Origin of the sequence: Psychromonas sp. MB-3u-54, from assembly GCF_002836415.1 — a bacterium.
GTDB lineage: Bacteria > Pseudomonadota > Gammaproteobacteria > Enterobacterales > Psychromonadaceae > Psychromonas.
Map to the genome: position 1 here is coordinate 57,672 of NZ_PJBP01000116.1, position 48,976 is coordinate 106,647.

General features: G+C 40.9%; 44 protein-coding genes and 5 tRNA genes (1 of these 49 running past the window's edge). 11 read left to right on the forward strand and 38 right to left on the reverse strand.

Features of this window, described 5'->3' with window-relative positions:
- The 7 genes from CXF72_RS06360 to CXF72_RS06400 form a co-directional block, all read right to left on the reverse strand.
- Positions 1-613, reverse strand: the 5' portion of a protein-coding gene (locus CXF72_RS06360) for a sulfotransferase family 2 domain-containing protein (protein ID WP_101037837.1). Its footprint begins 98 nt before the window's first position; the window shows 613 of its 711 coding nt (coding positions 1-613); its start codon is at positions 611-613; its stop codon lies beyond the left edge, outside the window.
- Between the two features lie 516 nt (positions 614-1,129).
- Positions 1,130-2,623 carry an oligosaccharide flippase family protein gene (locus tag CXF72_RS06370; RefSeq protein WP_101037842.1) on the reverse strand — a complete coding sequence of 498 codons (1,494 nt, stop codon included), beginning with the start codon at positions 2,621-2,623 and terminating at the stop codon, positions 1,130-1,132.
- A gap of 98 nt (positions 2,624-2,721) precedes the next feature.
- Complete coding sequence (locus CXF72_RS06375; protein WP_101037844.1) at positions 2,722-5,010, reverse strand: polysaccharide biosynthesis tyrosine autokinase; 2,289 nt, start codon at positions 5,008-5,010, stop codon at positions 2,722-2,724.
- A gap of 144 nt (positions 5,011-5,154) precedes the next feature.
- Positions 5,155-6,357: a polysaccharide export protein gene (locus CXF72_RS06380; RefSeq protein WP_101037846.1), complete on the reverse strand. Its 1,203-nt coding sequence runs from the start codon at positions 6,355-6,357 to the stop codon at positions 5,155-5,157.
- A 2,272-nt stretch (positions 6,358-8,629) separates the two neighbouring features.
- Complete coding sequence (gene hepT / locus CXF72_RS06390; protein ID WP_232784899.1) at positions 8,630-8,923, reverse strand: type VII toxin-antitoxin system HepT family RNase toxin; 294 nt, start codon at positions 8,921-8,923, stop codon at positions 8,630-8,632.
- A 127-nt stretch (positions 8,924-9,050) separates the two neighbouring features.
- A complete protein-coding gene (mntA, locus tag CXF72_RS06395; RefSeq protein WP_101037850.1) occupies positions 9,051-9,461 on the reverse strand; it encodes a type VII toxin-antitoxin system MntA family adenylyltransferase antitoxin in 411 nt (136 codons plus the stop codon).
- Positions 9,462-10,527: 1,066 nt separating this feature from the next.
- The gene (locus CXF72_RS06400) at positions 10,528-11,757 is read right to left on the reverse strand and encodes a cystathionine gamma-synthase family protein (protein ID WP_101037853.1); all 1,230 of its coding nucleotides are present in this window, start codon (positions 11,755-11,757) and stop codon (positions 10,528-10,530) included.
- A 427-nt stretch (positions 11,758-12,184) separates the two neighbouring features.
- Here CXF72_RS06400 and CXF72_RS06410 point away from each other — a divergent pair, with 427 nt between their 5' ends.
- Entirely contained in the window at positions 12,185-12,535 is a 351-nt protein-coding gene (locus CXF72_RS06410) for a hypothetical protein (RefSeq protein WP_101037857.1), read from the forward strand.
- A gap of 205 nt (positions 12,536-12,740) precedes the next feature.
- Here the strand turns inward: CXF72_RS06410 and dcd are convergent, their stop codons facing one another.
- On the reverse strand, positions 12,741-13,325 hold the full coding sequence (dcd, locus tag CXF72_RS06415) for a dCTP deaminase (RefSeq protein WP_101037859.1): 585 nt from the start codon (positions 13,323-13,325) through the stop codon (positions 12,741-12,743).
- A 149-nt stretch (positions 13,326-13,474) separates the two neighbouring features.
- A complete protein-coding gene (gene cspE, locus CXF72_RS06420) occupies positions 13,475-13,681 on the reverse strand; it encodes a transcription antiterminator/RNA stability regulator CspE (protein ID WP_101037861.1) in 207 nt (68 codons plus the stop codon).
- A 558-nt stretch (positions 13,682-14,239) separates the two neighbouring features.
- Here cspE and CXF72_RS06425 point away from each other — a divergent pair.
- Positions 14,240-14,689 carry a YaiI/YqxD family protein gene (locus tag CXF72_RS06425; RefSeq protein WP_101037863.1) on the forward strand — a complete coding sequence of 150 codons (450 nt, stop codon included), beginning with the start codon at positions 14,240-14,242 and terminating at the stop codon, positions 14,687-14,689.
- Between the two features lie 125 nt (positions 14,690-14,814).
- Here CXF72_RS06425 and nqrM read toward each other — a convergent pair whose 3' ends face one another.
- The 9 genes from nqrM to CXF72_RS06470 form a co-directional block, all read right to left on the reverse strand.
- Positions 14,815-15,039 carry a (Na+)-NQR maturation NqrM gene (nqrM, locus tag CXF72_RS06430; protein ID WP_101037865.1) on the reverse strand — a complete coding sequence of 75 codons (225 nt, stop codon included), beginning with the start codon at positions 15,037-15,039 and terminating at the stop codon, positions 14,815-14,817.
- Positions 15,036-16,070, reverse strand: coding sequence for an FAD:protein FMN transferase (locus tag CXF72_RS06435; protein WP_101037867.1), 1,035 nt, complete (start codon positions 16,068-16,070; stop codon positions 15,036-15,038). Before CXF72_RS06435 ends, nqrM begins: the two co-directional genes overlap by 4 nt.
- A gap of 5 nt (positions 16,071-16,075) precedes the next feature.
- Positions 16,076-17,299 carry an NADH:ubiquinone reductase (Na(+)-transporting) subunit F gene (nqrF, locus tag CXF72_RS06440; protein ID WP_101037869.1) on the reverse strand — a complete coding sequence of 408 codons (1,224 nt, stop codon included), beginning with the start codon at positions 17,297-17,299 and terminating at the stop codon, positions 16,076-16,078.
- Positions 17,300-17,350: 51 nt separating this feature from the next.
- Entirely contained in the window at positions 17,351-17,959 is a 609-nt protein-coding gene (gene nqrE / locus CXF72_RS06445) for an NADH:ubiquinone reductase (Na(+)-transporting) subunit E (RefSeq protein WP_101037871.1), read from the reverse strand.
- A gap of 5 nt (positions 17,960-17,964) precedes the next feature.
- Positions 17,965-18,597: an NADH:ubiquinone reductase (Na(+)-transporting) subunit D gene (locus tag CXF72_RS06450; protein WP_101037873.1), complete on the reverse strand. Its 633-nt coding sequence runs from the start codon at positions 18,595-18,597 to the stop codon at positions 17,965-17,967.
- On the reverse strand, positions 18,590-19,366 hold the full coding sequence (locus tag CXF72_RS06455; RefSeq protein ID WP_101037875.1) for a Na(+)-translocating NADH-quinone reductase subunit C: 777 nt from the start codon (positions 19,364-19,366) through the stop codon (positions 18,590-18,592). Before CXF72_RS06455 ends, CXF72_RS06450 begins: the two co-directional genes overlap by 8 nt.
- On the reverse strand, positions 19,359-20,567 hold the full coding sequence (locus tag CXF72_RS06460; protein WP_101037877.1) for an NADH:ubiquinone reductase (Na(+)-transporting) subunit B: 1,209 nt from the start codon (positions 20,565-20,567) through the stop codon (positions 19,359-19,361). The genes CXF72_RS06455 and CXF72_RS06460 overlap by 8 nt, the downstream gene beginning before the upstream one ends.
- Positions 20,568-20,569: 2 nt before the next feature.
- The gene (locus CXF72_RS06465; protein ID WP_101037878.1) at positions 20,570-21,910 is read right to left on the reverse strand and encodes a Na(+)-translocating NADH-quinone reductase subunit A; all 1,341 of its coding nucleotides are present in this window, start codon (positions 21,908-21,910) and stop codon (positions 20,570-20,572) included.
- Between the two features lie 333 nt (positions 21,911-22,243).
- On the reverse strand, positions 22,244-22,555 hold the full coding sequence (locus tag CXF72_RS06470) for a BolA family protein (RefSeq protein ID WP_101037880.1): 312 nt from the start codon (positions 22,553-22,555) through the stop codon (positions 22,244-22,246).
- A gap of 1,229 nt (positions 22,556-23,784) precedes the next feature.
- Between CXF72_RS06470 and infA the strand changes: the two genes are divergently transcribed.
- A complete protein-coding gene (infA, locus tag CXF72_RS06485) occupies positions 23,785-24,003 on the forward strand; it encodes a translation initiation factor IF-1 (RefSeq protein ID WP_011769155.1) in 219 nt (72 codons plus the stop codon).
- 90 nt (positions 24,004-24,093) lie between these two features.
- Here infA and clpA read toward each other — a convergent pair whose 3' ends face one another.
- The 5 genes from clpA to nrdD form a co-directional block, all read right to left on the reverse strand.
- Positions 24,094-26,352 carry an ATP-dependent Clp protease ATP-binding subunit ClpA gene (clpA, locus tag CXF72_RS06490; RefSeq protein WP_101037884.1) on the reverse strand — a complete coding sequence of 753 codons (2,259 nt, stop codon included), beginning with the start codon at positions 26,350-26,352 and terminating at the stop codon, positions 24,094-24,096.
- A 76-nt stretch (positions 26,353-26,428) separates the two neighbouring features.
- Positions 26,429-26,755 carry an ATP-dependent Clp protease adapter ClpS gene (gene clpS, locus CXF72_RS06495; RefSeq protein ID WP_101037886.1) on the reverse strand — a complete coding sequence of 109 codons (327 nt, stop codon included), beginning with the start codon at positions 26,753-26,755 and terminating at the stop codon, positions 26,429-26,431.
- 622 nt (positions 26,756-27,377) lie between these two features.
- Complete coding sequence (locus tag CXF72_RS06500; RefSeq protein ID WP_101037888.1) at positions 27,378-28,616, reverse strand: diguanylate cyclase domain-containing protein; 1,239 nt, start codon at positions 28,614-28,616, stop codon at positions 27,378-27,380.
- Positions 28,617-29,551: 935 nt separating this feature from the next.
- Positions 29,552-30,019, reverse strand: coding sequence for an anaerobic ribonucleoside-triphosphate reductase-activating protein (nrdG, locus tag CXF72_RS06510; protein WP_101037892.1), 468 nt, complete (start codon positions 30,017-30,019; stop codon positions 29,552-29,554).
- Positions 30,019-32,133 carry an anaerobic ribonucleoside-triphosphate reductase gene (gene nrdD / locus CXF72_RS06515; protein ID WP_101037893.1) on the reverse strand — a complete coding sequence of 705 codons (2,115 nt, stop codon included), beginning with the start codon at positions 32,131-32,133 and terminating at the stop codon, positions 30,019-30,021. Before nrdD ends, nrdG begins: the two co-directional genes overlap by 1 nt.
- A 664-nt stretch (positions 32,134-32,797) precedes the next feature.
- On the opposite strand from nrdD, the gene rsxA reads away from it, so the two are divergent.
- From rsxA to nth, 8 genes are all read left to right on the forward strand, one after another.
- Positions 32,798-33,376 (forward strand): electron transport complex subunit RsxA, encoded by a 579-nt coding sequence (rsxA, locus tag CXF72_RS06520; RefSeq protein ID WP_101037896.1) that lies wholly within the window; start codon positions 32,798-32,800, stop codon positions 33,374-33,376.
- Positions 33,377-33,391: 15 nt separating this feature from the next.
- Positions 33,392-33,949 (forward strand): electron transport complex subunit RsxB, encoded by a 558-nt coding sequence (gene rsxB / locus CXF72_RS06525; RefSeq protein ID WP_101037898.1) that lies wholly within the window; start codon positions 33,392-33,394, stop codon positions 33,947-33,949.
- Entirely contained in the window at positions 33,950-36,418 is a 2,469-nt protein-coding gene (rsxC, locus tag CXF72_RS06530; protein ID WP_101037900.1) for an electron transport complex subunit RsxC, read from the forward strand.
- Between the two features lie 5 nt (positions 36,419-36,423).
- Positions 36,424-37,476: an electron transport complex subunit RsxD gene (gene rsxD, locus CXF72_RS06535; RefSeq protein ID WP_101037902.1), complete on the forward strand. Its 1,053-nt coding sequence runs from the start codon at positions 36,424-36,426 to the stop codon at positions 37,474-37,476.
- 10 nt (positions 37,477-37,486) lie between these two features.
- A complete protein-coding gene (locus tag CXF72_RS06540; protein ID WP_157823202.1) occupies positions 37,487-37,810 on the forward strand; it encodes a hypothetical protein in 324 nt (107 codons plus the stop codon).
- A 1-nt stretch (position 37,811) separates the two neighbouring features.
- Positions 37,812-38,447: an electron transport complex subunit RsxG gene (gene rsxG / locus CXF72_RS06545; protein ID WP_101037906.1), complete on the forward strand. Its 636-nt coding sequence runs from the start codon at positions 37,812-37,814 to the stop codon at positions 38,445-38,447.
- Between the two features lie 71 nt (positions 38,448-38,518).
- A complete protein-coding gene (locus tag CXF72_RS06550; protein WP_101037931.1) occupies positions 38,519-39,136 on the forward strand; it encodes an electron transport complex subunit E in 618 nt (205 codons plus the stop codon).
- Positions 39,137-39,241: 105 nt separating this feature from the next.
- Entirely contained in the window at positions 39,242-39,877 is a 636-nt protein-coding gene (nth, locus tag CXF72_RS06555; protein WP_101037908.1) for an endonuclease III, read from the forward strand.
- A 119-nt stretch (positions 39,878-39,996) separates the two neighbouring features.
- Here the strand turns inward: nth and CXF72_RS06560 are convergent, their stop codons facing one another.
- The 15 genes from CXF72_RS06560 to CXF72_RS06630 form a co-directional block, all read right to left on the reverse strand.
- Positions 39,997-40,479: a DUF1456 family protein gene (locus CXF72_RS06560; RefSeq protein WP_101037910.1), complete on the reverse strand. Its 483-nt coding sequence runs from the start codon at positions 40,477-40,479 to the stop codon at positions 39,997-39,999.
- 131 nt (positions 40,480-40,610) lie between these two features.
- Positions 40,611-41,669 carry a quinolinate synthase NadA gene (gene nadA, locus CXF72_RS06565; protein ID WP_101037912.1) on the reverse strand — a complete coding sequence of 353 codons (1,059 nt, stop codon included), beginning with the start codon at positions 41,667-41,669 and terminating at the stop codon, positions 40,611-40,613.
- Positions 41,670-42,217: 548 nt separating this feature from the next.
- A tRNA-Lys gene (locus CXF72_RS06570) sits at positions 42,218-42,293 on the reverse strand.
- Positions 42,294-42,449: 156 nt separating this feature from the next.
- A tRNA-Lys gene (locus CXF72_RS06575) sits at positions 42,450-42,525 on the reverse strand.
- 76 nt (positions 42,526-42,601) lie between these two features.
- Positions 42,602-42,677, reverse strand: a tRNA-Lys gene (locus tag CXF72_RS06580).
- Positions 42,678-42,775: 98 nt separating this feature from the next.
- Positions 42,776-42,851: transfer RNA gene (locus CXF72_RS06585), tRNA-Lys, on the reverse strand.
- 89 nt (positions 42,852-42,940) lie between these two features.
- Positions 42,941-43,016 (reverse strand) — tRNA-Lys (locus CXF72_RS06590).
- Positions 43,017-43,321: 305 nt separating this feature from the next.
- On the reverse strand, positions 43,322-44,053 hold the full coding sequence (gene ybgF / locus CXF72_RS06595; protein WP_101037914.1) for a tol-pal system protein YbgF: 732 nt from the start codon (positions 44,051-44,053) through the stop codon (positions 43,322-43,324).
- 6 nt (positions 44,054-44,059) lie between these two features.
- Positions 44,060-44,620 (reverse strand): peptidoglycan-associated lipoprotein Pal, encoded by a 561-nt coding sequence (gene pal / locus CXF72_RS06600; protein WP_101037916.1) that lies wholly within the window; start codon positions 44,618-44,620, stop codon positions 44,060-44,062.
- 28 nt (positions 44,621-44,648) lie between these two features.
- On the reverse strand, positions 44,649-45,962 hold the full coding sequence (gene tolB / locus CXF72_RS06605) for a Tol-Pal system beta propeller repeat protein TolB (RefSeq protein ID WP_101037918.1): 1,314 nt from the start codon (positions 45,960-45,962) through the stop codon (positions 44,649-44,651).
- 14 nt (positions 45,963-45,976) lie between these two features.
- Positions 45,977-46,939: a cell envelope integrity protein TolA gene (gene tolA, locus CXF72_RS06610; protein WP_101037920.1), complete on the reverse strand. Its 963-nt coding sequence runs from the start codon at positions 46,937-46,939 to the stop codon at positions 45,977-45,979.
- Positions 46,936-47,373 carry a protein TolR gene (gene tolR, locus CXF72_RS06615; protein ID WP_101037922.1) on the reverse strand — a complete coding sequence of 146 codons (438 nt, stop codon included), beginning with the start codon at positions 47,371-47,373 and terminating at the stop codon, positions 46,936-46,938. The genes tolA and tolR overlap by 4 nt, the downstream gene beginning before the upstream one ends.
- An 8-nt stretch (positions 47,374-47,381) precedes the next feature.
- The gene (gene tolQ / locus CXF72_RS06620; protein WP_101037924.1) at positions 47,382-48,065 is read right to left on the reverse strand and encodes a protein TolQ; all 684 of its coding nucleotides are present in this window, start codon (positions 48,063-48,065) and stop codon (positions 47,382-47,384) included.
- Positions 48,055-48,453, reverse strand: a complete 399-nt coding sequence (ybgC, locus tag CXF72_RS06625; protein ID WP_101037926.1) for a tol-pal system-associated acyl-CoA thioesterase — start codon at positions 48,451-48,453, stop codon at positions 48,055-48,057. Before ybgC ends, tolQ begins: the two co-directional genes overlap by 11 nt.
- 148 nt (positions 48,454-48,601) lie before the next feature.
- Complete coding sequence (locus CXF72_RS06630) at positions 48,602-48,910, reverse strand: cyd operon YbgE family protein (protein ID WP_232784900.1); 309 nt, start codon at positions 48,908-48,910, stop codon at positions 48,602-48,604.
- Between the last annotated feature and the right edge of the window lie 66 nt (positions 48,911-48,976).

Consider the following 48,976-nt stretch of genomic DNA (forward strand, 5'->3'; position numbering starts at 1 on the left):
TAACTGGATTTTTATCTAATTCACCTGCTTTATCTAAAATAAGACGAGGGTCTCTTAATATTTTAAAAAATTTTATCAATTTAGATTTTTTTGGTTTTGGGTTAGATTTATTAACATGCTTCAATCTTTCATTTATGCCTACTTTTTTTCTCACTAAATCAAAATCTACCTCTAACTCCTCCAGCTTAATTAATTTATCGACCAGTATTTCGCCATTGTTATAGACATAATCGGCTTGAGGCCTTAGAAACCAACTTCTGCGTACATATAAATCATCAAGAAGGTTCAAAATAAAAAAAGAAAAAGAACAAAAATTCGAATAACCCAAATATTTATAAAAAGAAACCAATCTGCTATAGGGATTTCTTACTACCGCAAACTTGAAATATTGATTAAATAATTTTTCACTTATATATTTATATTTTGTGTAATCTGCAGCTAACAGATGTCCTAGCCGCTCAGGACCTAACTTTGGATTATCATTTTTCCTAAGTAGCAGAGGTGCACGAGTATCCCAAGTAAGACCGTTATGCTCTAAAAATACAGTTTCAATACTTTGCCCCGCATTTTTGGGAATATGTACAAAAATACATTCACTATCGTGGCATATCATTACAAATTCCTTATCTTTTAAAAAATAATTATTTAATCTATAAAGCAAGCTAAAATATCAATCAATCTATACACTATGGAAAATAATGAAGCACCTTAATTTCTAAGGACTTGATTTATATAATCCGCATTTATCTTCAGCCGTTTTGATTTCTTTTAATACTCACTTTAAATACTTTATCTGCATAGAATAGATTAAATGCAATATACTGTATTCTTTCACAGACCACAGACTTCTGTACGCTTCAAAACGCACTTATTTATATTGGGGGATTAAGAACTTAATATTCACGGTTAAAACACCTCGGGAATGACAGGTTTGTTAAACGTTAACACTCGCATAGCTGTAGCCGTATCGATAATAACAATATCGACGTTTTCTGAGGTTAAAATATTGAACACATATGCAATACTGAGATTACACACTAAATAATTGGATAAACCATTTCTATTTGTCTCTGCGAATGAACGTTCTATCATCACAAAATGTAAACGGCTACAAAGACTAAGCAGTGCTTCAACCTTTTCTGAACTTAAATAAATGAATAACACTTGCTACACACACTAAGCCAAAAAGGAACAAGTTCATCAAAAAGGCACTACTCCAATCGGCAATTGATATATAAGTTGAAAACAATAGAATAGAAAATATAGCGCCACTAAAGAAAAAATTTCTTAAATCTAGCTTTAAGGTAAAATAACGATTAACTAAAAAAAGTGCGTAAATTATCTTTATAATATATGAGGACAAAAATGCGATTCCTATACCAATAAGCCCACAGTAATTAATAAACACTATAGATTGCACAAGAAGAACGATATTAAAGACAGCAGTATCAAAGTAGATAACTCGTATTTCACTTTTTGCCATCCATGTCATGGCAAGCACTTCTGCAACCACCTTTAAAAATGCAGCAACAGCCATTAATTTCACAAAATTCACTGATGCTAAAAACTCATTTGAATATAGAATTGGTATAATTTCATTTGTGAAGGTAATGATAAACATCAACATTGGTGCTGCAAGTAACATGACGAAGAATAGTTGATCGTTAACAATTTGGTTAACTGGATTGCCATCCGCAAAAAATTTAATTAACTTTGGATAATAATCTTTAGTTAACGTTACCAGCACTAAGCCTATATATAGAGATGAAATCACCCAACCAACTTGAAAATATCCTAATTCTTCCCCACCCAAATTAGTTGTAATAACGCTCCTCAACCATAAAAATATAAATCCAGTAAATAACACTGCAGACATATTAGCTAAGCCAAAGCTAAACGTTGACTTTACAAATTCAACCCCTATTTTGAATGCTAACTTAACATTAATTTTAGGTAGGCGAACTCTATATAGGAAATAACTACTGAGTAAAGCAATACTTGCTTCATAGGAAATTATATAATAAACAACACCATCAATCCCCATCAAGTAGGCGATAATGATTGATGCTACGGCACCGAGTATGCTTCCCAACAGACCGACTAAAACCTGTTGTTTAATTAATCGAAGACCATTCAAAAAATTACTTTGTACACGGAAAAGAATATTCAACAGAACTGCTATACCTATTAAAGATATAATATGATCGTTATCAGATGCTCCTAACAATGCCTCAGATATAGGTTTAGAAAATATAAATAAGATCAAGCCACCAATAAAACCTAATAAAAGTGTCATCAAAATGAGAGCTACTCTTAAATTTGCCAGGTACTCTTTATCCTCTTTTTTTTCTGCCACTTTTCGTAAAGTAGATGCGTCCATTCCCATAATAGATAAGGTAGAAGCTTGCACACTAAGGTTACTTAATATTCCACTTAAACCAACTCCTAAAGGGCCAAGTAAAACAGCAATCACTTTTGCTCTTAAGATACCTACAATTAGTTTTACAACCGATTCTGAACCAAAAATAGCCATGACTTTAAATAGTTGGTTGTTTTTATTTTTATTGATGTGAAAGCCCCTTGATTTTACTAAATGATTATCAAAAATATGACTATAGAACAATTAAGGTGAGCTATGGTGGGATAACATCATCTTAGTAAATACAGATAGATAATGCTGCTTTTTATTTAACTCCCCCTGAAGGGGGAATTGAGAGATTCTTAAGTATTATCACTCTCATAGCTGTAGTTGTAATAACCGTAGCTGTAACGGTTACTGCCGGTTTTTTCTACAGCATTTAAGATAGTCCCTTTAACCTCCACGCCTGCTTGAGCCAGCCGCTGTACTGAAATTTCTATTTCTTTAGTGGTGGTTATGTCAAAGTGGCCGATTAATAAGGTGGTACCGCAGTGTTCGCCAACGATGCCTGCGTCTGTTACGGCTAATACTGGTGGAGTGTCGACAATAACGATATCGTAGTTTTCAGCGGCCCAATCTAGTAAGGCTTTAAATCGTGGATGTAATAACAGTTCCGAAGGGTTAGGCGGGACTTTTCCTCTAGTGATAAAGTCCATGTTTTGTGAGGTTAGATTTTTTATCGCCTGCGCAATGCTGATATTACCCACTAAATAATCTGATAAGCCATTTTCATTGCTTTGAGAGAGTGAACGTGACATTCCCCCTTTACGTAAATCCGCATCTATCACTAATACTTTTTGTCCCGCTTTGGCTATCACCCCGGCTAAGTTTCCGGATATAAATGACTTACCAATACCAGGTGATGGACCGCAGACCATCATGATATTATTTTTTGCTTCCATCATGACAAAATACAGGCTGGTGCGCAGGCTGCGCAGTGCTTCAACAGCTAAATCGGCACCATTCACCTCACACAACAAAGTATCCAATATTTTGGTACGCTGCTTATTTTTTTTCTTTGCATTGATATCTTTATCTATCTGCACTTGCCCCGCTGATTTAGGGATGGAGGCATAAACAGACAAACCCAAAGCTTCTATTTGATCTGGTGACTCTATACCACGATGAAAAGCTGATTTTAATAGAATATAAGCTACACTAAGCATGCCCCCTAACAGGGTAGCCATTACTACTATTAAGGACTTTTTAGGTTTAATTGGCCCTCCAGATACTCTGGCATTATCTAAAATACGTACATTACCCACTGTACTTGCCTGTATTATGCTGAGTTCCTGTTTTTTGTTTAACAGTTGCAGATAGATTGCTTGATTCACTTCAACATCACGCATTATACGCAGTATCGCTTGCTGTTTTTTAGGCAGTTTCTGAATTTTATTATTAAGCGCGTCACGCTGTGACTCAAGCATTTTTCGTTTATCTAACAATGCAATATAAGTAGGATGTTCTTTCGTAAAGCTTTGTGACATGTCACTTTCTTGAAAGATTAAGTCATTCAGTTGTGCTTCCAGCCCAACCATTTGTTCTAACATAGATGATGTCTCAAAGCTTAAATTAATAGAATCATTGTTTTGTTTGTAACGATTCAAAGCATCTTCAAAGGCAGTCAATTTTTGTTTCATTTCTGGCAGATTTGTATTGATAAAATCTAAACTACTTTTTGCTTCTGCTGCATTACGGGCCAGATTTTGTAAATAATAGTTGCTGGTAATGTTATCCAAAATATTTTGTATTTGTATTCTATCTGACCCCGTAAAAGTGAATAATAACATTCCTGTGTCACCTTTTTCACGGATACTTAAGCTGCCTTTTAACCAATTAATGGCATTCAGATCTGAACGTATGCCAATATTGAATTTTTGATTATTTTCACCAGTGATCTGCTCGACTAGTAATCGATAACCGTCTTTTTCTGCCAATACGCCTACCTTACCCGATAAAATGATCTTATCTTGAGCATCGCTCAATTGGTAAGTTCCGAGCTTATTATCGAGCAAGGTTAAAGAATGCATTTTCTCCTGAGCATCCTTCGGTAATACATAATGAGAGATATTGATAACCCCTTCATGTCCTCTTATTCTGGCAAAGCCCTTACCAAAATAAGGAAAATAAATGGGTGCGGCAACTCTGGTGAGATTGAGTGCATTAACGGTTTTGCTTAAGACCATTCTTGAGGTGATAATTTCAATTTCAGTCGCCGCTGAGGATTCTTGAGAAAAAACCTCTCCCATACCACTGATCATAGAAACTGGGCCACCGCCTTTTTGTTCAATTTGTACTAAGGCATCTGCCTGGTAAATAGGCGTTAGCGATAAGGCGTAGACAATACCAACAGCCATAAACATAGCAGTAACAAGTACTACAAACCATTTTCCATCGAGTAACACACCGACTAATTTACCGAGATTGATATCGTCACTGTTGTTGCTGTTTTGTTTTCTGACACTGGCGGACTGTTTTTCCGCTTTATCTGCTAATAAAACGCTCTTCAAGTTACTTATTTCAGCCACTAACTTACTGATGTCTGAGCTGTTTTGATTATTCGATTGGTCTTCTCGGTCTTTATTAATCATTATTTATTTCTTTTTTGATTTTTTTGCCACTATTCGATAACAGCTTCAGTCATCGAATAGTGGTAAATATAAAAGGGGATTTATTTTAATTCGTTTTTTTTACACACTATCACACAACCCGCAGCTTATTTGTTAGAAAGTCACTTACCAGTTCTGGATACTTAAGATGCTATTAGAAAGATTATCAAATCCACTTATGGAGGGTAATAACTGCGCCATAACACGATTCCAACGTGTCAGTGGTGCCGCTGTCACATAGACAACATCATAGGGCTGTAATTCAAATCCGGTGCCCGTCATCAGGGCAGTGGCATCGGTGACATCTAATTGATAAATATTAGCAATAGAGGAGTCAGCCGCATTAGTTTCAGACTGAGGTTGATTTTTTTGTTGATAACTTTTTAAAAATTCTTGATTTGGCGCATCGCGCTGCGCACTGCGGATCACAAATACACCCGTGGCGTCAGCACTTATTTCATTAATGCCACCGACACTGGTTAAGGCTTCAGTAATGCTCATACCGGAACGATCGATTTTAAGCAGACTCGGGCTGCCAACATCACCTAGCACAAATATTTTTTGCTCATCATTATTGGGGATATGCAGAATATCCCCCTCCTGCATCAGGCGGTTTTGAGTTAACTCACCATCTTGTATTAATTTATAAAGCGAGATGCTTTCTGACTGACCTGCTCGGGTAAGGGTGACGTTACGCCAATCAGCGACTTCCGTTAAACCTCCGCCTTGATTGATGGCATCGAGCAGGGTTAATGGCACATTGGTAATAAATTGTTGTCCGGGTTGTACTATCTCACCTATCACATAGACTTTTTGCGAACGAAAAGCGGCAAGATTAACATCCACTTGCGGCGAATTAACGAATTTGCTCAGTTTATCTGCGAGCAATTTACCGATTTCAACCACTGTTTTGCCCTGTACATCAACAAAACCGACATAGGGGTAAAATATTTTCCCATTGGAATGTACCCAATGTCCAGCTTCCTCTGCACTACGATAAGAGCCGGCCGGAATGGTTAATTCAGGGTGCCCCCAAACAGTAATGTTTAAGACATCACCGGCTCCAACACGATATTCGTATTGTGCCACTTTTTTATCTAAGGCTGGGTTAGTTTGCAGTTGACCATGAACGTTAGAATTTTCACTGTATTGCCGCACAAAGGAGGGAGATAAAGGGTAGACATTGACCGATTCTATTTTTTGATTATCGGGGGTATTAGTTTGCACGATATTTTTGTCGCTGACAGTCAGATGGGAGCCTGGAATAGTACAACCCGTCACGATAATAATAGAAATTAATGGTAATAATATTTTAGATACAATTTTCATTTTTTTTCTTATAGTTGAGAGCAGTAAAAAGTCAGTTTAAGATCAGGATAAAACATAATTCAGCCAGTTTATGATTTTAGATTTGTTTGTCAGGAATTTTTTAGAATAGTTTTAGGCATGCTACCGCCCCTAAATCACCAGGATCTAGCAGGGGTAAATAAAAAATAGAGTTATTATCCATATTTTTATGACTCAGGTCAAATTAACATTATTGTTTTTTGATTTTTTTGTACTATGCATAACACATTTAAATCAGTGCTATAAATTCAACGATAGTTCAGTTTTATCGTCAGCACTCGCATCAGTACTATCAAAAAATTCGGCTCTGTGTACTTTTTCACCAAAGCCCTAGTAAATTAAGGGTTTTACTTGGTAGTGCATGCACACACCGTTGGGCCTGAGACTTTAGGCTTCACCTTTATTTCCTAGAAACATAGTTTTTTTGCAGGCTTACACGTGAGGTGTTTGATTTGATTTTTATTGTTTCAGATCTGCTCTTCATAATACGGTGATGCAGCATTGTTTTTTTTTAGGCTTTTGTTTGAGGCATGAGGTTTAACTTTTTTTGTTAAGTTTTTCGCCTTTGACGGCGAGGTGATGTCGTATTGGTTTTGTAGGGTGCGCTCCGCGCACCGATTTGGGTGGTGATGACACATTAGGTTTTTTTAGGCTTTAGCTTGAGGCGTCTGGTTTAACTTCGAGTTGCGGGCTTCGAGCCTTTGAGCTTTGAGCTTTGAGCTTTGAGCTTTGAGTACGCTACCGCCACCAGAACGTGCAATTCTAGAGTGGTATTGGTTAAACTATTCTGTGCATTCTAAGGTCATTGTGTGAAACTTTTATGACAGTCGCTGTTTTTTCTTGCCACACTCTGCGTGATGATGCCGCACTGCTTATTTGTAGGCTTTCGCTTGTGAGGTTTTGGTTTAACTTTCTTGGTTGGTCTTTCGCCTTTGATGGCGAGAAACCGAAATGCAGTTCGTAGGGTGCGCTCCGCGCACCAATTTGCGTGGTGATACCATATTGATTATTCGTAAGCCTTCGCTTGTTAGCTTTTGGTTCAACTTTCGTTGTTGGTCTTTCGCCCTTGATGGCGACTTTACTTCTCTTTGAACGAGGAATTCGTCGCCGCATTGGTTCTTTGTAAGCCTTCGCTTGTGAGCTTTTGGTTTAACTTTCTTTGTTGGTCTTTCGCCCTTGACGGCGACTAGACGATGAGAAACCGAAACGTAGTTTCGCAGTTCGAAGGAGTCATGTTCTTTGAACGGCCAAAGAGAAGTAAGCAAGAGAAAAGCCGCCCGAGACGTTTTTTTATCTTGCGCTGCCCACCTGTTTTTAACGCACCAGTTCGGACAGCACATCCCTGTGCAGAGCCGAACTTAGGGGAAACAACAAGGGCACGCAGAGCTTAGCCCGCTCATAAACCTGAACTGACGTTCAATTCACTCCTATTTCCCCTTGCTAAAACAGGCGTTCACCACAAGAAAAACGGTCGGGAATCTTCGTAGCCGCATTGGTTTGGTTTATTTATAAAAAGGCTTAGTTTAACTTTCTTGGTTGGTCTTTCGCCTTTGACGGCGAGGTGATACCGCATTGGTTTTTTGTAAGCTTTCGCTTGTGAGCGCTTGGTTTAACTGTCTTGGTTGGTCTTTCGCCCTTGACGGAATGGTGATGCTGCATTGGTTTTGTAGGGTGCGCTCCGCACCGATTGTTGCTGCTTGCGGTGCATAGAATGCACCCTACCGATAACTGCCCGCCTGCTTGGATCTACGTGGTGGTGACGCATTGGTTTTTTATACGCTTCCGCTTGCTAAAGTTATCGTTCGGATTAGAAAAATGGACGGGAATCTTCGTAGCCGTATTGGTTTGGTATTCTAATGTATTGGATTTCCGATTAAGTGACTTCAAGAATGACAGGTTCCGTCATCTTCAAAGTGTTTTGTTGAAGATCTCGTTGAGTCATGGTGCTACCTGCTGGAGTGCTGAAGGCCAGTGTATTCTTGGAACTGAGCCTTCAGGCTCGGCTATTTATTTGCGGTGAACTAACAGATTGACTTTTGCGCTATGTGCGCTGGTAACGGCAGGCAGAGCTTAGCCCCTTAATGACGGGGAATGATGGAGGGGGGGCGGAACTAAGCCTTCAGGCTCAGCTTGTTTAGATTCTTGATTAAAAGATCTTAGGAATGACACTGCCATTATTCACACCTCCGAGAGTTTTTGATCGGAGGTCTGAATTGAACTGACTAAGCGCTGCGGGCCGTTAGCCATTTATCGGTCATTCTCTATTAAATATTTTTTCAAGTTGATTTAAACCACTTTCAGCAAAATCAAATAGCGCTGAGTAGGTGGCTTTTTTTATCACTGCTCGGATAATTTCAGGCTCGATATTCAAATAGTCATGTACCAATGCATTTCTCATCCCAATTATTTTACGCCAAGGCACTTCATTAACGGATTCAACACCTTGCTGCGATAATTTTTCAAAAGCAGAATAAGCATCTGCGGGAGCCACTTTATTTAGGGCATAACACCAATGCTTGGCGATGCCGATACAAGCCTCTATAAGCACTTGCAGTGTCCGCTCCGATGCGCGATATTCATAACGACTTAATACACGCTATTCTGTAATTTCAGTTAAGCCTTGTAATTCACTTTTTAACCCTGCGAGGTGCTCGCGCAGTGAAAAGATATAGGTATCATCCATAAATAACCTTCATGTTTTTGTAGTGATATAAATGATCTATTTCCCATTTCGACATGATGCGTTGCTGTTCTTGAAGCTGCTTGGAAATATTTTTACTTAATAATAACTGACCACTTTTAAGCACTGACATTGCGATTGGAATAGGTGCATTATTCATATCTAAGATACTTAAATCACCTTCCTGCAAATTTAGTTTTTTTTGCCATTCGATGCCTAACAACTCAGGACGTATTCTGCGCTCAATGACGTCATCAACCCATGTTTTAAACACAACCGCTAAATCGATATCGCTATGCTCATGCGCACACCCTTTTGCGTAAGAGCCATAAAGCCACAGCACTTCAATATCATCATGTTCTTGAGCAAGTTTTAATATTTTCGGTTTTAATTTTTTGAAATTCATCACTGCACCTGAAAAAACTCGGGGGACAACTCTTTTATTTTGCCGTTCTTTTTTTATTTACTTTTTACTACAGTAACTATACGGCGAACCAGTGAATAATGCACTTTAATATGATCCCCTATTTGCTGTATTCTTTAACTGCCCGCCTGAAGGCGGGATTCCAATTTGGTGATACCGCATTGTTTTTTGTAGGCTTTCGCTTGTGAGCTTTTGGTTTTAATTCTTAGAGGGAGTTTCGCCTTTGATGGCGACTAGACGATGAGAAACCGAAACGCAGTTTCGTAGTTCGAGGGAGTCATGTTCTTTGAACGGCCAAAGAGAAGTAAGCAAGAGAAAAGCCGCTCAGACGTTTTTTTATCTTGCGCTGCCCTACGCCTTTCAGGTCGTTGTCGTAAATTCCAACGTTCAAATTTTTTCCTGAAAAATTTGTCGCTCCATGTTTCCTCTTGCTAAAACAGTCGTTCATTGCAAGAAAAATGGACGGGGATTCGTAGACGCATTGGTTTGGTTTATTTATAAAAAGGCTTGGATTTCCCCGCTTTTATATGAAATAAAAGTATATATCCCAAACATCCAAGGCATCTGATTTAACTTTTATTGTTGGTATTTCGCTTTCTTTATTGTTGTTGCCACACTCTGCGGATGATGCTGCATTGGTTTTTTGTTGTTCGTAGGGTGCGCTCCGCGCACCGATTGTTGCTGCTTGCGGTGCATAGAATGCACCCTACCGATAACTGCCTATCTGTTTCTAACGCACCGATTCGGATCTGCGTGGTGGTGATACATAGGTTTTTTGTAGGCTTTCGCTTGTGAGCGCATGACTTAGCTTTTATGCTTTTATTGTTGGAGTTCTGCCCTTGATGGCGAGTAGACGATGAGATTCCCGACAGGACAACTCGGGAATGACTCGGGAATGACTCGGGGTGGGGATTTGGGAATGACGGGGCTTTATTAGCTAAGCCCGCCTGAAGGCTGGATACCAAATGGTGTTTCACCTGAAGACGAAATTCCGGTATTTTTCGGAACTGAGCCTTCAGGCTCGGCTGTTTTTCTAAAGCAGATGCGGTTAAGCCAGTGCCTGTTCGAAATCAGCTATTAAGTCGGCGGTATTTTCGATACCAATTGAACAACGTACCATGGCCTCACTGATGCCCATTTCCTGGCGGGTCGCAAGTCCCATCTCATGATAGATTGTCGGTGCAACCGGTAAAGCTAAGGTACGGTTATCACCCAGGTGGGTTGCGCTGATCACCAGTTTCAGTTTATTTAATAATTCACAACAATCTTCACCGGCAATAAGATCAAAACTTAACATTGCCCCGAAGTCTTTAAATAAACGTTTGGCGGTTTGATGTTGAGGGTGATCTTTGAGTCCCGGATAATAGACCTTGGCAACTTTCGGATGCTGCGCTAAGAATTCCGCTAATATGCCGGCATTTTCACACTGGCGCTGCATGCGCAGTTCCATTGTTTCACTGCCGACGGAAATAAGGTGTGCGGTTTGCGAACTGATACAAGCCCCCATATCTCTTAAGCCTTTTTTCTTTATTTGGCCTATGCCCCACATTTTGCTGTCACCCGTGCGGTAAGCTTCAAAAATATTCGGGTAAGTTTGCCAGTCAAATAATCCGGTATCGGTGACTGAGCCGCCCAAGGCATTACCATGCCCGGCAACATATTTAGAAAGGGAGGTGATGATCAGGCTTGCTTTGACTTTTACCGCATCAAACAGGTAACTGGAAGTCAACGTATTATCAACTACATACACTAAACCTTGCGCTTCACAAAAATCACCAATCTCATCTAAGGCGCTAATTTGAGTCGCGGGATTCGCGATAGTTTCAACAAAAAGCATTCGGGTATTAGGTTGCTGTGCGGCTTTTACTTGTTCAATGTCAGTTGAATCTACAAAAGTAACTTCGATACCATAACCTTCAAGCGTACCAATCATGCTTCTGGTATTGCCAAAAAGATAATGGCTGCAAATAAGGTGATCACCGTTTTTTAACAGGGTTAAAAATGTGGTCACTATTGCGGACATGCCGCATGAAAAAACCAGCGTCGCTATGCCATTATCCATCTGTTTTATTTTATGCTGCAATGCATCAATAGTGGGTGTGGATGAGCGCGCATAAGCATGACCCGGCTTTGTACCTTGGAAAACATCAATTAAACCCTGCACATCTGCGAAGCCATAGGGGACAGAATTATGGATAGGAGCATGTATTGCACCATATTCTAATTCCAGAAGATGGTCTGAATGCACTATTTTTGTTGTAAATCCTTGTTCTGACATCAAAATTCCTTGGTAATCTAATTAAATTCAACGGTGCGAGCATTATACAGAGATAGGGAACTAAATTAAAATCCATCTATAGAGCATTTTGGTCTTTTTTAGTCCTTTATTGAGGGGGACAAAAAACCGCTTAATAAATTAATCGGTTTTTTCGCAAGACAGTTATTATACCAAAAGAAATTAAATTGTGATCTGAAGTTAATTAATGGAATGGGTAGAGTGCATTCTATGCACCGCAGGCAGCGGCAATCGGTGCGCGAAGCGCACCCTACGGGCTGGTCTTTCTCTGTGTAGCGCGCAGTGCCCTCTGTGTTAGTCCCTTTAAAGTGCTGTTCAGGCTTAAAAGCAACAGGCGCCGAACCTGAAGGCTCAGTTCCGAGAGCTGGTGCAAACTTTATCATTTGGAACCACGCCTTCAGGCGGGGCTATGTTTTGTAAAAAACATCCTATCAAAAATGATTATGCCAAAGGAACTGGTGTTTCTCTGTGTAGCGCGCAGCACCTCGGTATTTTCTGTGGTAGTCCCTTTAAAGTGCTGCTCAGGCTTAAAAGCAACAGGCCGAGCCTGAAGGCTCAGTTCCGATCGTGTGTGCAAACTTTATCATTTGAAATCATTGATTATAAATTTAATGCGTTTGGTATTATTCGGGAAGGGCAAAAGAAATTCAATTGTGATTTTAAGTTAATTAATAGAATGGGTAGAGTGCATTCTATGCACCGCAGGCAGCGGCAATCGGTGCGCGAAGCGCACCCTACGGGCTGGTCTTTCTCTGTGTAGCGCGCAGTACCTCGGTGTTAGTCCCTTTAAAATGCTGAAAACACAAAAAAACCGCTGTTAAGTACACGCCTAAATTGAAATCCCGCCTTCAAGCCTTCAAGCCTTCAAGCCTTCAAACTTTCAAACTTTCAGGCTTTAAAGCAACAGGCGCCGAGCCTGAAGGCTCAGTTCCGAGAGCTGGTTGCACACTTTTGGTTTGGTATTCTTAGCTGTCTTGGTTGATACGGCTGGCGACGGCGCCCTGCTGGTCTTGGTATTTGGCATCAACACGTTTGTTATAGGGTCTGGCGGCGGGCGCGGATAACATTTCAAAATTTAAAGCGGCGATGGTCATTTCAGGTCGTAATGCCAAAGGTAATTTACCACTGTTATAAAACTCTAAAACAATTTTGCCTGACCAGCCCGGATCAATTCGATGCGCAGTAACATGTACCATCAGCCCGAGACGCGCCAGTGAAGAACGGCCATCCAACCAACCAACAACATTGTCCGGTAAAGTGACATTTTCATAGGTCACGGCCAGGGCCAGTTCTCCTGGATGCAGGAAAAATGATTCGTTTTTTGCAATAATAATAGGTTCGCTCATCACTTTATCAAGTGCAGAAGATACTTCTTCTTTCGGTCCGGAAAGGTCAATATAGGGTGTTGTATGTTCGCTAAAAACTCTGAATTCATTACCTAAACGGATATCGACGCTAACACCTGAAATTGCGGATTTTGGTGGCCTTGGCGTGATCACAATTTTTCCTGCATCTAAATATTCTTCAATATGAGTATCACACAAACGCATTTAATTTATTCCTTAGCGGGTCAGTATTGAGCATTATACATACTCAGGGAAACAGATAATATTTTATTATGGGCATAAAAAAAGGCAAGTCAATGACTTACCTTTTTATTCAAATAGAAAGAACTAATTAAAGTTCAATCGAAGCAATATTAAAGCGCTACGATGTTTTCTGCTTGTGGGCCTTTTTGACCTTGAGTAACAGTAAACTGTACTTTTTGGCCTTCAGTCAAAGTTTTGAAACCTGTGCTTGCGATAGCGCTGAAATGAGCGAAAACGTCAGGACCATTTTCTTGCTCGATAAAACCAAAACCTTTAGACTCGTTGAACCATTTTACTGTACCAGTAGTTGTAGACATAATTGTAACCTATTTTATTTAGAGTAATTTAACCTTGTGTTCAAGGTAGTTTGCTAGAAGTTTTGCTATTACTTATGATGTATAGGAGTCGGTACATAATACGGAACATCGAACATAAATATAAAACGAACTTACAAGCTACATTAAGTATATATGTCTTCTAAAGGTAGTCAACAGCTATTTAACAAAACAGATAAATATAATAAAATAGTCAATAATAAAGCACCCTTAACTCATTGTGTTGTTTTCTGTTTTTATTGATTTATTTAAAGAGATATTGTTTGCTTTTGTTATACCAAAAGAATTTAGGAAGTGGTCAATGATTGCGAAGGAAAAATCAGCACTAATAAGGCGAGAGTTGCATTCGATCATTGCTCTCACTTCACAAAAATCGTATGGAACGATTTTGAACAGCTTTAGCTGACCACAAAGTGGTGAAGAACAGGATGTTCTGAATAAAACTCACAACGCAGTTAGGGATGATTTTAACCAGCAAGGGTGAGCATCTTTTTAGTTCTTTTGGTATTATAGTAACTGACTTTTTAATAAGGATTATTAATGACTATATGGATTGATGCTGATGCTTGCCCGGTACCGGTAAGAGAGATGGTCTTACGAGCAGGTCAGCGCACCGCCACTGCATTGGTTTTTGTGGCTAATTCACCTTTACCTGTACCCAGACGCGCGTTGGTTAAAACCGTGCAGGTGGCTCAGGGCTTTGATGTGGCAGATAACTATATCAGCCAACATGCAGAGCTCAATGATCTGGTGATCACACAGGATATACCGCTAGCGGCTGAAATTGTCGAGAAAGGTATAACCGCACTTAATCCAAGGGGAGAGCTTTATACTGAGGCGAACATTCGTCAGCGTCTGGCAATGCGTAATTTATCGGAAGAGCTAAGAAGTATGGGGCAGATTAGTGGCGGCCCAAATAAATTTGGAGACAAAGAGAAGCAAAACTTTGCCAATGCTTTGGATCGTTGGCTGCAGAAATCTATCGGCTGACGACTGAAAGCTGTCGGCTATCAGTAAAGGGCGAGATCGGCTATCAGCTGTCGGCTGTCAGTAAAGGGCGAGATCGGCTGACAGCTGACGACTGACAACTGAAAGCTGACGGCTGCCCTAGTGCGTTATATAATACGCGGCGCGGCCATTAATCTATCGGTTCGAAGCTGCTGCGCATCTTTCTCTTTGCGGTTCTCACAAGGCTCAGGACAGTCGCACTCTTTATCTATGCCCACGGAGGCAAGTCCTCCGCAGCTGCCGCCAATGGTTTTTTTATCAAAAATGTAACCAATTGCCATGCCCGCCACAACCAGTAGAAAAACGGTAAAGGTTGCCAAAAAATAAATCATTTTTTCTCCTCGATAAAAAAAGGTATAAATTCGGAAGTGTAATATTCGCTGATATTATCACCTTCTTTAACCAGCAAATAAACGGCTAAATGGTATTTTTTTGCAAACGCTAATCCCGGCTCAGGCCCAAGTACGGTTATCGCGGTCGCTAAACCATCTGCTCTCATGCTGCTTTTATTAATCACGGTCACCGATACCAGCTTGTGGTTAATAGGTTTGCCGGTGTTGGGATCGATAGTATGAGAGTAACGTATGCCATCAGATTCAAAATAATTACGGTAATCACCCGAGGTTGCTATCGCATTATCACCCACATTTATTACCCGCTGAACACTTTGACCTTCAAGCGGTCGCTCAATAGCCACTATCCAGGGATTATTCTGCGGTTTTTGCCCTTTTAAGCTGAGTTCGCCACCAATATCAACCAGGTAATTATTAATGCCTATTTCCTGCAGGTAAGCGGCAATAACATCCACCCCGTAACCTTTAGCAATGGCTGACAAGTCGACATACAGTTCAGGAATTTCCTTACTGATGGTATTGCCGTTAACACTTAGATAGCGGCTTCCCACTATTTTTTGTGTTTCGGCAATCAACTCTGCAGAGGGAATTTTATTGGCTTTTTTATTCGGGCCAAAGCCCCATAAATTCACCAGCGGACCGACGGTCACATCAAATGCTCCGTTGCTCTGCTCAAATAAGGTTAAGGACGCTTCAATCACTTGCCGTGTTGCCGCAGACACTTCTAAGGACTTTTCCGCTCGATTAAAACGGGATAATTCAGAGTCCGGGCGATAGGTCGACATTTGATCATTAACTAATTCAAGTCGTCGATCAATATCGGATTGTAGCGCTTTAATTGAAAATCGGTTGTCGCCCTGCTGCTGCGCACTTAACACATATTTGACCTGATAATATGTGCCCATGGTATTTCCCCGCACTTCTACAATCTTCGGGTCAACTTTAGCGCATGACGAAATAAAAAAGGCCAGCCCGATTAAGGCCAGCCAGTGTGATACAGATTTAACCATTAAAATTAACCACCAAAATCATCAAGGGCGATATTTTCATCTTCAACGCCTAAATCTTTAAGCATTGCAATAACGGCAGCATTCATAACCGGTGGACCACACATGTAGTACTCACAGTCTTCCGGCGCTTCGTGCTCTTTTAAGTAATTTTCCAACAATACATTATGAATAAAACCAGTGTAACCGTCCCAGTTGTCTTCCTTTTGCGGATCACTTAACGCCACATGCCACTCGAAATTCTCATTTTCAGCTGCGATGGTGTCAAAATCTTCGACATAAAACATTTCTCGTTTAGAACGTGCGCCGTACCAGAAACTGACTTTACGCTTAGTTTTCAAACGACCGAACTGATCGAAAATATGTGAACGCATTGGCGCCATTCCAGCACCACCACCGATAAATACCATTTCATTTTCGGTCTCTTTGGCAAAAAACTCACCAAATGGTCCGGAAATAGTCACTTTATCACCCGCTTTTAAGCTGAAAATGTACGATGACATTTTGCCACAGGGTAATGACATATCTCTTGGCGGCGGTGTTGCGATACGCACATTGAGCATTATTATGCCGGCTTCATCGGGATAGTTTGCCATTGAATATGCACGAATGGTTTCATCATCAACTTTGGATTCCAGTTTAAAGAAGCCAAAATGCTCCCAGTCACCACGATATTGCTCTTCAATATCAAAATCACTGAATTTCACGTGGTGTGCAGGTGCTTCAATCTGAATATAACCACCCGCTTTAAAAGGAACCGTTTCTCCGTCAGGTATTTGTAATTTAAGCTCTTTAATAAAAGTTGCCTGATTATCATTAGAGATAACAGTACATTCCCATTTTTTCACACCAAAGATTTCTTCGGGCAATTCAATGTTCATGTCTTCTTTAACACTGACCTGACAAGCCAGACGTTCGCCTTCTTTGGCCTGTAATTTATTAATGTGATTTAATTCAGTGGGAAGGATATCTCCTCCGCCTGATTTAACTTTAACGCGACACTGACCACATGTACCACCACCACCACAGGCAGAAGAGATAAAGATACCCGAATTTGCCAGAGCACCTAGCAGCTTGCCGCCAGCTTCAGTAATAACGGTTTTTTCCGCGTCATCATTGATAGCTATTTCAATATCGCCTGAGCTTACCAATTTTGCTTTAGCTGCCAAAATAATGACAACTAAGGCTAAAACAATAATAGTAAACATGGCTACGCCGAGAAATATTTCCATCGACTTTGTTCCTTGTTTTAAGAGGGGCGAACCCCTCGATATGTTAAATAATTACAGTTGGATACCAGAGAAGGACATAAAGGCGATTGCCATTAGTCCTGCCGTTATAAAGGTAATTCCCAATCCTCGTAATCCTGCTGGTACGTCTGAATATTTCATTTTTTCACGGATAGCCGCTAATAAAACAATAGCCAACATCCAACCAACACCACTACCAACGCCATAAACAACCGATTCAACCAAGTCATATTCACGTTGTACCATAAAGGCTACACCACCAAAAATGGCACAGTTAACGGTAATAAGCGGCAGGTAAATACCGAGCGCCTGATACAAAGCCGGAAAGTATTTATCCAATACCATTTCCAGAATTTGTACCAATGCAGCGATCACGCCAATAAAGGTAATGAAACCTAAGAAGCTAAGATCAGCGGCCGGTAAACCAGCCCATGCCAGCGCACCCGGCGCGAGCAGATTAAAGTAGATAATCTGGTTCACTGGTACTGAAATACCCAGCACAACAATAACCGCTACGCCCAAGCCCATCGAGGTTTTAACTTTCTTGGAAACAGCAAGGAATGTACACATCCCTAAAAAGAAAGCCAGTGCCATATTTTCCATGAAAATAGAACGGACAAAGATACTAAGATAATGTTCCATTTGAGTTACTCCTTAGGCTCGACTTGGTCTGGTTTAATCGTCCGGAAAGCCCAGATAATTCCACCAACAATAAAGAAAGCACTGGGTGCTAGTAGCAATAAACCATTACTTTGATACCAACCGCCATTCGAAGTTAAGGGTAAGATTACGAAACCATATAAAGAACCAGAACCAAACAACTCACGGAAACCGCCGACAAGAACAAGAATCAAGCCATAACCTAAACCATTTCCTATGCCATCCATAAAGCTTGCGATGGGTTTATTCTTCATCGCGAACGCTTCTGCTCGACCCATTACAATACAGTTAGTGATGATTAAACCCACATAAACCGATAATTGCTTAGAGACCGAAAATGCGTAGGCTTTCAAGAATTGGTCAACCACAATTACCAAAGACGCAATAATAGCCATCTGTACAATAATACGCACACTATTAGGAATGTAATTACGAATAGTAGAGATAAAAAAGTTAGAAAATGCAGTTACAAAAATCACTGCCGCGGTCATTACAACGGCGTTTTCTAATTTACTTGTTACGGCTAACGCGGAGCAAATCCCTAAAATCTGTAATGTAATCGGGTTATTGCCTATTATTGGCGAAGTTAAAATCGCCTTTATTTCATTAGATTTAGCCATTTGTTAGCGCTCCTTGGCGAAATTTATTAAGAAATGGACCAAAACCCTGCTCTCCAAACCAAAAAGTAAAAGTATTTTGAACACCACCACTGGTTATTGTCGCACCTGACAAAGCATCAATTTTATGCTTAGAATCCGGCGCAATGTCCCCTTTCACAACTTGAATGGCAGGGTTGCCCTGGGCATCAAATAACTCTTTTCCCGGCCAAAGTTTGACCCAGCGTGGATTTTCAACTTCCCCGCCTAATCCCGGCGTTTCACCCTGTTCATAATAAGTGATGCCTGCAATCGTATTACCATCTGTTTTTACAGCAACAAAGGCATACATGGTTGACCATAAACCCGCACCATGGACAGGCAGAATAACACGCTGCAATTTACCCTGATCATTTGACACAAGGTATACAGTGGCTAAATTAGCCCGGCGACCAATGCTTGCAATATTCTCTTTTCCGTTGAGCTTAATACTGCGCTGTGGATCTTTTGCCGCTTTACGTTGATCATAATCTTCAGGATCAACACCTTCAGCAAAATTTCCGCTGCTTAAATCAACTAAACGCGTCTCTATATTAGAAGAAAATATTTCTTTATTGGTTTTATCGGTTTGTAAACCGGCGACAGCAAGAATATTGTTCTGTTTATCTTTCGCTTTATTTGCTAATTGCATATCGCGAAGACCAACAGCAGAACCTGCAACAATGACTGAACAGACCAGACATACCGCCAGCACAACCCCGATCGTTTTACCGAATGTTTCTTTATTAGACATTACGCGCTAACCTCCGTTTGATATTCCCTTGCACCACAAAGTAATCGAATAGTGGAGCAAATAAATTGGCGAATAAAATTGCCAGCATCATACCTTCAGGGAAAGCTGGATTGACGACACGAATTAAAACCACCATCAAACCTATCAGAATACCGTACAACCATTTGCCTTTATTGGTAAAGGATGCCGAAACCGGATCGGTTGCCATAAAGATCATACCAAAAGCAAAACCACCCAGAACAAGATGCCAGTGCCAAGGCATTGCAAACATTGGATTAGTATCACTACCAATAAAGTTAAACAGTGTTGAAACAGCAATCATGCCGAGCATCACACCGACGATAATACGCCATGAAGCAATCCCGGTAATAACGATAAATGCCCCGCCGATTAAAATCGCCAGCGTAGAGACTTCACCAATACTGCCCTGCATATTACCAAGGAAAGCATCCATCCAGGTCAAGCCTGATTGTGCAACCGAGTCTAAACCACCTTGCGCTGCCATACTCAAGGGCGTTGCCCCGGAGAAACCGTCAACCGTAGTCCAAACCGCATCACCAGAGATACTGGTCGGGTATGCAAAGAAGAGGAAAGCACGACCGGCCAGAGCGGGATTCATAAAGTTACGACCCGTTCCACCAAAGATTTCTTTTGCTACAACAACACCAAAGGTGATACCTAAAGCCACTTCCCAAAGAGGAATGGTCGCAGGAAGAATCAAGGCAAACAGCACCGATGACACGAAGAAACCTTCATTTACTTCGTGTTTACGCACACTTGCAAACAGGACTTCCCAGAAACCACCGACCAAAAAGGTGACCGCGTAAATAGGTAAAAAGTACATGGCACCAAAGAGAATGTTATCCAACAGACCCGCACCGGAGCCCATTGTGACCCCCAGCAAATCTAAAATAGCAACACGCCAATCATCAAAGGCGGAAAATCCACCCGCGATAGCTTCATTTGCCTGTGCACCGGTATTGTACATACCGAAAAACATGACCGGGAAAGTAGCCAGCCAGACAAAGATCATAATACGTTTCAGATCAATGCCATCACGCACATGGGTGATGCCTTTAGTGACATGCCCGGGAGTATAGAAAAAAGTGGCTGCCGCTTCGTACAGAGAGTACCATTTTGCATAACGTCCCCCCGACTCAAAATGCGGTTCCATTTGTTCAATTATATGCTTCAGATTCATTATCAGCCTTCCTTCTCTATTTTGCTTAGGCTCGCACGCAACACAGAACCATAATCATATTTACCGGGGCAAACATAAGTACATAGTGCCAAATCTTCTTCATCTAACTCTAAACAGCCTAATGCCTGAGCTCCCTCAGTATCACCAACGATCAAGTCACGCAGCAAAACGGTCGGTAGAATATCCAGCGGCATGATCCGCTCATATTGACCGATCGGTACCATTGCACGCTTACTGCCGCCTGTGGTGGTTGTAAAAGCAAAAGATTTTGCCCTATTGAGCGCAGAGATAAAAACATTAGAGACAGAATGTTTATTACTACCGGGAACACCCCAACCAAATAACTCTTTCTCGTAACCTTCAGCTAACACAGAGATTTGATTATGGTAACGTCCGAGGTATGCATGCGCAGCTGTTGCTGTCACACCGCATAAAACAGAACCGGAGATCACCCGTACTTCGTCATCAATTAATTCATTTTTAGTCAGTTGATTAATTGAAGCGCCATAATGGGTACGTAATAAGCGCGGCTTTTTCACCGCTGGGCCTGCCAGTGAAATCACTTTATCGGTATAAAGTTCACCCGTGGTAAATAACATACCAAAGGCAATAACATCCTGGTAATTAATTGACCAAACCTGTTTAACAGCAGATACCGGATCGATAAAATGAATATGCGTTCCCGCTAAACCTGCCGGGTGAACACCAGAAAAGAGTTTTTCTTCAACATTCCCTAGTTCAGATTTAGGTAGATTAGTGTCGCCCTTACAAACATAAACCTTGCCAGCTGTTAATTGCGCTAACAATGCTAAACCGTCGGTAAAAGCCTGCTTATTGGTATTAATAATTAATTCAGCATCAGCTGCCAATGGATTGGTATCCATTGCAGTCACAAAAATTGAAACCGGCTCAGCGTCAACTGCAGGTATTTTACTGAAAGGACGAGTGCGCAGTGCTGTCCAGGCACCAGAATCGATTAAATTCTTAACGATCTCAACACGTCCAAGGTTTTTAATTTTTGTACTTGCATATTTAGGGAAAGAGATACTTTCTTTACCTTCTATGGCAATAACAACTGATTGTAAAACCCGTTGTGCCCCGCGATTAATTGCTTTAACTGTACCGGATGCTGGAGAAGTAAATTGCACTCCCAAATTCTTTTTATCACTAAAAAGAATTTGACCCTTTTTGACGGTATCGCCAACTTTAACTGCCATGAATGGACGCATTCCTACATACTCTTCACCCAGTATCGCTATTTCAGTGATGCTTGGTCCATCATGAATGACCTGTTCTGGTGTGCCGGCAATAGGGAGATCCAGTCCTTTTTTTATAGTAATCATATTCTCTTGCACTATGTATAAGGGATGGGATGTTAGTTGCCTTTCGGCATAAAAACATTACACGTTTAATGATTTTAAAAAAATAACAATCATTTAACATGAAGACGGAAAAATTCTCGCATATAGTATCACTAGAGGGTAGTCGTTTGCCATCTCAAAGATGAGGTTAGACACTTTGAGTTCAAATTTTTTGTAAAAAGAATTTACATAATAATGTTTTTTTTAACATTATTTAAACATTATTTAAATGTGTTTAAAGTAACGCCATTTATTAATATACCCAAACGACTTGAAGATGCTGACGCCTGCATCTTTAAGTCGTTTGCCTAACTGTTATTTGCCACCACCTAAACAATTGGCAGAATCTGGCGATTGTTGGTTTTTTACTTGCCACTGAGTTGGCGTCATAGTGTGTAAAGCAAGTGCATGCACCGGGCCAGCCAATTCATCTTTTAACAGGGCATTTATCAGACGATGACGCGCAATCAAAGGCATTCCTTCAAATTCATCACTGACTAAAGTCACTTTAAAATGCGTTTCAGAGTTAACGGGTACAGCATGGCGATGACTTTCATTTTCTACCTGTAAAAATTCCAAGCTTATATTATCTCTGATTTTTTTTTCTATGGTTGTTTGGACGTTCATATTAAATTTCCTTTTGAATGTATATTGAAAGCGATAATAAGATATACCCATGATACTTCAAGATGCAAAGTCAGCAAGGCATCTTGAAGTAACATGGGTATATATATTCAGAACGATAACAAACGGCAGCAACTGGTGCGCAAAGCACAGGCTTCGAGCTTTCGAGCTTTCGAGCTTCGAGCTTCGAGCTTTCGAGCTTTCGAGCTTTCGAGCTTTCGAGCTTTCGAGCTTTCGAGCTTCGAGCTTCGGGCTTCGAGCTTTCGAGCTTTCGAGCTTTCGAGCTTCGAGCTGCGAGCTGCGAGCTGCGAGCTTCGAGCTTCGGGCTTCGAGCTTTCGAGCTTTCGGGCTTCGAGCTTCGAGCTTCGAGCTTTCGAGCTTTCGAGCTTTCGAGCTTTCGAGCTTCGAGCTGCGGGCTTCGAGCTGCGAGCTGCGAGCTTCGAGCTTCGAGCTTCGAGCTTTCGAGCTTCGAGCTTCGAGCTTTCGAGCTTTCGGGCTTCGAGCTTCGAGCTTTCGAGCTTTCGGGCTTCGAGCTTTCGAGCTTCGAGCTTTCGAGCTTTCGAGCTTTCGGGCTTCGAGCTGCGAGCTGCGGGCTTTCGAGCTGAATAGTTATCGGTAGGGGGCATTTTATGCACCGCAGCATTGGCAATCGGTGCTGAAGCGCAGCCTACAAGCTTAATGATTTTTTTTGGTGTTGTATTTGTAGGTGCATTCTATGCTCCGCGGACAACGACAATCGGTGCAGCGAATAAGCGACAGCTTAGTATCTGAGCAGACACCCTACGGCTATGCGTTTGTTGTCATGGTGCGTGCTAGTTGGCGTTCAAATAAGACCGCCATTAAATTTATGATCAGTTGCTTCAAAGGAAAAATTTACGCTCACAAAGCCGCCGGGATAATTTTGAATAGTAAATCGGATCACTTTATTAGTGCGTTTGGTCTTATATTTAGGTTTAACCAAAAACGATAAAACATGGCCAAAAAATCACAGCTTGGGCTTTATTGACAGTCGCTGAATTCATTTTAATTGAACTATCCGATGATTTTCATCAGGTGACCGTGACTTAGACTCAAATTACCGGAAGATACAGATTAAGATTCAAGTAGTTTGGGTCTACATTTACCTTTATGGGCTTAATAAATAAACAACAATCCTTTACCATAGGCCATAATTCTGGCATTATGCGGCGATTGAAATTAGCTCTATATAAAATACAAAGGATCCATCGCCAATGGCAAAAGAAGATAGTATTGAAATGCAAGGCACAATCATAGACACCTTGCCTAACACAATGTTCCGTGTAGAGTTGGAAAACGGACATATTGTTACAGCGCATATCTCAGGTAAAATGCGTAAGAACTACATCCGTATTCTGACGGGCGATAAGGTTACAGTTCAACTTACACCTTACGATTTATCTAAAGGTCGCATTGTATTCCGTGCTCGTTAATATATTACCTTTTTCAGTAGACAGTTTTTATTTACTGCAAAAAATAAAAAAACCAGCTTTAAGCTGGTTTTTTGCTTTTTGCAGTAAACATTATGTTAGCGTAAGGCTTTTTACATAACTGAAACTGATGTCCTGACCGTTCTTATTCAAGGAAACAGTGACGCTTCCTCCATCCTGCAGTTCACCAAATAAAATCTCATTAGCTAATGGTTTTTTCAACTTTTCTTGGATCAAACGCCCCATCGGCCGCGCACCCATCGCCCGATCATAACCATGATCCGCTATCCATTTTCTAGCACTGTCGCTGACTTCCAGTGAAATCTGCTTTTTATCAAGCTGTGCTTGTAACTGCACAATAAATTTATCCACCACTTGATAAATAACTTCTATTTCAAGATGGTTAAACCAAATAACATTATCCAGACGATTTCTAAATTCAGGGGAAAATAATTTATTTATTTCATCGGTCGCTTTGTGTGAATCTTTTTGCTCTTTAAACCCGATGCTCTGTTTAGCGGTTTCTCGCGCGCCAGCATTGGTTGTCATCACTAAAATAATATTCCTGAAGTCTGCTTTACGACCATTACTGTCGGTTAACGTCCCGTGATCCATGACTTGCAGTAATATATTGAATATATCACTGTGTGCTTTTTCTATTTCATCGAGTAGCAATACTGCGTAAGGGTGTTTAACAACCGCATCGGTTAATAACCCCGCCTGTTCATAACCTACGTAACCAGGAGGTGCTCCTAACAAACGGGAAACAGTATGCTTTTCCATATACTCTGACATATCAAAACGTAAAAGCTCTATTCCCATGGCTTTAGCAAGTTGTTGTGTCACTTCCGTTTTGCCTACTCCGGTGGGGCCTGCAAAAAGAAATGAGCCTATTGGTTTTGACTCATCGGATAATCCGGAGCGATTTAAGTGAATGGCATCGGTTAAGACATCAATCGCCTTATTTTGGCCAAACACCGTCATTTTTAAACGTTCTGGTAATTTAGCTAATTGTTCTTTTGCCGAACTGGACACTGATTGTTCCGGAATCCGGGCAATTTTGGCAATCACGCTTTCAATTTCAGTTACACCGACGGTTTTTTTACGTTTACTCGCGGGCAATAAACGCATTTGTGCCCCTGCCTCGTCGATCACATCAATGGCTTTATCCGGAAGGTGGCGATCATTAATATATTTCGCACTGAGCTCGGCAGCAGCCATCAGCGCTTCATTAGTATAGAGAATATGATGATGCTTCTCGTAACGGGATCTTAGCCCGAGTAATATTTGCGCCGTTTCTTGAATAGTCGGCTCTAGCACATCAACTTTTTGGAAGCGCCGTGATAACGCATGTTCCTTTTCAAAAACTTGCCCAAACTCTTTATAAGTTGTTGATCCCATACAACGAAGTTTGCCACCGCTGAGCAAAGGTTTTAACAGGTTTGCGGCATCAAGCTGTCCGCCCGTTGCGGCACCGGCACCTATAATAGTATGAATTTCATCGATAAATAAAATAGCCCCCTTCTGGGACTCAAGTTGTGTTAATACGGTTTTAAAACGCAACTCAAATTCTCCGCGGTATTTTGTACCTGCGAGCAGTGCGCCCATGTCTAAGGAATAAACAATATTATCGGCAATAACTTCCGGTACCTCTTCATGCACAATGCGGTAAGCGAGTCCTTCAGCAATGGCGGTTTTCCCAACCCCTGCTTCCCCGACCAATAAGGGATTGTTTTTACGGCGGCGGCATAATACTTGTATACAACGTTCCAGCTCTTTATCTCGCCCTATTAACGGATCAATATCCCCCACTTCAACTTGTTTATTTAAGTTAATCGTATAGGCCAACTTTTCCGGATCTTGATCTTTTGCTTCACCCTGTTCTTCTGCCTGGAAAATAGGAATAATAGATTCAGCTGCGTTACTGATTCCGTGTGACAGATAGTTAACAACATCTAAACGGGAGAGGTGGGCTTTTTTTAAAAGATAGACAGCTTGAGATTCTTGTTCACTAAAAATAGCCACTAATACACTGCCGGCTGAAACTTCCTTGGAGCCGGAAGATTGCACATGAAAAATAGCCCGCTGCAATACACGTTCAAAAGCGATGGTCGGCTGAATTTCAATCTCCTGAGTGTGCACTTCAGGAATCGCCGGGCTCTTTTCTAAAAAGGCAATAATTTCTAAATGCAAAGAGACAATATCAACCGAACAAGCGGTAAATAAATTTTTTATTTCGTCATTTTCTAACAACGCTAATAATAAATGCTCAACGGTCATAAATTCATGCGATTTTTCAAAGGCAATACGAAAAGCCAAATCTAAACTGTTTTCCAACGCTTTGTCTAACATATAAAGCCCCTTAGGAGTTAATAACAAAAAATCAGAGTCTTATTAACAACTTAAAACTACTAATAATACCGATCACTTAAGTTTCCTTTTCCATTGAGCAACGTAACGGGTGCTCATTTTGCTTTGCATAATTCATTACTTGCATCACTTTCGTTTCGGCAATTTCTGCACTAAAAGTGCCACAAATACCAACCTCTTTATAATGAACACTAAGCATCACTTCAGTTGCTTTTTGGTTATCTAATCGGAAAAACTGTTGCAACACATCAATAACAAAGTCCATCGGCGTATAATCATCATTGTGTAACAACACATTGTACATCGAAGGAGGTCGCAGTTTTGTTTCAACCTTTTCGATTGTGTCAGGTTTATTCACTGTTTTTGGAGCCTTTTTATCACTCATCTTTAAGTCTAGTCTTATTTAATAAAGTTACGAAAAAATTCGCCAGCAGCCCGAAGGCCAATCAGAACCTTAGATTAATCTTTACTTAATAAATGTGCAAATAGAGAGTCGAAATATTAGACTATGAGCCGAAATAGTAGCAATTTCTATTCATATATTACTCATTATAGGGAGTTTTAGTTATATACCCACTACTTACGTATCTATTGCCGTCATTTTTTACCTTTCGGTAAAGAGACAAAACATGAAGTAAAATGCGCTATATGTTCAACGAAAAATCCAATTATTTTAATTGCACTTGCCTTTCCTTCGCAGCAATTAATGCCAGTTTCATCAGTCAATTTGGTCGTAAAACAGAAGGGGTTGGTATCGCAGCGAGGCATGGAATTTATTACCGATTGGTCCACCTATCTCTTATCAATGCCCAATTCTCAATTCTCAATTCTCAATTCTCAATTCTCAAAGTAAAAGGCAGCGGAATAAATTTATCCTCTTTCTATTGTTAGCCTGACGTTGTTTAACGGCTTAGACTTTTTCAAGGGGCTTTAAAATCAATGGGGTTATTATCTGATCTTTAGTATCCAGCCTCTCTTATCTGCTTATCAAACTTCTTATTCGATAATTAATTAAGGTTTATGGAAACAATTTTGTTGCGGCCCTGCTCTTTGGCCTCATAAAGAGCATCATCTGCAGCCTTTAGGAGAACTTGATGGCTTGTTGATTCATCAGGAATCACAGACGAAACGCCACAGCTAATAGTCACAAACTTGCTGACCGGAGAGGTTTCATGGCGCATTTCTGCCCGATAGATATTATGGCGTAGTTTTTCTGCTAAAGCTGTTGCGCCCTCAAGGTGAGTATCAGTCAATATCACAATAAATTCCTCACCACCGTAACGTGCAAGCAAATCACCGGGTCGCTTAAATAACGGTGCTGCTGTATTGGCGATAGTCTGCAGACAGATGTCTCCCGCCTGATGCCCATAGGTGTCATTATAGAGTTTGAAATGGTCAACATCGAAGAATACCAGAGATAAAGGTTTTTTTATTCTCATCATCCTGCGCCATTCCTCTTGCAACTTTTTGTCAAAATGACGACGGTTTGCTATTTTTGTGAGTCCGTCCTGCAGCGCCATCTCCTCGAGTTTCTCGCTCGCCTTCTGGAGACTCTTTTTTGCATTTGCAACAAATTTGAAAGCAGCAACGGCAATAATGAAAAGGATAAAAATACCTGCAATCGATAAAACACCGGCAATCAATAAAATAAGCGTAATTTTTTCAAAATACGATTGAATTTCCATGCCATCACCGATTAAAGCACCCGCATTTTCTTTTGCATATGAGTTTAATGCCAACATTTCCAACTCAATCTTATCGACATAGGCTGTGCCATTTTTTTTTGTGACAGCAATCGCTTCTTTTTTATTGCCTGATTTTAGCAGTTTGACCACGTTTTCTCTTATTGGCTTCCAATTTTCAAAAAGTTGCCGGGCTTTTTTCTCTAATGCTTTCCCCTCCTCACCGATAATATATGTTTGGATGAGATTAAGTTGCCGGTCAACATCTTCTTCGCTCTGTGCTACTGCGTTTAACGCCAATTCCATTTCACTCGATGAATTCGCTAAGAGAGCATCTTTTATGCTTCGGTGCATTTTTACTATATCAAGCGCGGCATTAATAGAGGCATTTGAGACAACCAGTGGATGATTATAAATCTTTTTGGTGATATCACCCAATTCATACAATCCCTTTACTGTAAATATTCCAAAAAAGATAAATATCAAGGCAATCAGCAAATAGCTTATGGGTAAAAAGCTTCTGGGAAACTTTTGCTTATTAATTTTATTAAAAAGAGAGTGCATTAATAACTCCGTAACTATTGTTCCGCCGCCCCCTCAAACACTGGCCGGGGTTGCCACTGATGGTGATATTTTTGCTTGTAGCCTGCATTTCACCCTGGTTTATCTTCATTTTAATCAGGAACGACAAACTAATTTATTAAAGCAGCCAGTTAGCTATCGGTGGTCCATTGATTAACTTAACCTTAATACTGAAGTACTGTCTATGTTTGAGCCCATAAATAAAGTGCCTGAAATGACGGACTTTTGATGATCACAATGACTGTATTCAGTGAGTACTCGGCAATCGAATTCTGCCCTTTTATGATGACCACACATAGTATTTGTAAACCTGCGTATTTTCACTGTCAGTTTAGTTTATATTCGAAAAAGGTGCATTTCATAATGCATGTAAAATAATAAAAACGAAACGCAATGACCAGCCGCTTTTTATAGCAGTTCGTAGGGTGCGCTTCAGCACCGCTTACCACTGTTTGCGGTGCATAAAATGCATCCTACCGATAACTATTCAGTTCGTAACTCAAAGCAACTCGAAGCTCGAAAGTCCGTAGGGTGCGCTCAGCGCACCGATTGCCGCTTGTGATGCATAAAATGCATCCTACCGATAACTATTCAGCTCGTAACTCAAAGCAACTCGCAGTTCGAAAGCTCGAAGCTCGAAAGCCCGTAGGGTGCGCTCAGCGCACCGATTGCCGCTTGTGATGCATAAAATGCATCCTACCGATAACTATTCAGCTCGTAACTCAAAGCAACTCGCAGCTCGAAAACCCGCAGTTCGAAAGCTCGAAGCCCGAAAGCCCGTGGGTGCGCTTCAGCACGGATTACCACTGTTTGCGGTGCATAAAATGCACCCTACCGATAACTATTCAGCTCGTAACTCAAAGCAACTCGAAGCTCGAAGCTCGAAAGCTCGCAGCTCAAAGCCCGAAGGGTGCGCTTTATCGATTAAGGTCATGAATCACTTGATTTGAACTGCCTCGCCATTTTAATGACGGGTCGGCCAAATCTTGTTCAAATTTACCATCAATAAAAACATCCACAAAAGCAATAATCTCTTGCTGTTTAGGACTTAACGCCGCCATTTCATAACCGGACCAAAGCCAAATATCTTTTCCTTCACACTCGGTTTTAACTCTCTTAACCAGCTTCAGAATAGCGGATAAATTGCCTGAATGAAGAGGATCTCCACCTGACAGAGAGAGACCTTTCTTGTGAATCCGCGGATCATTAAGATCATCAATGATTGCGCTTTCAAAGGCCTCGGTAAAAAAATGTCCCGCATCGCTAGGCCATGTTTTTTGATTGTAGCAACCCCGACATTGATGATCGCAGCCACTGACAAACAGAGTGCAGCGCGTGCCGACACCATTAACCACATCAACCGAATAATAAGCACTGTAATACATTATAAGTGCTTCACGCGGCGTTTAACTTCTTCTTGTTTACCCGTATTAAAGGGGCGTGTGTCAGGACTGCCCAGATAACCACAGACTCGGCGAATAACAGACACGCTGGCACTGTCATGGTTACCGCATTTAGGGCAGGCAAAGCCTTTACTGGTACAGTTAAACTCGCCACTAAAGCCACAGTCATAACATTCGTCAATGGGCGTGTTAGTCCCATAATAGGGAACTCGCCGATAGGAATAATCCCAAACATTCTCAAGCGCCTCTAAATTGTGCTGCATATTTGGGTATTCGCTGTAACAAATAAATCCACCATTGGCGATTTGCGGATAATCCATTTCAAAATCTAATTTATCGAAGGGATTAACTTTTTTCTCAACGTCTAAGTGAAAACTGTTGGTATAATATCCCTTGTCAGTAATTCCTTCTTGAATACCATAAACCTTAGTATCCAGTTTGCAGAATCGAGTACATAGATTTTCACTCGGGGTGCTGTATAAAGAGAAACCCCAACCCGACTCTTCCTTCCAGGCTTCAACTGCATCTCTTAATTTTTGTACTATCGCCAAGCCTTTTTGACGCAACGCCCCACTATCATAAATACTTTTTGTATTATAAAGCGCATTAATCGTTTCATGAATGCCAATGTAACCCAATGAGATAGAAGCACGACCCTTCTTAAAAATATTCAAAACCTCATCATCCGCTTTTAAACGTACACCACAGGCCCCTTCCATATAAAGGATTGGCGCAACCCGGGCCTTCACACCACGAAGTCTGTCTATGCGCGTATCAAGGGCTTTGCGGCATAAGCGTAAGCGCTGCTCAAGGAGGTCAAAGAAGACAACTTCATCACCTTTCGCGGCCATTGCAATGCGCGGCAGATTAAGACTCACGACGCCAAGGTTATTACGGCCTTCGTGAATTTCTTTGCCATTTTCCTGGTAAGGCCCAAGAAAGGAACGACAGCCCATAGGCGCTTTGAATGAGCCCGTGACTGTAACTATCTGATCATAATTTAATATATCCGGGTACATGCGTTTTGATGCACACTCTAAAGCCAGCTGTTTGATATCATAATTTGGATCGCCTTTCTTGTGATTCACACCGTCTTTAATGCTGAACACTAATTTAGGAAAAATAGCGGTCTTTTTACTTTTACCTAAGCCCGCCAAGCGGTTCTTTAATATCGCCTTTTGAATTAATCGTTCTTCCCATGAAGTACCAAGGCCGAAACCAATGCTCAAAAACGGTGTCTGTCCATTACTCGAAAACAAAGTATTTATTTCGTACTCAAGTGACTGAAAAGCATCAAAACATTCTTTTTCTGTGCGCGCTTTTGCAAAAGCTTCAGGCGCTGAAATTTGCCATTCTTCAGCCACTTTTAAATGTTTGCAGTAACTTGCTTTTACATAGGGTGCCAGTACTTGATCAAAGCGATTAAGCGTTGTGCCACCATAGGTATGACTTGCTACCTGAGCCACTATCTGGGCTGTTACTGCGGTTGCTGTCTGGATTGATTTAGGTGTGTCAATTTCAGCATTACCCATGCGAAAACCTTGGCTTAACATGTTATTTAAATCAACAATCATGCAGTTAAACATTGGGAAAAAGGGGGCGTAATCTAAATCATGATAATGAATATCACCCTCGTCATGCGCTTTAACGATGTCACGCGGTAACATATGATTTCGAGCATAATGTCTGGATACAATACCCGCAAGCAGATCACGTTGTGTAGGAATAACTTTACTGTCTTTATTGGCATTTTCATTCAGTAAATCCGCATTACTTTGCTCAACAAGCCCCTGAATCTCGTGATTCAGTAAACTTTTCTTTTCACGCTCAATATCTCTATCATGCCTATATTCAATGTATGCACGCGCTACGTCGGGATCTATATGCATTAATTCAGACTCAACCATACGTTGAATTGCCTGAATACTGACATCGTTAGAGTCTGCCAGTAAATATTCTACTTGCTTGGATACAAATTCACCCAGATTAGGGTTTGCTGCGCCGGATTGTTCAACGGCCGCATTGACAGCATTAGCAATAAAAACAGATTCAAATACAGCTTTAGCGCCATCACGCTTTATTACGATTTTTGTCATTTAAAATTTTCCTTCTGCAATAATTAACTTTTTTGTATGTTTTGCCTCGTTTTTGTCTGTTTTCGCACCTAGTTAAATGCCGCTTATGCTCACCTAGAAGTGAGCTTCCATGACGGTATTCAATATAAATACATGCAGCGCTTTTTATTAAGCATTATTCCACTGCAGCTTGAATCTCAACTCCTATCAGGCCATTAAGTTTGCCTTTGTCCCCTTGCACAATAGTTAATGCGTCTGCATTTTTACAGCGTGCAGCAGCAGAATTTGTTTAATATTGCTGGTGCAATGCGCAGGGTATGAAAGGCTTGATCTTTGATCAAAGCAGGTTTAAAAAAACAACAAAAAAAAACAAAACACACAACATCTAGTGGTCGAGCACTATACATAACACCATATATGTACATGTTGATATGAATCAATTTTAGCTTAGGGTGGTTATTAAGTGTCTAATAATATAAAATCTCTTCTGAAAACATCATAAAAAAATCAGTTTCTTGAATTTTATGAAAATTATTCTGGTTGGTAATAATAATATCCAGATAGCCAAATAAAAACTTCCTGAGCTTTTTACCTTTTACACTGATCATTTGCGCTTTTATTGTTATCATACTGGCCTGTTAGAGCCCGCTAAATACACCTATAAAGGTAGTGGAATTAAATTCTTATGAGCGATTATTTTTTACTGTTTATTGGTACCGTGTTAGTTAATAACTTCGTACTGGTCAAATTTTTAGGCTTATGCCCGTTTATGGGTGTTTCTAATAAAATAGAAACAGCTGTCGGCATGTCATTTGCCACAACCTTTGTTTTAACCTTAACGGCTGCGGTTTCATATATTGTCAATAAATATATTTTATTACCCTTAGATCTGGTTTATTTACAAACACTCGGTTTTATTTTGGTGATTGCTGTTGTTGTGCAGTTCACGGAAATGGTAATGCACAAAACGAGTCCCACCTTATACCGATTGTTAGGGATTTTTTTACCACTGATAACCACTAATTGCGCGATTTTAGGGTTAGCATTATTGAATATTAATGAAAATCACGATTTTGTTGAGTCCATCATTTACGGATTTAGTGCAGGGGTTGGTTTTTCATTAGTCTTAGTGGTTTTTTCCTCAATGCGTGAACGTTTAGCAGCTTCAGATATACCTTTACCCTTCAAAGGAGCTTCAATCGCGATGGTCACCGCAGGATTAATGTCTCTTGCCTTTATGGGCTTCACCGGTCTTATTAAGTAGTGGAATAATTATAAAATGATACTCAGTATAACGATAGCGATTGTAACCTTTGCCGTTTTAGGCATCATTTTTGGGTCTTTATTAGGCTACACTTCAATCCGCTTTAAAGTAAAAACAGACCCGATTGTTGAGGAATTGGATGCTATTTTACCGCAGACCCAATGTGGTCAATGCGGTTATCCCGGCTGTAAACCCTACGCACAAGCGATTGCCAATGGCGATGATATTAATAAATGTCCTCCGGGAGGAGACGCTGTTATGCGCCAACTTGCCGAACGCATGGGTGTCGAGCCAAAAGGTTTAGAAACCGAGGAAAAACCTAAATTAGTCGCCTTTATTCGCGAAGATGAATGTATCGGCTGTACAAAATGTATCCAAGCTTGTCCGGTTGATGCCATTTTAGGTGCAACAAGACAAATGCACACGGTGATCACCGATGAGTGCACCGGCTGTGAGCTTTGTGTTGCGCCCTGCCCGACCGATTGTATTGATATGAATCCAATTGCATTAACCACTCAAAATTGGGAATGGGACTTGAACCGTATACCAACAAAAACCACAACTGAGCTGTAAATGACGACACAACCAATAAACCTTCTCAGTGATGATCAACTCGCACAAATTTCATCGGGAAAGCAGTGGTCTTTCCATGGTGGTATTCATCCGGAAGAGAACAAACAACAAAGTAGCCACATTGCCATTACCGATGCGGGTATTCCCCCGTATTTAGTCATTTCCATTGAGCATAAAGGTTACATCCCTGAATTATTAGTTAAAGTGGGAGATCCTGTTCTCAAGGGGCAGCCATTAAGCAAAGTTTATGGGGCGATGGTTGTACAGCATGCCAGCAGTTCAGGTGTTGTTTACGCAATAGAGAAACGTACCGATCTCCACCCTTCAGGCTTAGCTGTCTTATCAATCGTTATTAAAACCGATGGCTTAGACGAAAGTATTGCTTATAAAAAACCACAGGATTATCAAACTCAACCTGCAGCCCCGCTGATCGACTTAATGCAACAGTCAGGTATTGTCGGAATGGGCGGGGCTGGTTTTCCAGGTCATTTAAAGTTAAGCAATGCGCATAATGTTAAACTATTGATCATCAATGCCATTGAATGTGAGCCCTATATCACGGCAGATGACAGATTGATGCAGGAGCATGCCGATGACATTATTAGCGGAATCGAAGTCTTAGCGCATATTCTACAACCAACCTTAATAGTGTTCGCCATTGAAGATAACAAAGCGCAAGCCATTGCCGCCATCAATATTGCCATTAAGCAAGCACCCGCATCTCTGCAGGAAAAGCTCAGCGTCAGCATTATACCAACCCGTTATCCATCCGGTGGTGAAAAACAATTAATTGAAATGATTACCGGACAACAGATCCCCCTTGGCAAACATCCAACTGCTCTGGGCATTGTCATGCATAACGTCGGTACTGTGTTTGCGGTCAAAGAGGCCATTATTGATGGCAAGCCCCTTATCTCGCGTATTGTAACCTTAACGGGGGGGGCATTTAAAAACAAAGGTAATGCCAGTGTGAGGATTGGCACCCCCATTCAGTACCTGCTAGAGCAGCACGGAATGGAAGAAAAACATGTGCAAAAACTGCTTATTGGTGGTCCTATGATGGGGTTTACTATTACCCATACTGATATTCCGGTGAGTAAAACCTGTAATTGTATCCTCGTGCCAACGCCTAAAGAAATGCCGGAGCCGCCCGCAGAAATGCCCTGCATCCGTTGTGGAGAGTGCTCGGACGTTTGCCCGGCAGTATTATTACCTCAGCAACTTTTATGGTATTCCAAAAGCCAGGATCATGAGAAATTAGATGAGTATAACCTGCCATCGTGTATTGAATGCGGTGCCTGTGCCTTTGTTTGCCCAAGTAATATTCCACTGGTTGAATATTATAGGGTAGCAAAAGCTGAAATTAGAAACGCGCAGCAGGAAGCTCAAAAAGCTGAAACAGCACGAATTCGCCATGAAAACAGAGCCGCCCGATTAGAACAAGCGAAATTAGAACGCCAGGCTAAACATCAGGCAGCAGCCGAAAAACGCAAACAACAGTCAAAAGAAAAAAATGGCGGGCAAGACTTAATTACAGCCGCACTTGAACGTGCTAAAGCTAAAAAACAGCGCTTAGCCGACAGCGCACAAGAGCCCGAAAGTGAACCGGCAGATAACAAAAAAGATGCCGTCGCCGCTGCCATTGCGCGCGCTAAAGCCAAAAAACAGGCCGCAGCACAAACAACGCCGGCAACTGAGGGTGAAAGTGAAAGCAAACCGGCGGATAACAAAAAAGATGCCGTCGCCGCTGCCATTGCGCGCGCTAAAGCCAAAAAACAGGCCGCAGCACAAGCAACGCCGGCAACTGAAAGTGAAAATGAAAGTAAACCGGTGGATAACAAAAAAGATGCCGTAGCCGCTGCCATTGCGCGCGCTAAGGCCAAAAAACAGGCCGCAGCACCAACAACGCCGGAAACTGAGGCTGAAAGTGAACCCGCGGATAACAAAAAAGATGCCGTCGCTGCTGCTATTAAACGTGCTAAGGCCAAAAAACTGGCCGCAGCACCAGCAACGCAGGAAACTGAGGGTGAAAGTGAACCCGCCGATAACAAAAAAGATGCGGTAGCCGCTGCCATTGCGCGCGCTAAAGCCAAAAAACAGGCAGCCGAACAAGCAACGCCGGAAACTGAGGCTGAAAGTGAACCCGCCGATAACAAAAAAGATGCGGTAGCCGCTGCCATTGCGCGCGCTAAGGCTAAAAAACAGGCGGCGCAAACAGTGCAGCAAACAAGTGATCAGCTGCCGGATAATAGTGAAGCAATACAAGCTCGCACACTGCGCAAAGAACAAGTGCGGTTACATAAACAGGAACAACAGCAAAATGTAATAGACAGCCATAAAGACACTCAATCGACAACGCCCCAGAAGACAGCCAATGAAAAAAGCAGTCTGCAATCGGATAACCGAAAAGCAAAAATAGCCGCCGTAATTGCTAAAGCAAAAGCACAAAAAACAGCGCACAAGGATTAATGTAAATGGCCTACAAGAATGCAAGCTCTCCCCATCAAAAACAGCGGAGAACAACGTCACAGGTGATGGTTTTGGTTATTTTATGCTTAATTCCAGGCGTGTTTTTACAAAGTTATTTTTTCGGTTATGCAAACTTAATACAAATATCATTAGCCTGTCTTGCCGCAGTGGCAAGTGAAGCTTTTATTTTGAAATTAAGAAACCGTCCTGTTTTAAACACGCTAAAAGATGCCAGCGCTTTATTAACCGCGATCCTTATTGCGATTTCCATTCCCCCCCTTGCACCGTGGTGGATAGTAGTGATTGGTACTATTTTTGCCATTATATTTGTTAAACAAGTATATGGCGGGCTTGGACAAAATATTTTTAATCCCGCAATGGCCGCTTATGTTTTACTGTTAATTTCGTTTCCGGTACAGATGACCTCCTGGTTACCAGTACAGTCTCTGCAACCCTTTTCTCTGACCTTGATGGATCAGATAAATGCAATCTTCACGGGTGCTACCCTTGACGGGTATTCTGTTGAGCAACTGAGTGTCAGCATTGATGGTTTGTCTATGGCAACCCCACTTAATACGGTGCGAGATGCCCTGCATAATGGATTTACAATCAGCGAAATTTTCACTAGCCTGCAGTTTAAAGCATCTTCCTGGCAACAAATTTATTGGATTAACGGTGCTTTTTTAGCGGGTGGATTAATTTTATTATTTAAACGTGTCGTGCATTGGCATATCCCGGTTAGTTTCTTATTGGGTATCGGCATTTTCTCTTTTATCGCTTTTGCCTACAGTCCGGATCTCAATGCTCCTCCCCTCTTCCATCTGTTTTCAGGGGCAACAATGTTAGGCGCATTTTTTATATTAAGCGATCCGGTTAGTGCCGCCACAACGGTTAAAGGGCGTATTTTATTCGCTTTATTAATCGCTTTCATCGTGGTTATTATTCGTAATGTGGGTGGTTACCCCGATGCAGTTGCCTTCGCTGTTCTGCTTGGCAATATGTGTGTTCCTCTACTTGATTATTATACTCAGCCCAAAGTTTATGGGGGAGGTAAATAAGATGTTTTGTATGCTTAAAAATAAAAGTGTCAGTAAAATTAATGATAACAGACAAGTAATAGTGTCCGGCGGGAACCTAGTTAAGATGTTTTCTATGCTTAAAAATAAAAGTGTCAGTAAAATTAATGATAACAGACAAGTAATAGTGTCCGGCGGGAACCTAGTTGAGATGTTTTCTATGCTTAAAAATAAAAGTGTCAGTAAAGTTAATGATAATAGACAAGCAATAGTGTCCGGCGGGAACCTAGTTGAGATGTTTTCTATGCTTAAAAATAAAAGTGTCGGTAAAGTTAATGATAATAGACAAGCAATAGTATCTGGGTGGAGAGTTTAATATGTTTTCAACAATCAGTCGCAATGCGTATTTACTCGCAGCCTTTGCTATCGCTTGTACCGGTAGCATCGCCATTGTAAACCAATTTACACAACCCATTATTGCCCATCAGGAGCAACAAGCATTATTGAAAATGCTCAACCAACTTATTCCGGCTGAGTTATATGATAACGATATCGTTGCCAGTTGTTTTGCGGTCACGGATAAAAATTTATTAGGCAGTGCAGAGCCACAGCAGGCATTTATTGCTAAAAAAGATAATAATCCTATCGCTTTAATGTTAAAAACGACCACCATGAGCGGTTATGCAGGGAGAATAAATCTCGTCGTAGGGATTTATGCTGATGCCAGCATTGCCGGTGTTCGGGTGCTTCAACATACTGAAACCCCAGGGTTAGGTGATAAAATTCAAACCAACAAATCTGACTGGATTTACTCTTTTAACGATAAGTTTTATCAGGAAGGACAAAAATCACGCTGGGAGGTGAAAAAGAATGGCGGGGATTTTGATGCTTTTACCGGGGCAACCATTACACCTCGCGCCGTTGTTTTTGCAGTAAAAGATGCGTTAATTTATTTTCAAAAAAACAAAAAAACACTCTTCAAGCATGAAGCAAATTGTGGAGAAAGTTTATGAATGAACAAAGCCAAGAAACCGCGGTAGGCACAGACAAAACAGATAGCGCAGATCCCGTTTATAAGGAATTAATGCGTCAGGGTTTATGGGCAAACAACCCGGGTATTGTACAGTTATTAGGCTTATGCCCTCTTCTGGCCGTCACTAATACGATAACCAATGCGCTTGGGCTTGGTTTGGCCACACTTTTTGTGGTGGTCGCTTCAAACTCATTGATATCATTAATCCGTCACCTTGTACCGCAAGCTATTCGAATCCCTATTTTTGTGATGATTATCGCCTCACTGGTCAGCTGTATTCAATTATTGATGAATGCCTTTACCTATGAGCTTTATCTGTCTCTCGGTATTTTTATCCCTTTGATCGTCACTAACTGCATGATTATTGGACGTGCGGAGGCTTTTGCATCAAAAAATGGCATTAAACATTCCGCATTTGATGGTCTGATGATGGGGGTAGGTTTTAGCATTGTCTTAATCATTTTAGGCGCCAGCCGAGAAATATTAGCTCAGGGTACATTATTTGATGGAATAGAAACTATGTTAGGTGATTGGGCTAGAGTATTGACTATTACTCTCTATCAGGCTGATACCAGCTTTTTACTTGCAGCACTGCCACCGGGTGCTTTTATTATTATGGGATTAATCATTGCCATTAAGAACGCTATTGATCACCGGATCAAAAAATAATGAATAAGTCTCAGCGTCGCGAAATATTAATACGTCTGCGGGATGAAATATAATGAATAATAGTAAACGTCGCGAAATATTAATGCACCTCCAGGCTGAAAAATAATGAATAATAGTAAACGTCGCGAAATATTAATACGTCTGCGGGATGAAAATCCAACACCACAAACTGAGCTTAATTACAGCTCTCCCTTTGAGTTGTTAATTTCGGTTATTCTGTCTGCACAAGCCACGGACGTCAGTGTTAATAAAGCAACCGATCTGCTTTATCCCGTTGCCAATACGCCGGAGACAATCGCGGCATTGGGCGTCGAGGGTTTAAAACGCTACATTAAAACCATTGGTTTATTTAACAGTAAAGCCGCCAACGTGATCAAAACCTGTCACATGTTAATAACACAGCATAACAGTCAAGTCCCTGAAAATAGAGAAGCGTTAGAGGCCTTACCCGGTGTGGGCCGAAAAACCGCGAATGTGGTATTAAATACGGCATTTGGCTGGCCGACGATAGCGGTGGATACGCATATTTTCCGCGTGTCTAATCGCAGCAAATTGGCCATGGGCAAAAATGTAGATGAAGTCGAAAAAAAGTTGCTAAAAGTGATACCCACTGAATTTAAGCTTGATGTGCACCATTGGCTTATTTTACACGGCCGTTATACTTGTATTGCCCGCAAGCCCCGCTGTGGTTCCTGCCTGATTGAAGACTTATGTGAATTTAAAGACAAAACGGAAGATTAAGTTATCTCCTGACGGCTGACAGCTTCGAGTTACGAGCCTGACAGCTGATGGCTGATGGCTTCGAGTATAAAAAAACCGAGCACTTGCTCGGTTTTTTAGTCTTTGCGATCAGAAAGCGATTACTCTTCGCCCTTGTCACCCCGTAAATGGATAGTAATACCGTTTAAGAAGTATCTTAACAGTTGATCACCACATAGCTTGTAGTTACGGTGATCCTGTTTTCGAAATAGGGCAGACAATTCACTTTTAGAAATTGGGAATTCGGCTAGCGCTAACATCTTTAACATATCTTCATCTTTATAATTCAATGCAATACGTAGCTTTCTTAAAATATCATTGTTAGGCAAAAAAACATTTTCTGCTAGTATAACCGGCTTAGAGCCTTCTTTTTTACCGCGTTTTTCATTAATAAGACCATCTAAAAAAAGTGATAACAGGCTGTCCTGACACAAAACGAAATTTTCTTCACCTTCTTTAGCGATGATGCTGTGTAGGGTTGTTTCGTCAATTGCATTATCAACCGAGGCAAAAATTTCTAGCATTTTTTTATCGTTCAGTTTAAACGCATAACGTACACGTCGTAAAACATCATTGGTGATCATAATTTCTCAATAGGTTTAGGTTTTTAGAAGGCACACTATACGCAAACAGCGAAAATATGCCAATTTAGAATTATTATGGAAAAAGAAACCGCGTTAACTTAAGCGCAATAACCTGATAGAACTATATAGAACTAGGCATTACCTTTTACTGTTAACTGCGTCTCTGCAGCAAAGTTCATCATTCTATTTAAAGAAACTAATGCGCCTTGAGCCACTTTTTCATCAACATCAATTTCATGACCAGTCGCATCATTTAAAGCATTATATACTGCTTTAAGACCGTTCATTGCCATCCAGGGACAGTGTGCACAGCTGCGACAGGTTGCGCCGTCGCCGGCCGTTGGCGCTGCCATGAACTCTTTATCTGGGCAGGCCTGCTTCATTTTATAGAAAATACCGGTATCAGTTGCCACTATCAACTTTTTGTTAGGGAGCGTTTGCGCGGCTTTTATTAACTGACTAGTTGAGCCTACTGCATCCGCTAATTTAACCACACTCTCCGGCGACTCCGGATGAACTAAAATAGCAGCATCGGGATAAACGGCTTTCATATCGCGAAGTGCACTGGCTTTAAATTCGTCGTGAACAATACAGTCACCTTGCCACATCAGCATATCCGCATTGGTTTTACGCTGAATGTAGTTGCCTAAATGCCTGTCTGGGCCCCAAATAATTTTCTTATTCTGGCTATCCAAATGCTCGACAATTTCTAAGGCAATACTTGAAGTCACAACCCAATCAGCACGCGCTTTAACAGCCGCTGAAGTATTTGCATAAACAACCACAGTACGATCCGGGTGTTGGTCACAAAACTCACTGAAGGATTCAATCGGGCAGCCCACATCTAAAGAACAAGTCGCCTCTAATTCAGGCATTAACACTTGTTTATTCGGTGTTAAAATCTTAGCGGTTTCCCCCATAAAGCGTACGCCGGCAACCACCAGTGTAGTGGCTGGATTATCACGACCAAAACGCGCCATATCTAATGAATCAGAAACATAACCACCCGTTTCTTCAGCTAGCGCCTGAATGTCGGGATCGGTATAATAATGTGCAATTAAAACGGCATTTTTTTCTTTTAATAACGCTTTAATGCTCGCTCTATAATTAACCTTTTCAGGTGCAGAAAGAACAGCTGGTTTAGCTGGAAAAGGATAGTCTGAACCCACAATTGGAGAGTATTTACTCATCATAGTCTCTTAGATATTAAAAAATGTTGGTAATTATACCGCGAAGATCAGTAAAAGTGATAATAATAAATCCTTATACCAAATCCACTTATTATCTTATACCAAAAGAATTAATGAAGTGATCAATGATTGCGAAGGAAAAATTAGCACTAACAAGGCGTGAGTTGCAGGAGATAGTTATTCTCACTTCACAAAAATCGTATGGAACGATTTTGAACAGCTTTAGCTGACCACAAAGTGGTGAAGAACAGGATGTTCTGAATAAAACTCACAACGTAGTTAGGGATGATTTTAACCAGCAAGATTGATTACCTTTTTAGTTCTTTTGGTATTATTTATGCTGGTTAGCCGAATGGGTATAAATAAATAATATAAACATTAAAATTAATGAAGTGAACAATAATTGCGAAGGAAAGATTAATGCAAATTGATTAGGATTTTTTATTACAGAAAGAGGAGTTAAGTGCTGTGCCGGGAAATGTTTTAACCTAGACAAATAAGTTAAGAGTCAGGGGTAATAATATTTTTCGCTATGACTATTCGAAAAGTGGTGGGCCGTGAAGGATTTGAACCTTCGACAAACGGATTAAAAGTCCACTGCTCTACCAACTGAGCTAACGGCCCAAATATACTTCTTCTTACTTATTTATTAGCGAGAGAAGATTAAAAACAAATCAACTGAGCTAACGGTCTGAATATACTTCTTCTTACTTATTACTTATTACTTAACTAACTTAACCGACACCGCAAATAAAATTCCGGGCTGACTATTCGAAAAAGTGGTGGGCCGTGAAGGATTTGAACCTTCGACAAACGGATTAAAAGTCCACTGCTCTACCAACTGAGCTAACGGCCCACATATACTTCTTTTGCTTCTTACTTATTAACTAGAGAAGATTAAAATCAATCAACTAAGCTAACGGTCTCAAATTTGGTGGGCCGTGAAGGATTTGAACCTTCGACAAACGGATTAAAAGTCCACTGCTCTACCAACTGAGCTAACGGCCCAAATATACTTCTTTTTCTTATTAATCGAAGGTTTCACTTCGACTCTTATTAACTAGAGAAGATTAAAAATAAATCAACTGAGCTAACGGTCTAAAATTTGGTGGGCCGTGAAGGATTTGAACCTTCGACAAACGGATTAAAAGTCCACTGCTCTACCAACTGAGCTAACGGCCCAAATATACTTCTTCTTACTTATTAACTAGAGAAGATTAAAAATCTTAACTAATATCCCGAATAAAATTTCGGTCTACTGTCTAAAAACTTGGTGGGCCGTGAAGGATTTGAACCTTCGACAAACGGATTAAAAGTCCACTGCTCTACCAACTGAGCTAACGGCCCGAATAGTTTTTTAGTCTTACTTAAGAATCTGATTTTTTACTTCGATTCTGATCAACTAAAGAGGATTAAAATTTAAAGTTCAATCAACTTAGTCAAGCTAGCGGATAAATAAAATTCCCCGCTATAATTGAAGAAAATAGAAATATGAAGTAAATCACATCTTGCTCTCAACTGCGGCGTATACTATACAATATTATGAATATCGCAACAAAAAACGCTTGTTTTTTTTCTGTTTGCCGACAAAGTAAACAAATTGTAAAACAACAGGGATTACAACTTGTTATATTGTTAAATTATAATCGTATTTATAAAGCATCTAATTGTTTTTGTGCCAGCCCTGCCGCCGTTGAATTTGGGTATTCTTTTAACACTTTTTGATAAAAATCTTTGGCTGAAGCTAATTCTCCCAAATATTCATCAATGATACCTATTTTAAATAAAGAATCCGCACGTTTAGCCGACTGAGGAAATTTTTCACTCACCGTCAGAAAAGCGACACGTGCTTCTTTACGTTTTTTCTGCTGATATAAAACTAGGCCCAACCAATAATGAGAATTTGGAAGTAATTCGGATTGAGGATAATCAATGATAAATGCTTCAAAAGCAGTAATTGCCTGATTAAAATCCTTATTAACTAACACTAAATCCTTTGCAGCTTGATAAGCCGATTGTTCACCTGCAGAAGTGGCAGTGACAGTGTTATTGGTTGTCGTGGTAGTCGTGGTTGAAACTGCCTTAGGCTGCTCAATTAGTTGGTATAAATTACGTTGGCGATTTTCAATCTCATTGATTTTATGCTCAAACAGTTCCATGCCCCCCTTAATTTCTCTCAACTCTTTAGACAGTTGAGTAAGTTGGTTTTGCATACTGATTTGCATTCTATTACGCGATTCCAGTAAACGAGTAAACTTTTCTAATTGTTTTTCAACACTCCCCCCTTCTGCGCCTGTTACGTCACTGACGGGGGCAGCAGAAAAAGCGAAGGTTGAAAACAAAGTGGCCAGAATAATGGCCGCTTGCAGATTATTTTTTTTCATCTGTTATTAATAAACCAGTTCTGCGCGGCGGTTATCCGACCAAGAAGCTTCAGCGTGGCCAAAGTTAAGCGGTTTTTCTTCACCATAGCTTACAACGCTAATTTGACTGGGTAAAACACCCATATTCTCCAGATAAACTGACACTGACATTGCTCGACGTTCACCTAATGCGATGTTGTACTCAGGTGTCCCTTTTTCATCGGTATGCCCCTCGATAGTGACTTTTTCCTCAGGATTATTAACTAAGAATTCAGCATGCGCATCCAGAATAGAAGTGAATTCCGGTTTAATCATAGCGGTATCAAAATCAAACTGAATAATTTTTTCCAAGATAGCATCCGAGTAACGCTTAGCCATTAACTCTTCTTCGGTTAACTCTATCGCTTGAATACCATCGGTTTCAATATTGCTCTCTGCCGCAGCTTGCTGTTCCATTGCAGCTTGCTCCATTGCCGCTTTATTAGCTTCCATCGCTGCTGAATCGGTATCACTATTTGAGCTACACGCACTTAAAGCTAACAGTGGCAATGCAATTAATAAACTTTTTGAAATAATACTTGGGTTCATCTTTTTTCCTTTTTAGTTGTTAATTAACTTACTTTAAAAATGGAGACCATGCGGGTGATTTAACTTCTCCACTTTGTGCAGGAATATTCGCTTTAAAACGGCCATCCATAGAGACTAATGCCAAACCTTGACGACCTTTATAAACGGTACTGTAAATTATCATACTGCCATTCGGCGCAACGCTTGGTGACTCGTCTAAATGTGTATTGGTCAACGTTCTAAGCTCGCCAGAGGCAAGGTCTTGTGCTGCTATTTTATAATTACCGTCATGGCGGCTAACCAGCACTAGACTAGCACCATCAGGGGTAATTGTACCACCTAAATTAAGATCACCTTCCCAGGTCAGGCGTTTTGTCACCTTCGATCGAAGATCAACTTGATAAATTTGCGGCCGGCCACCACGGGTAGAAGTAAAGATTAAACTGTTGCCGTCTGGCGACCAACTGGGTTCAGTATCAATGGCACGATTATGGGTAATTCTGCGTAACGCTTTGCTTTGTGTGTCCAGGGTATAAACCTCGGGTTGCCCTTCCTTTGATAATACTATGGCCAAAGATTTACCGTCTGGGGACCAACTGGGTGAACCATTTATTTTTGGAAAAGAGGTCATTAATTCACGTTTTTGGCTATATAAATCTTGTATATAGATTTGTGAGTGGCGTTGCTCAAAACTAACATAAGCCAATTTTCTTCCATCAGGAGACCAGCTTGGTGACATAATCGGCTGTTTTGAACGCAGTATTAACTTTTCACCATAACCGTCATAATCAGAAATACGTAATTGATAAGGATGGCTACTTTTGCGATCCACTGCAATATAGGCAATACGTGTTAAAAAAGCGCCTTTTTCACCGGTTAAATTTTCATAGGCAACATCACTAATACGATGTGCAAACCGACGTAATTGAGTTTTAGTTACGGTGCCACGGCGACTTTCTAAAACAGGACTGTAGTCTGCAACATTTGCATTGCCCGTCACAACGTCTACCAATTCATAGGTGACAATGTATTTCCCGGCTTCCGGTGCGGGTGACACTTCCCCCATCAGTAAAGCTTCAATCCCCATTTTATGCCACAGGCTATAATTAAGACCGATACTGTTTGACGGCGTATTAGGCATTTGATTAAGAGGAAGAGGACTAAATTGGCCACTGCGCTGTAAATCTGCAGCGATAATATCGGAAAATTGTCCCGGTTTTTCGCCCTCGCCTAACCACTTAAAGGGAATAACCGCGATCGGCCTGGCAGTATTAACCCCTTCGGTAATTAAAATTTCTAAGCGAGCAGAAGCCTGGGCCGAAAATATAATCATTGCAATGGATAAAAATAAACGTAACAGCATGGGGCTTGGTTTCCTTAAAAGTCAGGTTCTACAGTAATATCGAAATCACGGAACTGTGTTGAAATATCCGGATCTTTAGGTATAGGTAATGTGTTTGCTTTTAATGCCGCACGCTTAGCTGATTCACACAGTTTAAGATCACCGCTGCTCCGTTTTGCGCTAATCACTAAACCATCTGCGGCTAAACGAATTCTCAAGGTACAACTTTTACCTTTCATACTCGGCTCAGTTTGCCAGTTTCGGCTAATTTTATCCTGAATAAGCGCCGTGTAGCGGGCGATTTCGGATAATTGTCGAGAGCTTTGCGCGTTTGCAAAGGTATTCTCAAATTGCGCGTCCATTTGCTTATCAAGTTCAGCTCGGCGTAAACGTTCTTTTTCCTGTTCGGCCTTAACTTTCGCCTTCGCAGCCGCTTTTTCAGCAGCTATTTTTTGAGCTTCTACTCTTTGAGCTTCTGCTTTTTCAGCTTCTATTTTTTTGCGTTTTTCCTCAGCTTGCTTGCGGGCATTCTCCGCCTGCTGTTTTTTACGCTTCTCATTCGCCACTTTTTTGGCTTTTTCTGCATCTTGCTTTGCTTTTAACTGTTTCGCGGCCAGGGCTTTTTCTGCGGCGACCCGTTCCGCGGCTTTTTTCTTGCGCAGAGTATCTGCTTTTTCCGCCTCAATGCGCTCAGTCTCTTTCTTCTTACGGAGATCCGCAGCTTTTTTCTTCTGTTCCTGGATACGCTGTTTTTCTTGCTTTATCCTTTGTTTTTCTTCTTCTATTTTCTTTATTTCAGCTTGTTTTTTTTCATTCTTACGTTGTGCTAAATCATCAAATAATTTTTGGTCAACAACGGTGGCATTGATAATGGGCACTTCATTTTTAGGTTGCGGTTTGATCTTGGAAAAATTCACATTTAAAAGTAACAGAGTGCCGGCAATAATATGCAGCAGAAGTGCGCTAATAAACGCAATTAATGTTGATCTACTTTTCATTCTTCTTCCGGCTCAGTCATCAGTCCAAGGGAAGGTACACCAGCGGATTGCAATAGGACCATTAAGTCGATAACACTTCTATAGTTAACATCCCCATCACCTTTAACCACAAATTGAGCATTAGGATCGAGCGCTAATTGCGCGCGTACTAAAGCCGTCATCTGCTGCCCATCAATCGGCGACTCAATACTGTCACCCACACTTAAATAATAGCGACCTTCTTTATCAATGGAGGCGATCATTGGCGGTTGACTGTCTTCCGCCAGCGCCTCTGCCGCAGCTTGTGGCAAATCAACTTTAACCCCTTGTGTCACAAGAGGCGCGGTTACCATAAAAATAATTAATAAAACCAACATAACGTCAATATAGGGAACCACATTAATTTCAGCGATAACGCGGCGTCTTTTGGGGCTTCGATATGAATATTGTTGCATAACCTTCCCTAGTCACTTTCAGTGGTTGACTGACGGTGTAAAATGGAGGTGAATTCTTCCATTAAGTTAATATATGCTGTTTCTAATTTACCCACTTGTGTTGAAAAACGGTTATACGCCATAACAGCAGGAATAGCGGCAAACAAGCCCATCGCAGTTGCGATTAACGCTTCAGCTATCCCCGGAGCCACCATAGTCAAGGTCGCTTGCTGCACTTCACCTAATGCAATAAAGGAGTTCATGATCCCCCATACTGTGCCGAATAATCCAATATAGGGACTAATAGATCCTATTGTCGCTAAAACAGGCAGACCTGTTTCTAACTCATCAATTTCTCTTGATAAAGTAACACGCATGATGCGATGAGCACCTTCAGTCGTACTGTCGACACTGCGCCCCGGAATCCGGTGTAAACGTGAAAACTCTTTAAAACCGCCATGAAATATTTTTTCACCACCTGTTATTCGATCACTACGAGCAGCTGATTCTTTGTATAAGCGGCTTAAATCATGACCCGACCAGAAACGTTCTTCAAAAAGTTGTAGTGCTTTTTGTGACGCTTGAAGATTTTTTGTTCGTGAAAAAATCAATGTCCATGAATAAACAGACATTCCAAGCAAAAGAATTAATACAAATTTCACAAGCCAACTCGCTTGTAAAAACAGACCTAAAAAAGACATATCAGCATGCACTGGCGATTACCTCAATAATTTCAGCCGGAATAGCTGTGGGTTTCATTTTCTGTAAATTAACACAGGCGATTAGAGTGCCAGCCTGACATAGAAGTTCCCCATTTTCATGAAAAACTTCTTGTTTAAACATTAAGCTGGCTTTTTTGTGATGGGTTATTTGTGTTTCCACCCTCAGTAACGCATTAAAACGGGCGGGTTTAAGACAATCCAGATCCACTTTACGCACTACAAAGGCTATATTTTTTTCCAATAAGGTATCTTGTTCGATATCAAGTTCACGAAAAAATTCAGTGCGTCCACGCTCAAAAAATTTTAGATAATTTGCGTAATAAACGATACCACCAGCATCGGTGTCTTCATAATAAATTCGTACTGCTAAGGTTGACATGAACACACCGTTTTTTCATAAAAAATAATAAAAGCTCAAGCTACTATAAATACCATATTTTGTCGAATCATGTCAGATATTTTAGTGAGTTAATCACAAAAAAGAGGCAGCGATTGCCTCTTCTACTTTTGCTTTTAGGATTATTAAATCACACCACGCTATTGAGAATGAAAGTGACCAATATTCCCCAGGAAAAATACGGAGAGAAAAGTATTTTCCACAGCCAATAATGAGGATAAAAACCGACTCCATGGATAAATGCAGCACTTAATGCCAGCATCAGTATAGTTAAATAACCATGATCCAGTTGAGCCGAACTGGCGGCTATATGATTAGGATATATAAGCAGTAACCCGCTTAAAAATAACGCCAGCAACAGTGAAAAAAGCCGGGTTATTAAAAACTTAAAGGGCCGATGCAATATATCAATATAATAATGAAGCGTGCTGATCTTCATTCAGACTGTTCTCCTTTTGATTTTCTTCAACTTAGCTAGTTCCAAAAATAGTGAACCGTGCTGATT

Coding starts and splice junctions, on each gene's coding strand:
- rsxC (WP_101037900.1), top strand. CDS start 33,950: ATGACGACACAACCAATAAACCTTCTCAGTGATGATCAACTCGCACAA.
- CXF72_RS06460 (WP_101037877.1), bottom strand. CDS start 20,567: ATGAATCTGAAGCATATAATTGAACAAATGGAACCGCATTTTGAGTCG.
- nadA (WP_101037912.1), bottom strand. CDS start 41,669: ATGAGTAAATACTCTCCAATTGTGGGTTCAGACTATCCTTTTCCAGCT.
- rsxG (WP_101037906.1), top strand. CDS start 37,812: ATGTTTTCAACAATCAGTCGCAATGCGTATTTACTCGCAGCCTTTGCT.
- CXF72_RS06540 (WP_157823202.1), top strand. CDS start 37,487: ATGCTTAAAAATAAAAGTGTCAGTAAAATTAATGATAACAGACAAGTA.
- clpS (WP_101037886.1), bottom strand. CDS start 26,755: ATGAGTGATAAAAAGGCTCCAAAAACAGTGAATAAACCTGACACAATC.
- CXF72_RS06630 (WP_232784900.1), bottom strand. CDS start 48,910: ATGAAGATCAGCACGCTTCATTATTATATTGATATATTGCATCGGCCC.
- tolA (WP_101037920.1), bottom strand. CDS start 46,939: ATGAAAAGTAGATCAACATTAATTGCGTTTATTAGCGCACTTCTGCTG.
- infA (WP_011769155.1), top strand. CDS start 23,785: ATGGCAAAAGAAGATAGTATTGAAATGCAAGGCACAATCATAGACACC.
- rsxD (WP_101037902.1), top strand. CDS start 36,424: ATGGCCTACAAGAATGCAAGCTCTCCCCATCAAAAACAGCGGAGAACA.
- nrdG (WP_101037892.1), bottom strand. CDS start 30,019: ATGTATTACAGTGCTTATTATTCGGTTGATGTGGTTAATGGTGTCGGC.
- dcd (WP_101037859.1), bottom strand. CDS start 13,325: ATGCGTTTGTGTGATACTCATATTGAAGAATATTTAGATGCAGGAAAA.
- tolR (WP_101037922.1), bottom strand. CDS start 47,373: ATGCAACAATATTCATATCGAAGCCCCAAAAGACGCCGCGTTATCGCT.
- CXF72_RS06450 (WP_101037873.1), bottom strand. CDS start 18,597: ATGGCTAAATCTAATGAAATAAAGGCGATTTTAACTTCGCCAATAATA.
- nrdD (WP_101037893.1), bottom strand. CDS start 32,133: ATGACAAAAATCGTAATAAAGCGTGATGGCGCTAAAGCTGTATTTGAA.
- nqrF (WP_101037869.1), bottom strand. CDS start 17,299: ATGGAAATATTTCTCGGCGTAGCCATGTTTACTATTATTGTTTTAGCC.
- ybgF (WP_101037914.1), bottom strand. CDS start 44,053: ATGAAAAAAAATAATCTGCAAGCGGCCATTATTCTGGCCACTTTGTTT.
- clpA (WP_101037884.1), bottom strand. CDS start 26,352: ATGTTAGACAAAGCGTTGGAAAACAGTTTAGATTTGGCTTTTCGTATT.
- CXF72_RS06500 (WP_101037888.1), bottom strand. CDS start 28,616: ATGCACTCTCTTTTTAATAAAATTAATAAGCAAAAGTTTCCCAGAAGC.
- rsxA (WP_101037896.1), top strand. CDS start 32,798: ATGAGCGATTATTTTTTACTGTTTATTGGTACCGTGTTAGTTAATAAC.
- CXF72_RS06435 (WP_101037867.1), bottom strand. CDS start 16,070: ATGGTTAAATCTGTATCACACTGGCTGGCCTTAATCGGGCTGGCCTTT.
- mntA (WP_101037850.1), bottom strand. CDS start 9,461: ATGAATTTCAAAAAATTAAAACCGAAAATATTAAAACTTGCTCAAGAA.
- CXF72_RS06465 (WP_101037878.1), bottom strand. CDS start 21,910: ATGATTACTATAAAAAAAGGACTGGATCTCCCTATTGCCGGCACACCA.
- nth (WP_101037908.1), top strand. CDS start 39,242: ATGAATAATAGTAAACGTCGCGAAATATTAATACGTCTGCGGGATGAA.
- CXF72_RS06550 (WP_101037931.1), top strand. CDS start 38,519: ATGCGTCAGGGTTTATGGGCAAACAACCCGGGTATTGTACAGTTATTA.
- CXF72_RS06400 (WP_101037853.1), bottom strand. CDS start 11,757: ATGTCAGAACAAGGATTTACAACAAAAATAGTGCATTCAGACCATCTT.
- ybgC (WP_101037926.1), bottom strand. CDS start 48,453: ATGTCAACCTTAGCAGTACGAATTTATTATGAAGACACCGATGCTGGT.
- CXF72_RS06425 (WP_101037863.1), top strand. CDS start 14,240: ATGACTATATGGATTGATGCTGATGCTTGCCCGGTACCGGTAAGAGAG.
- tolB (WP_101037918.1), bottom strand. CDS start 45,962: ATGCTGTTACGTTTATTTTTATCCATTGCAATGATTATATTTTCGGCC.
- CXF72_RS06410 (WP_101037857.1), top strand. CDS start 12,185: ATGTTTTGTAAAAAACATCCTATCAAAAATGATTATGCCAAAGGAACT.
- CXF72_RS06455 (WP_101037875.1), bottom strand. CDS start 19,366: ATGTCTAATAAAGAAACATTCGGTAAAACGATCGGGGTTGTGCTGGCG.
- CXF72_RS06560 (WP_101037910.1), bottom strand. CDS start 40,479: ATGATCACCAATGATGTTTTACGACGTGTACGTTATGCGTTTAAACTG.
- nqrE (WP_101037871.1), bottom strand. CDS start 17,959: ATGGAACATTATCTTAGTATCTTTGTCCGTTCTATTTTCATGGAAAAT.
- rsxB (WP_101037898.1), top strand. CDS start 33,392: ATGATACTCAGTATAACGATAGCGATTGTAACCTTTGCCGTTTTAGGC.
- CXF72_RS06375 (WP_101037844.1), bottom strand. CDS start 5,010: ATGATTAATAAAGACCGAGAAGACCAATCGAATAATCAAAACAGCTCA.
- nqrM (WP_101037865.1), bottom strand. CDS start 15,039: ATGATTTATTTTTTGGCAACCTTTACCGTTTTTCTACTGGTTGTGGCG.
- CXF72_RS06470 (WP_101037880.1), bottom strand. CDS start 22,555: ATGAACGTCCAAACAACCATAGAAAAAAAAATCAGAGATAATATAAGC.
- CXF72_RS06380 (WP_101037846.1), bottom strand. CDS start 6,357: ATGAAAATTGTATCTAAAATATTATTACCATTAATTTCTATTATTATC.
- pal (WP_101037916.1), bottom strand. CDS start 44,620: ATGAACCCAAGTATTATTTCAAAAAGTTTATTAATTGCATTGCCACTG.
- cspE (WP_101037861.1), bottom strand. CDS start 13,681: ATGTCTACAACTACTGGTACAGTAAAATGGTTCAACGAGTCTAAAGGT.